55 protein-coding genes, 1 other RNA gene and 1 pseudogene (1 of these 57 only partly in view) are annotated in these 54,612 nt (G+C 66.2%); 33 read left to right on the top strand and 24 right to left on the bottom strand.

The features are described from left to right. Together lolD and AC1DCU_RS07580 are read left to right on the top strand one after the other, a co-directional pair. On the top strand, positions 1 to 200 hold the 3' portion of the coding sequence (gene lolD, locus AC1DCU_RS07585; protein ID WP_032977862.1) for a lipoprotein-releasing ABC transporter ATP-binding protein LolD. 514 nt of this gene lie to the left of the window's left edge; the window shows 200 of its 714 coding nt (coding positions 515-714); its start codon lies off the left edge, out of view; the stop codon is at positions 198 to 200. Positions 201 to 332: 132 nt separating this feature from the next. Continuing rightward, positions 333 to 782, top strand: coding sequence for a DUF6491 family protein (locus tag AC1DCU_RS07580; protein ID WP_025878820.1), 450 nt, complete (start codon positions 333 to 335; stop codon positions 780 to 782). Between the two features lie 67 nt (positions 783 to 849). On the opposite strand, the gene AC1DCU_RS07575 is transcribed toward AC1DCU_RS07580, so the two are convergent. From AC1DCU_RS07575 to ftsY, 3 genes are all read right to left on the bottom strand, one after another. After that, entirely contained in the window at positions 850 to 1,119 is a 270-nt protein-coding gene (locus AC1DCU_RS07575; RefSeq protein WP_025878821.1) for an oxidative damage protection protein, read from the bottom strand. A gap of 5 nt (positions 1,120 to 1,124) precedes the next feature. After that, a complete protein-coding gene (mutY, locus tag AC1DCU_RS07570) occupies positions 1,125 to 2,249 on the bottom strand; it encodes an A/G-specific adenine glycosylase (RefSeq protein ID WP_282280218.1) in 1,125 nt (374 codons plus the stop codon). A 116-nt stretch (positions 2,250 to 2,365) separates the two neighbouring features. Further along, a complete protein-coding gene (gene ftsY, locus AC1DCU_RS07565) occupies positions 2,366 to 3,706 on the bottom strand; it encodes a signal recognition particle-docking protein FtsY (protein WP_478013586.1) in 1,341 nt (446 codons plus the stop codon). Between the two features lie 131 nt (positions 3,707 to 3,837). Here ftsY and AC1DCU_RS07560 point away from each other — a divergent pair, with 131 nt between their 5' ends. Then, complete coding sequence (locus AC1DCU_RS07560; protein WP_442252388.1) at positions 3,838 to 4,140, top strand: hypothetical protein; 303 nt, start codon at positions 3,838 to 3,840, stop codon at positions 4,138 to 4,140. A gap of 310 nt (positions 4,141 to 4,450) precedes the next feature. Here the strand turns inward: AC1DCU_RS07560 and htpG are convergent, their stop codons facing one another. Next, the gene (gene htpG, locus AC1DCU_RS07555) at positions 4,451 to 6,343 is read right to left on the bottom strand and encodes a molecular chaperone HtpG (RefSeq protein ID WP_032977853.1); all 1,893 of its coding nucleotides are present in this window, start codon (positions 6,341 to 6,343) and stop codon (positions 4,451 to 4,453) included. 620 nt (positions 6,344 to 6,963) lie between these two features. Here htpG and rsmD point away from each other — a divergent pair. From rsmD to AC1DCU_RS07525, 6 genes are all read left to right on the top strand, one after another. After that, the gene (rsmD, locus tag AC1DCU_RS07550; protein WP_032977851.1) at positions 6,964 to 7,542 is read left to right on the top strand and encodes a 16S rRNA (guanine(966)-N(2))-methyltransferase RsmD; all 579 of its coding nucleotides are present in this window, start codon (positions 6,964 to 6,966) and stop codon (positions 7,540 to 7,542) included. A gap of 26 nt (positions 7,543 to 7,568) precedes the next feature. Further along, positions 7,569 to 8,078: a pantetheine-phosphate adenylyltransferase gene (coaD, locus tag AC1DCU_RS07545; RefSeq protein ID WP_008267036.1), complete on the top strand. Its 510-nt coding sequence runs from the start codon at positions 7,569 to 7,571 to the stop codon at positions 8,076 to 8,078. 78 nt (positions 8,079 to 8,156) lie between these two features. After that, positions 8,157 to 8,648, top strand: coding sequence for a hypothetical protein (locus tag AC1DCU_RS07540; RefSeq protein ID WP_025878827.1), 492 nt, complete (start codon positions 8,157 to 8,159; stop codon positions 8,646 to 8,648). Between the two features lie 132 nt (positions 8,649 to 8,780). Then, complete coding sequence (locus AC1DCU_RS07535) at positions 8,781 to 9,062, top strand: YfhL family 4Fe-4S dicluster ferredoxin (protein WP_025878828.1); 282 nt, start codon at positions 8,781 to 8,783, stop codon at positions 9,060 to 9,062. Further along, positions 9,059 to 10,786 carry a gamma-glutamyltransferase gene (ggt, locus tag AC1DCU_RS07530; RefSeq protein ID WP_032977848.1) on the top strand — a complete coding sequence of 576 codons (1,728 nt, stop codon included), beginning with the start codon at positions 9,059 to 9,061 and terminating at the stop codon, positions 10,784 to 10,786. Before AC1DCU_RS07535 ends, ggt begins: the two co-directional genes overlap by 4 nt. Before the next feature lie 120 nt (positions 10,787 to 10,906). Next, positions 10,907 to 11,794, top strand: a complete 888-nt coding sequence (locus AC1DCU_RS07525) for an MBL fold metallo-hydrolase (RefSeq protein WP_025878830.1) — start codon at positions 10,907 to 10,909, stop codon at positions 11,792 to 11,794. A 334-nt stretch (positions 11,795 to 12,128) separates the two neighbouring features. On the opposite strand, the gene AC1DCU_RS07520 is transcribed toward AC1DCU_RS07525, so the two are convergent. Next, a complete protein-coding gene (locus tag AC1DCU_RS07520) occupies positions 12,129 to 12,422 on the bottom strand; it encodes a PsiF family protein (RefSeq protein WP_025878831.1) in 294 nt (97 codons plus the stop codon). Between the two features lie 117 nt (positions 12,423 to 12,539). Next, positions 12,540 to 13,172 (bottom strand): uracil phosphoribosyltransferase, encoded by a 633-nt coding sequence (gene upp / locus AC1DCU_RS07515; RefSeq protein ID WP_025878832.1) that lies wholly within the window; start codon positions 13,170 to 13,172, stop codon positions 12,540 to 12,542. 153 nt (positions 13,173 to 13,325) lie between these two features. Here upp and AC1DCU_RS07510 point away from each other — a divergent pair, with 153 nt between their 5' ends. From AC1DCU_RS07510 to AC1DCU_RS07495, 4 genes and pseudogenes are all read left to right on the top strand, one after another. Next, entirely contained in the window at positions 13,326 to 15,884 is a 2,559-nt protein-coding gene (locus AC1DCU_RS07510; RefSeq protein WP_032977845.1) for a TonB-dependent receptor, read from the top strand. Positions 15,885 to 15,895: 11 nt separating this feature from the next. Beyond that, positions 15,896 to 17,002, top strand: coding sequence for an NHL repeat-containing protein (locus AC1DCU_RS07505; protein ID WP_425602664.1), 1,107 nt, complete (start codon positions 15,896 to 15,898; stop codon positions 17,000 to 17,002). Positions 17,003 to 17,055: 53 nt separating this feature from the next. Then, positions 17,056 to 18,363: a purple acid phosphatase family protein gene (locus tag AC1DCU_RS07500; protein WP_081794600.1), complete on the top strand. Its 1,308-nt coding sequence runs from the start codon at positions 17,056 to 17,058 to the stop codon at positions 18,361 to 18,363. Positions 18,364 to 18,373: 10 nt separating this feature from the next. Next, a pseudogene (locus AC1DCU_RS07495) lies at positions 18,374 to 18,508 on the top strand (inorganic diphosphatase); the annotation flags it as partial. Between the two features lie 18 nt (positions 18,509 to 18,526). Here AC1DCU_RS07495 and AC1DCU_RS07490 read toward each other — a convergent pair. Next, positions 18,527 to 19,195 (bottom strand): hypothetical protein, encoded by a 669-nt coding sequence (locus tag AC1DCU_RS07490; protein WP_442251952.1) that lies wholly within the window; start codon positions 19,193 to 19,195, stop codon positions 18,527 to 18,529. Between the two features lie 112 nt (positions 19,196 to 19,307). Here AC1DCU_RS07490 and AC1DCU_RS07485 point away from each other — a divergent pair, with 112 nt between their 5' ends. Continuing rightward, positions 19,308 to 20,723, top strand: a complete 1,416-nt coding sequence (locus tag AC1DCU_RS07485; RefSeq protein WP_032977962.1) for a cryptochrome/photolyase family protein — start codon at positions 19,308 to 19,310, stop codon at positions 20,721 to 20,723. A 141-nt stretch (positions 20,724 to 20,864) separates the two neighbouring features. Beyond that, a complete protein-coding gene (locus tag AC1DCU_RS07480; RefSeq protein WP_025878838.1) occupies positions 20,865 to 21,560 on the top strand; it encodes a YiaD family glycine zipper/OmpA-like lipoprotein in 696 nt (231 codons plus the stop codon). 183 nt (positions 21,561 to 21,743) lie between these two features. On the opposite strand, the gene AC1DCU_RS07475 is transcribed toward AC1DCU_RS07480, so the two are convergent. Then, a complete protein-coding gene (locus AC1DCU_RS07475; RefSeq protein ID WP_025878839.1) occupies positions 21,744 to 22,775 on the bottom strand; it encodes a LysR family transcriptional regulator in 1,032 nt (343 codons plus the stop codon). A gap of 147 nt (positions 22,776 to 22,922) precedes the next feature. Between AC1DCU_RS07475 and AC1DCU_RS07470 the strand changes: the two genes are divergently transcribed. From AC1DCU_RS07470 to AC1DCU_RS07445, 6 genes are all read left to right on the top strand, one after another. Beyond that, on the top strand, positions 22,923 to 23,150 hold the full coding sequence (locus AC1DCU_RS07470) for a hypothetical protein (RefSeq protein ID WP_025878840.1): 228 nt from the start codon (positions 22,923 to 22,925) through the stop codon (positions 23,148 to 23,150). Then, entirely contained in the window at positions 23,147 to 23,917 is a 771-nt protein-coding gene (locus AC1DCU_RS07465) for an SDR family NAD(P)-dependent oxidoreductase (protein ID WP_442251954.1), read from the top strand. Before AC1DCU_RS07470 ends, AC1DCU_RS07465 begins: the two co-directional genes overlap by 4 nt. A 91-nt stretch (positions 23,918 to 24,008) precedes the next feature. After that, on the top strand, positions 24,009 to 25,232 hold the full coding sequence (locus tag AC1DCU_RS07460) for an efflux RND transporter periplasmic adaptor subunit (protein ID WP_025878842.1): 1,224 nt from the start codon (positions 24,009 to 24,011) through the stop codon (positions 25,230 to 25,232). Between the two features lie 127 nt (positions 25,233 to 25,359). Beyond that, the gene (locus tag AC1DCU_RS07455) at positions 25,360 to 28,530 is read left to right on the top strand and encodes an efflux RND transporter permease subunit (protein WP_025878843.1); all 3,171 of its coding nucleotides are present in this window, start codon (positions 25,360 to 25,362) and stop codon (positions 28,528 to 28,530) included. A 63-nt stretch (positions 28,531 to 28,593) separates the two neighbouring features. Continuing rightward, positions 28,594 to 29,331 (top strand): SDR family oxidoreductase, encoded by a 738-nt coding sequence (locus AC1DCU_RS07450; protein ID WP_025878844.1) that lies wholly within the window; start codon positions 28,594 to 28,596, stop codon positions 29,329 to 29,331. Then, the gene (locus AC1DCU_RS07445; protein WP_025878845.1) at positions 29,325 to 30,746 is read left to right on the top strand and encodes an efflux transporter outer membrane subunit; all 1,422 of its coding nucleotides are present in this window, start codon (positions 29,325 to 29,327) and stop codon (positions 30,744 to 30,746) included. The genes AC1DCU_RS07450 and AC1DCU_RS07445 overlap by 7 nt, the downstream gene beginning before the upstream one ends. 41 nt (positions 30,747 to 30,787) lie before the next feature. On the opposite strand, the gene AC1DCU_RS07440 is transcribed toward AC1DCU_RS07445, so the two are convergent. Then, positions 30,788 to 31,165: a VOC family protein gene (locus tag AC1DCU_RS07440; protein ID WP_313115028.1), complete on the bottom strand. Its 378-nt coding sequence runs from the start codon at positions 31,163 to 31,165 to the stop codon at positions 30,788 to 30,790. Positions 31,166 to 31,306: 141 nt separating this feature from the next. Here AC1DCU_RS07440 and AC1DCU_RS07435 point away from each other — a divergent pair, with 141 nt between their 5' ends. Then, complete coding sequence (locus AC1DCU_RS07435; RefSeq protein WP_025878847.1) at positions 31,307 to 31,570, top strand: hypothetical protein; 264 nt, start codon at positions 31,307 to 31,309, stop codon at positions 31,568 to 31,570. Positions 31,571 to 31,588: 18 nt separating this feature from the next. Here the strand turns inward: AC1DCU_RS07435 and AC1DCU_RS07430 are convergent, their stop codons facing one another. The 9 genes from AC1DCU_RS07430 to ssrA all read right to left on the bottom strand — a co-directional run bounded on the left by AC1DCU_RS07430 (position 31,589) and on the right by ssrA (position 38,870). Further along, positions 31,589 to 32,443 (bottom strand): endonuclease/exonuclease/phosphatase family protein, encoded by an 855-nt coding sequence (locus AC1DCU_RS07430; RefSeq protein ID WP_033830850.1) that lies wholly within the window; start codon positions 32,441 to 32,443, stop codon positions 31,589 to 31,591. Positions 32,444 to 32,578: 135 nt separating this feature from the next. Beyond that, positions 32,579 to 32,821 carry a hypothetical protein gene (locus AC1DCU_RS07425; protein ID WP_025878849.1) on the bottom strand — a complete coding sequence of 81 codons (243 nt, stop codon included), beginning with the start codon at positions 32,819 to 32,821 and terminating at the stop codon, positions 32,579 to 32,581. A 158-nt stretch (positions 32,822 to 32,979) separates the two neighbouring features. Next, positions 32,980 to 33,852: a glyoxalase III HchA gene (hchA, locus tag AC1DCU_RS07420; RefSeq protein WP_313115024.1), complete on the bottom strand. Its 873-nt coding sequence runs from the start codon at positions 33,850 to 33,852 to the stop codon at positions 32,980 to 32,982. A 78-nt stretch (positions 33,853 to 33,930) separates the two neighbouring features. After that, complete coding sequence (locus tag AC1DCU_RS07415; protein WP_313115022.1) at positions 33,931 to 34,911, bottom strand: hypothetical protein; 981 nt, start codon at positions 34,909 to 34,911, stop codon at positions 33,931 to 33,933. A 65-nt stretch (positions 34,912 to 34,976) separates the two neighbouring features. Further along, positions 34,977 to 36,980 carry an esterase/lipase family protein gene (locus AC1DCU_RS07410; protein WP_105163871.1) on the bottom strand — a complete coding sequence of 668 codons (2,004 nt, stop codon included), beginning with the start codon at positions 36,978 to 36,980 and terminating at the stop codon, positions 34,977 to 34,979. Positions 36,981 to 37,096: 116 nt separating this feature from the next. Beyond that, complete coding sequence (locus AC1DCU_RS07405) at positions 37,097 to 37,564, bottom strand: hypothetical protein (RefSeq protein WP_442251957.1); 468 nt, start codon at positions 37,562 to 37,564, stop codon at positions 37,097 to 37,099. A gap of 92 nt (positions 37,565 to 37,656) precedes the next feature. Then, positions 37,657 to 37,980: a HEAT repeat domain-containing protein gene (locus tag AC1DCU_RS07400; protein WP_032977815.1), complete on the bottom strand. Its 324-nt coding sequence runs from the start codon at positions 37,978 to 37,980 to the stop codon at positions 37,657 to 37,659. 24 nt (positions 37,981 to 38,004) lie between these two features. Beyond that, complete coding sequence (locus tag AC1DCU_RS07395; RefSeq protein WP_051585128.1) at positions 38,005 to 38,358, bottom strand: TM2 domain-containing protein; 354 nt, start codon at positions 38,356 to 38,358, stop codon at positions 38,005 to 38,007. A 119-nt stretch (positions 38,359 to 38,477) separates the two neighbouring features. After that, positions 38,478 to 38,870, bottom strand: a transfer-messenger RNA (tmRNA) gene (gene ssrA / locus AC1DCU_RS07390). Positions 38,871 to 39,033: 163 nt separating this feature from the next. On the opposite strand from ssrA, the gene AC1DCU_RS07385 reads away from it, so the two are divergent. Continuing rightward, positions 39,034 to 39,465 (top strand): GNAT family N-acetyltransferase, encoded by a 432-nt coding sequence (locus AC1DCU_RS07385; protein WP_032977930.1) that lies wholly within the window; start codon positions 39,034 to 39,036, stop codon positions 39,463 to 39,465. A 141-nt stretch (positions 39,466 to 39,606) separates the two neighbouring features. Further along, positions 39,607 to 40,179, top strand: a complete 573-nt coding sequence (locus AC1DCU_RS07380; RefSeq protein ID WP_032977659.1) for a hypothetical protein — start codon at positions 39,607 to 39,609, stop codon at positions 40,177 to 40,179. 82 nt (positions 40,180 to 40,261) lie between these two features. Here the strand turns inward: AC1DCU_RS07380 and AC1DCU_RS07375 are convergent, their stop codons facing one another. Together AC1DCU_RS07375 and smpB are read right to left on the bottom strand one after the other, a co-directional pair. Continuing rightward, complete coding sequence (locus tag AC1DCU_RS07375; protein ID WP_032977656.1) at positions 40,262 to 40,690, bottom strand: GNAT family N-acetyltransferase; 429 nt, start codon at positions 40,688 to 40,690, stop codon at positions 40,262 to 40,264. Beyond that, entirely contained in the window at positions 40,690 to 41,193 is a 504-nt protein-coding gene (gene smpB, locus AC1DCU_RS07370) for an SsrA-binding protein SmpB (protein WP_025878861.1), read from the bottom strand. Before smpB ends, AC1DCU_RS07375 begins: the two co-directional genes overlap by 1 nt. Before the next feature lie 57 nt (positions 41,194 to 41,250). Here smpB and AC1DCU_RS07365 point away from each other — a divergent pair, with 57 nt between their 5' ends. Together AC1DCU_RS07365 and AC1DCU_RS07360 are read left to right on the top strand one after the other, a co-directional pair. Further along, positions 41,251 to 41,676, top strand: a complete 426-nt coding sequence (locus AC1DCU_RS07365; protein WP_025878862.1) for a type II toxin-antitoxin system RatA family toxin — start codon at positions 41,251 to 41,253, stop codon at positions 41,674 to 41,676. Positions 41,677 to 41,679: 3 nt separating this feature from the next. Continuing rightward, a complete protein-coding gene (locus AC1DCU_RS07360) occupies positions 41,680 to 41,937 on the top strand; it encodes an RnfH family protein (RefSeq protein WP_032977653.1) in 258 nt (85 codons plus the stop codon). A 35-nt stretch (positions 41,938 to 41,972) separates the two neighbouring features. On the opposite strand, the gene AC1DCU_RS07355 is transcribed toward AC1DCU_RS07360, so the two are convergent. Further along, the gene (locus AC1DCU_RS07355) at positions 41,973 to 42,368 is read right to left on the bottom strand and encodes an outer membrane protein assembly factor BamE (protein ID WP_032977650.1); all 396 of its coding nucleotides are present in this window, start codon (positions 42,366 to 42,368) and stop codon (positions 41,973 to 41,975) included. Between the two features lie 103 nt (positions 42,369 to 42,471). Between AC1DCU_RS07355 and fur the strand changes: the two genes are divergently transcribed. Continuing rightward, positions 42,472 to 42,879 carry a ferric iron uptake transcriptional regulator gene (fur, locus tag AC1DCU_RS07350; RefSeq protein WP_025878865.1) on the top strand — a complete coding sequence of 136 codons (408 nt, stop codon included), beginning with the start codon at positions 42,472 to 42,474 and terminating at the stop codon, positions 42,877 to 42,879. A 63-nt stretch (positions 42,880 to 42,942) separates the two neighbouring features. On the opposite strand, the gene AC1DCU_RS07345 is transcribed toward fur, so the two are convergent. Beyond that, positions 42,943 to 44,193 (bottom strand): SGNH/GDSL hydrolase family protein, encoded by a 1,251-nt coding sequence (locus AC1DCU_RS07345; RefSeq protein ID WP_032977647.1) that lies wholly within the window; start codon positions 44,191 to 44,193, stop codon positions 42,943 to 42,945. A 97-nt stretch (positions 44,194 to 44,290) separates the two neighbouring features. On the opposite strand from AC1DCU_RS07345, the gene AC1DCU_RS07340 reads away from it, so the two are divergent. Next, positions 44,291 to 45,208, top strand: coding sequence for a LysR family transcriptional regulator (locus tag AC1DCU_RS07340; protein ID WP_025878867.1), 918 nt, complete (start codon positions 44,291 to 44,293; stop codon positions 45,206 to 45,208). A gap of 252 nt (positions 45,209 to 45,460) precedes the next feature. On the opposite strand, the gene recN is transcribed toward AC1DCU_RS07340, so the two are convergent. After that, complete coding sequence (gene recN / locus AC1DCU_RS07335; RefSeq protein ID WP_032977644.1) at positions 45,461 to 47,122, bottom strand: DNA repair protein RecN; 1,662 nt, start codon at positions 47,120 to 47,122, stop codon at positions 45,461 to 45,463. A gap of 115 nt (positions 47,123 to 47,237) precedes the next feature. Between recN and hrcA the strand changes: the two genes are divergently transcribed. From hrcA to dnaJ, 4 genes are all read left to right on the top strand, one after another. Further along, positions 47,238 to 48,302 (top strand): heat-inducible transcriptional repressor HrcA, encoded by a 1,065-nt coding sequence (gene hrcA, locus AC1DCU_RS07330; RefSeq protein WP_025878869.1) that lies wholly within the window; start codon positions 47,238 to 47,240, stop codon positions 48,300 to 48,302. Between the two features lie 63 nt (positions 48,303 to 48,365). Further along, positions 48,366 to 48,881: a nucleotide exchange factor GrpE gene (gene grpE / locus AC1DCU_RS07325; RefSeq protein ID WP_025878870.1), complete on the top strand. Its 516-nt coding sequence runs from the start codon at positions 48,366 to 48,368 to the stop codon at positions 48,879 to 48,881. Positions 48,882 to 49,084: 203 nt separating this feature from the next. Then, a complete protein-coding gene (gene dnaK / locus AC1DCU_RS07320; protein ID WP_025878871.1) occupies positions 49,085 to 51,010 on the top strand; it encodes a molecular chaperone DnaK in 1,926 nt (641 codons plus the stop codon). A 154-nt stretch (positions 51,011 to 51,164) separates the two neighbouring features. Then, a complete protein-coding gene (gene dnaJ, locus AC1DCU_RS07315; RefSeq protein WP_025878872.1) occupies positions 51,165 to 52,298 on the top strand; it encodes a molecular chaperone DnaJ in 1,134 nt (377 codons plus the stop codon). 99 nt (positions 52,299 to 52,397) lie between these two features. Here the strand turns inward: dnaJ and AC1DCU_RS07310 are convergent, their stop codons facing one another. After that, the gene (locus AC1DCU_RS07310) at positions 52,398 to 53,195 is read right to left on the bottom strand and encodes an AraC family transcriptional regulator (RefSeq protein ID WP_032977641.1); all 798 of its coding nucleotides are present in this window, start codon (positions 53,193 to 53,195) and stop codon (positions 52,398 to 52,400) included. Positions 53,196 to 53,268: 73 nt separating this feature from the next. Between AC1DCU_RS07310 and AC1DCU_RS07305 the strand changes: the two genes are divergently transcribed. Continuing rightward, a complete protein-coding gene (locus tag AC1DCU_RS07305; protein ID WP_478013587.1) occupies positions 53,269 to 54,468 on the top strand; it encodes an MFS transporter in 1,200 nt (399 codons plus the stop codon). The last annotated feature ends 144 nt before the right edge of the window (positions 54,469 to 54,612 follow it).

The raw sequence follows: 54,612 nt of genomic DNA, 5'->3' as shown, positions 1-54,612 counted from the left end.
GCGTGCTGGGCGACGAGCCGACCGGCAACCTGGATGACCGCACCGCTGCGACCGTGTTCGAGCTGATGCTGGAGCTCAACCGTGCGCGGCATACCAGCCTGGTGCTGGTGACCCATGACCGCTCGCTGGCACGGCGTCTGGACCGGGTGCTGGAGCTGCGCGAAGGGCGCCTGCACGCGCTGGCCCACGCCGACGTCTGAGCGGCCGGGCAAGCGCCAACCAAGGTTGGCGACTACCGGATTCGATGCAGGGCCTGAACCAGGCTGCCGGCCGTTGCGCCGGCACCACCCCGGCGGGTGCATGATCGGCACAGTTCCCCCGTGGAGATGGCCATGAAGACACCACTGTTGATCGCCGGGCTGTGCCTGGCTCTGGCTGGCTGTGCCACCACCGGCCGCCTGGGCAGTGCCGAGAAGCTGGAGCTGTATCGTGCCCACGCCGGCGCACCGCAGAAGGACATGCAGTTCTTCGGCAGCCTCAATGGCTGGACCGAGCTGGGCGACAGTGCGCTGGCGGTCTGGACGCGTCCGAGCGAGGCCTACCTGCTGGAATTGAATGGTCCCTGCCAGGATCTGTCGTATGCGACCGCCATCGGCCTGACCAGCCGGATGAACCGCGTCTCGGCGCCGTTCGACAAGGTGCTGGTACGTGACCCGACCGCTGGCCCGCGCATGCCGTGCTTCATCAAGACCATACGCAAGCTGGACGTGAAGGCGCTACGCGCCTCCGAGCAGGAGCTGCGCCAGGCGCAGGTGCAGGAGCGCGAGGAATCCGCGAAATAGAGCGGTAGCGCCGGGCCATGCCCGGCGGATGGCTGGACGCCGGGCATGGCCCGGCGCTACCGGTAGGTCAGGCTTCGGGGGTGAACCCGGCGGGCTTCTCCGCGTCCTTCTCGAACAGGAACTTCACCAGTTCCGTCTCCAGGAAGGCGCGATGCTCCGGCTTTCGCGGGGAAAGGCGGTTCTCGTTGATCAGCATGGTCTGGTGTGCCAGCCATGCGGTCCACGCCGGCTTGCCGATGTGGTTGAACACACGCTGGCCCAGTTCCCCCGGGTAAGGCACGAAGTCCAGGCCCTCGGCATCGCGTTGTTCGTACTGGCAGAAGACGGTTCGGGGCATGGCACTCACTCGTGGTTGCGGGATTTTGCGGAAGTTCGCTTCGGGCTCTTGATGGGCGCGCCCTCAAGCAGTTTGCGGATGGGGGCAGGCAAGCCCAGTGCAGGCAGTTCGGCGGCGCCAACCCAGCGCAGCGTGGGTTCTTCCACGCGCAGGCCGCGCACCTGCCGTGACAATACCTGCAGGTGCAGCTTGTAGTGGCTGAAGGTGTGCTGCAGCACTGGCAGCTCCTCGGCATCTTCCAGCGAACCATCGACGTGGACGTCGAACCAGTCCTGCAGCTCGCTGCCCGCTTCGGCCTGCGGAAGCGTCCACAACTGTGCCCAGATGCCGGTGTCCGGCCGCTTCTGCAGCAGTACGCGCTGCTGCTTGTCGCGCAGCAGCAAAGCCACCGCCTCGCGTTCGGGCAGCGTCTTGCTTGGCTTTGCGGTTGGCAGCTCGGCGGTGCGGCCTTCGCGACGTGCCACGCAATCGGCCTGCAGCGGACAGATCACGCAGGCCGGTCTGGACCGGCTGCAGACCGTGGCACCGAGGTCCATCTGCGCCTGGGTGTAGTCGGCCATGCGTCCAGCCGGCACCTGGGCGACCTGCGCTTCGGCGATGGCCCACAGCTGCTTTTCGATGGCGGGCAGGCCAGGGAAGCCGTCGACGCCGTGATAGCGGCTGAGCACGCGCTTGACGTTGCCATCGAGGATCGCGAACGGGTCGTTCCAGGCCTGGCTGAGGATCGCGCCGGCGGTGCTGCGGCCGATGCCGGGCAGGTCGTGCAGGGCATCGAAATCACGCGGCAGGTCGCCGCCGTGCTCGGCCACGCAGCGCTTGGCGGCGGCGTGCAGATTGCGTGCACGTGCGTAGTAGCCCAGGCCGGCCCACTGCGCCATTACCGCGTCGTTGCTGGCGGCGGCAAGGTCGGGCAGGGTGGGGAAGTGCTGCAGGAAACGGTGGAAGTACGGAATGACCGTGGCCACCTGGGTCTGCTGCAGCATGATCTCCGACAACCACACCCGGTACGGGCTGCGTGGATGCTGCCAGGGCAGGTCGTGGCGGCCGTGGTCGTCGAACCAGTGCAGCAGGCGGGCAACGAAGCCGTGCTCAGGGGCGGACGTGGCGCTGGCGTTCGGCTGGCGGGGCATCGGTACTCCAAAAGGCAGCCACCCATGGGGTGGCTCTACTACGGCAGCGGCCGGTCACCCATGGCGTGGCTCTACCGGGTTGCAGTAGAGCCACGCCATGCGTGGATGCGGACGCGTCAGGCAGTGCCCAGCGCTTCGGGCAACAGGGCGTCGACGAAGGCTTCCGGATCGAACACGCGCAGGTCCTCCGGGCGCTCGCCGATGCCAGCGAAACGGATCGGAATGCCGAACTCGCGGGCCAGCGCGAACACCACGCCGCCCTTGGCGGTACCGTCCAGCTTGGTCACCACCAGGCCGGTCACCTTGACCGCGGCATTGAACTGGCGCAGCTGCGAAAGCGCGTTCTGGCCGGTGGTACCGTCGATCACCATCAGCACTTCGTGCGGCGCGTTCTCGTCGATCTTGCCGAGCACGCGGCGGATCTTGCCCAGCTCGTTCATCAGCCCGGACTGGGTGTGCAGGCGGCCTGCGGTATCGGCGATCAGTACCGAGGTGCCGCGGGCCTTGCCGGCCTGCAGCGCATCGTAGGCCACCGAGGCGGCATCAGCGTTCTGCCCCTGCGCGACCACGGCCACGCCGTTGCGCTCGCCCCAGATCTGCAGCTGGGCGACGGCGGCGGCGCGGAAGGTATCGCCAGCGGCCAGCATCAGGCTGTGGCCCTCGTCCTTGAAGCGCTTGGCCAGCTTGCCGATGGTGGTGGTCTTGCCGACGCCGTTGACGCCCACGGTCAGCATCACGAAGGGCTTGGCGTTGCGGTCGATGACCAGCGGCTTGGATACCGGCTGCAGGATCGCGATCAGGTCCGCGCGCAGTGCCGCCAGCAGGGCATTGGCATCGATGAACTCGCGCGCCTTCATGCGCTTGCGCAGGTCGGCGATCAGGTCGGTGGTGGCGGCAACGCCAACGTCGGCGGTCAGCAGCGCGGTCTCGATCTCGTCCAGCAGGTCGTCATCGAGCTTGGGGTTGCGCGAGAACAGGCCGCCGAAACTGCGGGCGAACGCACTGTTGCGCAGGCGCTCGCGCCAGCCGGGCTTGCCCGCCGCAGCAGCCGGGGCATCGACCAGTACCGGCAGATCGGCGGCGGGGGCGGCTGGTTCCTGCGCCGGGATGACCGGGGCCAGCGGGGCGAGCACCGCGGCGGCGGCGGCCGCTTCGGCTTCGAAGTTCTCCGGCGCCAGCACGCGGGCGGGCGCGGCTTCGGGGATGGTTTCCTGCGCCGTCCGCAGTGGTGCTTGCGGGGCCGGCGCGATTGACGTTGCGGGCGCAACGACCTCGGGCGTGGCAGCTGGCACAGGCGCTTCCACCATCGGCGGGGCTACCGGTGCGGCCGGGGCCTGCTCGGGTGGCGCTGCCGACGGGAATGCCGCCGCCAGCTCTTCAGCCGAGTAATGCTGGGTCTTGGGCGCGTCCGGTGTGGCGGCGTCCTGGGGCTTCTTGCGGCGGAAAAAACTGAGCATTGGCAAAAGGCGCTGAAATCAGAGGGATATGCTACCACCCGGGCCTGTATGGCCGGCGTGGACTCAAGGTCGCAGCTACGCGGCCGTTAACCGGTCCGGAGGGCTGCGTTGGGTGGCCTGGGAGACCGCCGATGAACGATGTGACAGGTGTTGCGCTCAGCCGGATGCGTGCGGCCCAGCAGGGCGTGCAGGTGGCAGCGCACAATGTGGCCAACCTGGCGACCCCGGATGCGCCACGACTGCAGCTGCAGCGCGATGCCGCAGCGCAGGGCGGGGTGGACACCCGCGTGACGTCCCATGGCGACACCGATCCGACCGCACCGCTGGGCGATCTGTTGGCTGCCAAGGCCGAGGTGGTGGCCTTCGCCGCCAATGCCGCGCTGATCCGCCGCGAGGACCAGATGCTGGGCTCGCTGCTGGATCGGCAGGCTTGATCCGACCGCATCTGGGATGGGTCTGATCCGACCGCATCTGGGACGGGCTTGATCCGACCGGCTCTGGTGCGTGCCTGATCCGACCGGCTCTGGTAGGTGCCAACCTTGGTTGGCACGCTTTTGCAGTCAAGCCCTGCTCGGCAGCTTTTCAAGCGCCAACCAAGGTTGGCATCTACCAGGCCAACAGCAACGCCAACCAAGGTTGGCATCTACCAGGTCAACAGCAGCGCCAGCCAAGGTTGGCATCTACCGGGGCAATGGCGGTGCCAACCGAGGTTGGCACCGCCAGGCCGGGCGATCCCGGCATCGGTCAGGCCGACAGTTCCAGCAGCAGCTTGTTCAGACGGGCCACGTAGGCACCCGGGTCCTTCAGGCTGTCGCCGGCGGCCAGTGCGGCCTGGTCGAACAGCACCCGGCCCAGGTCGTCGAAACGTGCGCCATCGGCTTCGGCATCCAGCTTGGCGATCAGCGGATGACCCGGGTTGATCTCCAGCACCGGCTTGCTGTCGGGTACCTTCTGGCCGCTGGCTTCCAGGATCTGGCGCATCTGCAGGCCCAGGTCCTGTTCGCCGATGGCCAGCACCGCCGGCGAATCGGTCAGGCGGTGCGACACGCGCACTTCGGCCACGTCATCGCCGAGCACGTTCTTCAGGCGCTCGACCAGGCCCTGCTTGTCCTTGGCTGCGGCTTCCTGCTCCTGCTTGTCCGCTTCGCTCTCCAGCGCGCCCAGGTCGAGGTCGCCGCGGGCGATGTCGACGAAGCCCTTGCCGTCGAAATCGGTCAGGTAGCCCATCAGCCACTCGTCGATGCGATCGGTCAGCAGCAGGACTTCGATGCCCTTCTTGCGGAACACTTCCAGGTGCGGGCTGTTGCGCACCTGGCTGTAGCTCTCGCCGGTCAGGTAATAGATCTTGTCCTGGCCTTCGGCCATGCGGCCGATGTAGTCGGCCAACGAGACGGTCTGCGCATCGGCCTCGCCACGGGTGGAAGCGAAGCGCAGCAGACCGGCGACCTTCTCACGGTTGTTGTAGTCCTCGGCCGGGCCTTCCTTCAGCACCTGGCCGAATTCCTTCCAGAACGTGGCGTACTGCTCGGGCTTGTCGCTGGACAGCTTCTCCAGCATGTCCAGCGAACGCTTGGTCAGCGCGGCCTTCATCGAATCGATGACCGGGCCGGACTGCAGGATCTCGCGCGAGACATTCAGCGACAGGTCGTTGGAATCGACCACGCCCTTGATGAAACGCAGGTACAGCGGCAGGAACTGCTCGGCCTGGTCCATCACGAACACGCGCTGCACGTACAGCTTCAGGCCCTTGGGCGCATCGCGGTGGTACAGGTCGAACGGCGCGCGGCCCGGCACGTACAGCAGCGAGGTGTACTCCAGCTTGCCTTCGACCTTGTTGTGGCTCCACGCCAGCGGGTCGCTGTGGTCGTGGGCGACGTGCTTGTAGAACTCGGTGTACTCCGCATCGCTGATCTCGGTGCGCGGGCGGGTCCACAGCGCGCTGGCGCGGTTGACGGTTTCCCACTCGATCGCGGCGCCTTCTTCGCCGCCTTCCTTGGGCATCTGGATCGGCAGGCCGATGTGGTCGGAGTACTTCTTGAGGATGCTGCGCAGGCGCCAGCCGTCGGCGAAGTCGTGCTCGCCGTCCTTCAGGTGCAGGACGATGCGGGTGCCGCGCTCGGCCTTGTCGATGGTGGCGACATCGAAATCGCCTTCGCCACGCGAGGTCCAGCGCACGCCTTCATTGGCGGCCAGGCCTGCGCGGCGCGAAGTGACTTCCACTTCGTCGGCGACGATGAAGGCGCTGTAGAAGCCGACGCCGAACTGGCCGATCAGCTGCGAGTCCTTCTTCTGGTCGCCGGACAGCTGGCGCAGGAAGTCGCCGGTGCCGGACTTGGCGATGGTGCCGAGGTGGGTGATGGCATCGGCGCGGCTCATGCCGATGCCGTTGTCTTCGATGGTGATGGTGTGGGCGGCCGGATCGAAGCTGACGCGCACGCGCAGTTCGCTGTCGCCTTCCAGCAGCTCAGGCTGGGTCAGGGCTTCGAAGCGCAGCTTGTCGGCGGCGTCGGCGGCATTGGAGACCAGCTCGCGGAGGAAGATCTCCTTGTTGGAGTACAGCGAGTGGATCATCAGCTGCAGCAGCTGCTTGACTTCGGTCTGGAAGCCAAGGGTTTCGGTCTGGGTCGTCTCGGTCATCGGGTAGGGCTCCATGTGCGGTGCCGCGCAAGCGCGTGCGGCCTCGCCAAGGGGTAGGGGTGATTGTCCCGAAATCAAGGGGTTGGTCGGCCGGGCTGCGCCCGGCACCCGCCGAGGCCAAAGCAACAGCAACAGCAACAGCAACAGCTGGCTCTGGGTTGTCTGTTTGCTTGGCGGGGCGATGTGGGTTGGCAGGACGCGCCGTAAACCCTTCCATGGGGGCTCGTAGGCGCCATCCATGGCGCCTGCGGTCCTGCCAACCCACACCGCCCCGCCTCTGACAGATTCCCGGTGACGGTGACAACGGCTGGGCTTCTGATCTCATCAAACCTTCGAAATCTGACAGATGTTCATCCACGCATGGCGTGGATCTACTGCAGATCGCGGAAAACTGTCGAAGGCGGGGTGGGTCCGGTTGAGGGGGCGTGAGCCGCATGGATGCGGCGACCGAGCTTACAGGGACGTACTTGCAGCGTCCCCCTCAACCGGACCCACCCCGCCAACCCACAGGAAACCAGCTTTTGACGTTGCTTCGGCCTCTGCGGGTGCCGGGCGCAGCCCGGCCGAACTACAATCCCGCTCATGCTGAAATTCTCGAATGAACCTCGCCAGGGGCGCCTGTGAGCGGCCGCGGTGGCAACGAAGGCCAGGTGCGCATCATCGGTGGGCGCTGGCGCAATACCCGACTGCCGGTTCCGACCCTGCCGGGCCTGCGGCCCAGCAGCGACCGCGTGCGTGAGACCCTGTTCAACTGGTTGATGCCCAAGCTGGGCGGGGCGCGCGTGCTGGACCTGTTCGCCGGCAGCGGCGCGCTGGGGCTGGAGGCGGTCTCGCGGGGGGGCGCGCATGCCACCCTGGTCGAGCGCGACCCGCAGCTGGCGCGCAACCTGTCGGCGGCCGTGGCCAGACTGCAGGCGGGTGACGTCGTGACGGTCGCCCAGGCCGATGCGCTGCGCTGGCTGCAGGCCGCGCCGGCACAGCAGGCGGATCTGGTGTTCATCGACCCGCCGTTCGCCGATGGCCTGTGGCAGGACGTGCTGGCCCAGCTGCCGCGGCACCTGGCCGCCGACGCCTGGCTGTACCTGGAATCGCCGGCCAGCCACGTGCCGGTGCTGCCCCCGGAATGGCTGCTGCACCGCGATGGCGGCACCCGCGAGGTGCGCTTTGCCCTGTACCGCCGCGCCGCTGCTACACTTTGACCTCATCTGAACATCTGCTACCGCCCATGACCGTGGCCAACCGCCGCATCGCCGTCTATCCCGGCACGTTCGACCCCATCACCAATGGTCATATCGACCTGGTGAGCCGGGCCGCGCCGCTGTTTGAAAAGGTCGTGGTGGGCGTGGCGCAGAGCCCCTCGAAGGGACCGGCCCTGCCGCTGGAACAGCGCGTGCAGCTGGCGCGTGGCGCCCTGGGCCACCACAGCAACGTCGAGGTCATCGGCTTCGATACGCTGCTGGCCCATTTTGTGCGTTCGGTGCAGGGCGGTGTGCTGCTGCGCGGGCTGCGCGCGGTGTCCGACTTCGAGTACGAATTCCAGATGGCGAGCATGAACCGCCACCTGATTCCGGAGGTCGAGACCCTGTTCCTCACCCCCGCCGAGCAGCACAGCTTCATCTCGTCCTCGCTGGTCCGCGAGATCGCACGCCTGGGTGGCGATGTGTCCGGCTTCGTGCCGGCCGCCGTGCTCGAGGCGCTGCGCAAGGTCCGCGAAGCGAAGTCGGCCCAGTCGTAAGCCCTGGCCAGCAGTAGATCCTGTAGCACCACGCATTCCATTACGCACACCAACACGCAACATTCCGGGAGGAAACCCATGAACAACACCATGCGCGCGATGCTGATCGCTTCGTTTGCCCTGGCTTTCACCGCCTGCAAGAAGGAAGAAGCCGCTCCGGTCGACGAAGCCAAGCAGGCGCTGGTCGCGCCGGCCAAGGAAGACGACGCAGGCTGGAAGAAGTACCTGCAGGAAGTGGCCATCCAGAACATGGGCAACATCACCAACAGCCCGTTCCTGTACTACCTGTCGCCGGAATCGGATCCGGACTTCCAGGCCAAGTACGAGCGCCAGACCGAAAGCGCGACCCAGGCCGTGGCCCGTGGCGTGCAGCCGGGCAACATGCTGGCCTTCGGTTCGTCGGCCTCGGGCAAGATGGCTGACATGATCCAGACCGTGTTCAAGGATGTCTCGCCGGATTCGATGAAGGGCGTGCGCGTCGTCTTCATCGGCCAGTCCGCCGACAACGCCCGCGTGCAGGCCGTGGTCCAGCCGACCGGTGCCGAGTACATTTTCGTCGAAGCCAAGTAAGACCGAGCCGAGGCGGTCGTGCTTCGGCACGGCCCGGGCGGCGCCCTGCGATGGGCGCCGCTGATGACCTGACCGGCCCGCGCGCCCGCGCAGGCCGGTCCTTGTCCCAAGGCGCGGGCGTGGAGTATCGCCATGTCGCTGAAAATCAATGAGCTCTGCGTCAACTGCGACGTATGCGAGCCGGCCTGCCCGAACCAGGCCATCACGATGGGTGAAACCATCTACGTGATCGACCCCGCCCGCTGTACCGAGTGCGTGGGCCATTTCGACGAACCGCAGTGCGTGGTCGTCTGCCCGGTCGAATGCATCGACCCCGATCCGGACATCGTCGAAACCGAAATCGAGCTGCTGGCCAAGTTGCGCCAACTGCAGCACGATCATCCCGAACTCTATGCGGAGCCCCCATCCGAATGAAGTCGTTCGCCCGCCCCCTGTTGCTGCTCGGCCTGCTGCTGAGTTCCGTCGCCTGGGCTGATGCCCCGGTCCGTGCCGAGCGCCCCGATGGCGCGGCCATCGCCAGCGGTCACGCCCTGGCCACCCAGGCCGGTGTCGACATCCTGGCCCAGGGCGGCAACGCCTTCGACGCGGCGGTGGCGGTGTCCTCGACCCTGGCAGTGGTCGAGCCGATCAGCTCCGGCCTCGGTGGCGGCGGCTTTTTCCTGCTGCATGATGCGGCTACCGGCAAGGACGTGATGCTGGACGCGCGCGAGACCGCGCCGGCCGCGGCCACGCCGCAGGCCTTCCTCGACAAGAAGGGTGACCTGGACCGCGACCGCTCGGTCAACGGCCCGTGGTCGGCCGGCATTCCGGGCCTGCCGGCGGCGCTGGTCGAACTGTCGGCCAAGCACGGCAAGCTGCCGCTGGCGGCATCGTTGCAGCCGGCGATCCGCATCGCGCGTGAAGGCTTCCCGGTGTACGACCGCATGGCCAAGGGATATGCCTCGCGCCGTGAAGTGATGGAGCGTTATCCCGGTACGCGCGAGGTCTATCTGCGCAATGGCAAGCCGATCGCCACCGGTGACCTGTTCAAGCAGCCGGAACTGGCGCAGACCCTGGAGCGCCTGGCGGCCGGTGGCTTCGACGGCTTCTACAAGGGCCAGACCGGCAAGCTGCTGCTGGCCGGCGTGAAGCAGGCGGGAGGCAAGTGGACCGCCGAAGAGCTGGCCGGCTACCGCGTCAAGCAGCGTGCGCCGATCGTCTTCAACTACAACGGCTGGAAGATCACCACCGCACCGCCGCCGTCCTCCGGTGGCATCGCCCTGGCCAGCATGCTGCAGATACTGGAAGGCTGGGACATCAAGCAGATGGATGCCGCGCACCGCACCCATCTGGTGGTCGAGTCGATGCGTCGTGCCTACCGTGACCGCACCTTCTTCCTCGGCGATCCGGATTTCGTGCAGATCCCGCAGAAGGTGCTGGCCAGCAAGGATTACGCACAGGGCCTGCGCGCGACCATCCACCCGGAAAAGGCGACCCCCAGCGACCTGCTGTCGGGCAACCCGACGCCGCTGGAGGATGATGAGACCACCCACTTCTCGATCATCGACCGTGATGGCAACCGTGTCGGTGCCACCCAGACCGTCAACCTGCTGTACGGCTCGGGCCTGATTCCGAAGGGCACCGGCGTGCTGCTGAACAACGAGATGGACGACTTCGCGCTGAAGCCGGGAACGCCCAATGCCTTTGGCGTGATGGGCTACGCGGCCAACGCGCCGAAGCCGGGCAAGCGCATGCTCAGCTCGATGACGCCGACCTTCATGGAAAACGACGACAAGGTGATCGTGCTGGGCACGCCCGGTGGCAGCCGCATCATCACCATGGTGCTGCTGGGTATCCTGGGCTACGACGCTGGCCTGGATGCGCAGCAGGTCGCCGCGCTGCCGCGCTACCACCACCAGTGGCTGCCGGACCTGATCGAAGCGGAAAGCAATGCTTTCGACGCTGGCACCATCAAGCAGCTGCAGGCGATGGGCCACAAGATCGACCTGCCGGGCGAGGTCGCTGCCGGCGGCCGCGGTTCCAGCCACGTGTGGGGCAACCTGCAGACGGTGGAATGGGATCGCAAGGCCAACAAACTGTTTGGCGGCAGTGACCCGCGCAACCCGGTCGGCAGTGCCCAGGTCGTGCCGGCTCCCTGAGCCGGCGGTTGCGCCGGGCTAGGCCCGGCGGACGCAAACCTGAGAACCCCGCCCGCAACGGCGGGGTTTTTCATTTTCCCACTAGCGATTATTTAACGAGCGGCCACCGATAATTGCGTCATGAAACTATGGTCGATCCGCGGTAATACACAACGCCTGGATGGCGGTGCAATGTTCGGCAACGCGCCGCGCGCGTTGTGGGAAAAGTGGGCAGCACCGGATGAGCTCAACCGCATCGAGCTGGCCTGTCGTGCGTTGTTGGCGAGCCCGCTGGAAGGCAAGACGGTGCTGTTCGAAACCGGCATCGGTGCGTTCTTCGAGCCGCGCATGCGCGAGCGCTATGGCGTGCAGGAAAGCCAGCATGTGCTGATCGATTCGCTGCGCGAAGCCGGCTTCGAGCACGAAGACATCGACGTGGTGGTGCTCAGCCATCTGCACTTCGACCATGCCGGCGGCCTGTTGGCCGCGTGGCACGAAGGCCGTGAACCGGAACTGCTGTTCCCCAATGCGACGTACGTGGTCGGGGCGCAGCATTGGCAGCGCGCGCTGCAGCCGCACCCGCGCGATCGCGCCAGCTTCATTCCAGAACTGCCGGGCCTGCTGCAGGCCAGTGGCCGCCTGGAAGTGGTGGACGGCGAGTATTCGAAGGTGCTGGGCCACAGCGTGCGTTTCAGCTACAGCGACGGGCACACGCCGGGGCTGATGCTGGCCGAGATCGTGGGGCAGGCACGCGCAGGCGAGGGGGCGCACGGCGGCGTGGTGTTCTGCGCCGATCTGATTCCGGGTCGATCGTGGGTGCACGTGCCGATCACCATGGGGTACGACCGCAACGCCGAGCTGCTGATCGACGAGAAGCGGCAGTTCCTGGAAGACAAGCTGGCGCGCAACGTGCATCTGTTCTTCACCCATGATCCGCAGGTGGCGCTGGCGCAGGTCGGGCGGGATGAGAAGGGACGTTTCGTGACGCTGCATGAGCAGGGCGAACTGAAGGCGCGCGCGCTGGGGTGAGGTTGGCCGGCAGGGCTGCGCCCTGCACCTGCAGAGGCCGGAGCCGAAGCAACAGCAACAGCGGGCTATCCGTGGGTTGGCGGGGCGGTGTCGGATGGCGGGGACGCCGCAAGTACGTCCTTGTAGGCTTGGCAGCCGCATCCATGCGGCTGACACCCCGCAATCCGACACCGCCCCGCCTTCGACAGTTTTCCGGTGACGGATGGGACACCCGGTGGATCTTTCGGGCTCTGACCCCATTCGACGACGGGTTCCAGGTGACTGATGCGACTCTCGTTGTATGGATCGGCAGTAGATCCACGCCATGCGTGGATGGGGCCTTTCTTCGCTGTTTTTACGATGCCTTGAGGCAGCTGCTCATGAAGGTCTTGCGGGCGTCGCCGGCGAGCTTTTGGGTGGCGGCGTCTGCGTTGCACTTCTTCATGCGCTCCTGCGGCGTGGCAGGGGTTGCCGGTGCGGCTGCGTGCGAACTCAGGCATGCGCTCTGCGCGGACTTGTAGGCGTCGCCTTTCAGCCCTTTGTTCTTTGCCGAACAGTCGGCCATGCGCTGCTGCTGTGGGGTGGCTGCGTTGGCGGCAATCGGGAGGCCGACCAGCAGGGCGGCGGCGAGCAGCAAAGAGGCTTTCATGGTGGCTCCAGGGCAGGGCGGGTGCGCGGAGCATTCGCCCGTCGCCGCAAAGCCGGCGTGAAGGTGCCTGGAGCAGGTGGAGCACTTCCTTTCGAAAGCGCTCCGACCCGGTCGATCTCAGCCCACGCGGGTACCGAAGATGCGGTCGCCGGCATCACCCAGGCCCGGCAGGATGTAGCCCTTGTCGTTGAGCTGCGCATCGATCGCGGCGGTGTAGATCTCCACGTCCGGGTGCACGGCCTTCACCGCTTCGATGCCCTCCGGCGCGGCAACCAGGAAGATGCCCTTGATCCGGCGTGCGCCGGCGCGCTTGAGCATGTCGATGGTGGCGATCAGGGTGCCGCCGGTGGCCAGCATCGGGTCGAGGATCAGCGCGTCGCGCTCTTCCAGGCGGCCGGTCAGGCGCTCGAAGTAAGGCACCGGCTGCAGGGTTTCCTCATCGCGCTGCAGGCCGACTACGCTGACACGGGCGGCCGGGATCAGCGACAGCACGCCGCTGAGCATGCCCAGGCCGGCGCGCAGGATCGGCACCACGGTGATCTTGGCGCCGGCGATGCGCTGCACGGTGACCGGGCCGGACCAGCCCGGCAGGGTGTGCGGCTCGGTTTCCAGGTCGGCGGTGGCCTCGTAGGCCAGCAGCGTGCCCAGTTCGTTGGCCAGTTCGCGGAAATCCTTGGTGCTGAGCGCGGCGTTGCGCATCAGGCCGATCTTGTGCTGCACCAGCGGGTGGCGCACTTCGACGATCTTCATGGGATGGTCTGGCAGAAGGGGAGGCCCCCATTTTAAGCGGAATGCGCGGTGGTGCCGAGCCGGGTCCGGCAGGCCAGGCTCCACCGGTGTCATGCCCATGCAACCTGCCGGACATACCGTGCTGACCCAATCTTTACACCGTTGGGGATAGCTGTGCAGAAGAAGAACACGTTGGGCCTGGCAATCAGCCTCTCGCTGCTGGTGACGGCCAGCCCGTCGGTGCTGGCGGCCGAAAACGCTGCCGCTGCCGTGGCAGGGGGTGCCGCCGCAGCGACCGATCTGGACCGCGTCGAAGTGCGCGCGCAGCTGGAATCGCAGGTACGCGCCGTCGACCTGAAGCGCAGCAGCGATGCCATCGAAGACGCCGTGTCCTCCGACGCGCTGGGCCAGTACCCGGACAAGAACGTGGCCGAGTCGCTGCAGCGCCTGCCGGGCATCAGCGTGACCCGCGACCAGGGGGAAGGCCGGTTCGTGGTGGTGCGTGGCCTGGATGCCAACCTCAACAGCGTCAGCGTCGACGGCATCGCCATCGGCACCCCGGAAGATTCCAGCCGCGCGGCGCCGCTGGATGTGATTCCGTCCGATTCGACCGAGCGCCTGCGCGTGGTCAAGTCGCCCACCCCGGACATGCCGGGCGACGCCATCGGCGGCGCGATCCTGGTTGAATCGGCCTCGGCCTTCGATCGTGACGGCCGCAGCCTGCGTGGCAAGATCGAAGCCAGCCACCAGCAGCTGTCCGGCGAAACCAGCCCGAAGGCGGCCTTCAACTACAGCGAAGTGTTCAACGACACCTTCGGCGTCGCGCTGGGCGTGAACTACCAGAAGCGCACGTTCGAATCGGACAACACCGAAGTGGAGTACGACGGCGAAGACGATGCCGCACCGGGCGACGTCACCGCGATCAACCTGCAGCACCGCAAATACGAAATCGAGCGCAAGCGCATCGGCGCCAACCTCAACCTGGACTGGCGCCCGAACGAGGACAGCAAGTACTACCTGCGTGCGCTGTACAGCCAGTTCGATGATGCCGAAACCCGCCAGCGGGTGATCTTCAACTTCGATGACGCCAAGATGGTGAAGACCGGTACCGACCAGTACCGGTTGGACGGCATGCCGAAGGATTCCATCGACAGGCGCATGCGCTACCGCACCAAGGAAGAGAACACCTTTGCGGCCAGCCTGGGCGGCGAGAACACGCTGACCAACGCCGTGGTCGATTACAAGGTGGGTTTCACCCGCACCGAAGAGCGGGTGAACGATGAAATGGAGGCGCGCTTCAAGCTCAACGGCAAGGCCTTCAACGGTACGCTGGACCAGAGCAGTCGAATGCCCAGCTACAGCTTCGACAATCCGCAGTGGCTGGACAACGCGAACTACGCGTTCGACCGCTTCGTGATTTCACCCAAGCAGGTGAACGACAAGGAGCACAGCGCACAGGTCAACGTGCGCTTCGACGGCGACAGCAGCAGCATCAAGTTCGGCCTGCTGGGGCGCTGGCGCGACCGCGACGTCAACGTCGACGAAAGCGAACTGCGCGTCGGCCCGAAGGTTGCCCTGTCCAGCTGGACCACCGGCTCCCCGGATCACCGCCACGGCACCCTGGGTGACGGCATGGATTCGGACGCGATGCGCGCGTACTGGGCGGCCAACCGTGGCCAGTTCAGTGCTCGCCCGCAGGATGTCGGCGCCAACGCGATGACCTCGCTGGAAGAGGACTACACCGCCAGTGAAGACATCTTCGCCAGCTACGCCATGGGGACCTGGGATGTCGGTGCGCTGCGCATCATCGGTGGCGTGCGTGTGGAGAACACGCGCTTCAGGGCCGAAGGCAACCAGGTCGATGTGGCGGCCAACGGCCGCAGCTACACCGTAACCCCGCGCGTGGCCAACAGCAGCTATACCAACGTACTGCCGGGCCTGCACCTGCGCTATGACGCGGCCGATGACTGGGTGCTGCGCGCCTCGGCCAACAAGACCGTTTCGCGCCCGTCCTTCGGCGATATCTCGCCGCGCGTCGGCTACAGCCGCGGCGACGAGGAAGTGCGCCTGGGCAATCCTGAGCTGGACCCGTACGAGTCGAAGAACATCGACCTGTCGGTGGAGAAGTACCTCGGCAGTACCGGCATCGTTTCGCTAGGTCTGTTCCACAAGTCCATCGACGGCTATATCGTCGAGACGGTGCGCACCAATGATCCGGCCTACGGTGGTTTTGACGTGACCCAGCCGATCAATGGCCGCAAAGCCACCGTGCGTGGTGCGGAGCTGAACTGGCAGCAGCAGCTGGCCTTCCTGCCCGCTGGCCTGGACGGTCTGCTGGTGGGCGCCAGCGGCACCTGGCTGGATACCGGATTCGACGCTGGCATCGAGGATCGCGCCGGTGAGGATTTCACCCTGCCGCGTGCCTCCAAGCACGTGTACAGCGCCCACATCGGCTATGAAAAGTACGGCCTGAGCACCCGTCTGGCGGCGGTGTACCGCAGCGAGTACCTGGACAGCATCGGCAAGGGCCGTGCGTTCGACATCTACGTGGCGCCCAACACCCAGCTCGACTTCTCGCTGGACTACAAGTTCAACGCGAACGTGAGCGTGTACTTTGAAGCGCAGAACCTGCTGGACAAGCCGTTGGAGCTGTACCAGGGCACGCGCTCGCGCACCCTGCAGATGGAAGAGTATGGCCGCACCTACGCCGTGGGCCTGAAGGTGGCGCTGTGATGGCGCGTTGCATGACCCTGATGGCGGCCTCGCTGGCAGCCGTTCTTGCCGCCGGCTGCACGCCGGCCGCGGACAAGGCGCCGGCAGCGGCTGCAGCGACCGGCGCTGTGGCACCGGTCAAGCGCAACGTGGCGACCATCGCCGAGGCTTTCCTGACCCCGATGACCCCGGCCGACAACATCGATTCGCCCGCGTCCTGGCAGGCCCCGGATGGCAAGACCTGGCTGATCGCCACGGCCAAGGCCACCGACAAGCTGGTGGTCTACGATGGCAGCAACGGCCAGCACCTGCGCGACGTCGGCAGCACCGGCACCGGCCTGGGCCAGTTCGATCGTCCCAACGGCATCGCGGTGATCGATGACCTGCTGTGGATCGTCGAGCGCGACAACCACCGTGTGCAGGTGCTTTCGCTGCCGGACTTCACTCCGTTGGCCACCTTCGGTGCCGACGACCTGCGCAAGCCCTACGGCCTGTGGGTGGACCGCCGTGCCGATGGCTACAGCGTCTACGTCACCGACTCCTGGGACAACGGCGAGGACGCACAGGGCAAGGACATCCTGCCGCCGCTGGCTGAGCTGGACAAGCGCGTGCGCCAGTACCACGTGTCCCGCGATGGCACGAAGGTGCAGGCAACACTGTCGGCCAGCATCGGTGATACCAGCGAAGCCGGTGCGTTGCGCGTGGTCGAATCGATCTGGGGGGATCCGGCCAATGATCGCCTGCTGATCGCCGAAGAGGACGAAAGCTACGCCAGCGAATTCAAGGTCTACACCCTGGCGGGGCGCTTCACCGGCACCACCTTCGGCCGCGACGTGTTCAAGGCGCAGGCCGAAGGCGTGATGCTGCGCACCTGCGGCAAGGACGGCTGGTGGATCACCACCGAGCAGGGCAAGCAGCGCAGCGTGTTCCATCTGTTCGACCGCCATACGCTGAAGCCGGTGGGTGCGTTCCAGGGCAATACCGTGGCCAACACCGATGGCATCTGGATGATGCAGCAGCCGACGCCAAGGTTCCCGCACGGTGCCCTGTATGCGGTGCACGATGACCAGGGTGTGGTGGCCTTCGACTGGGAGAGCATCGCCAAGCAGTTGGCCCTGCCGCTGGAGTGTGGCTCGTGAGCGCGCGTTTGGTGCGCTTGCTTGCGATCGGGCTGCTGCTCGCATTGCCATCGATGGCGATGGCTGCGGCCGAGCCCAATACGCGGGTGCCGTCGGGCAGCCGCTACTACGCGGCCACACCGGTGCCGGACCGCATCGTTGCCTCTCCATCGGTCGACCCCAGCCACGGCTTCGCAGTGGCCTGGCGCACCGATGGCAGCGTGCAGTCGCCGCTGCTGGAAATCGCACGGGCCGACGATTCGCCGGCCATCGAGGGCATCGTCCAGGTGCGCGCGAAGACCCAGGTGCTGCAGACCGAGAACGGCCTGTCGCATCATCATCGCGCCGACATCGACGGTTTGCAGCCGGACACCCTGTATGTCTACCGCGTACAGGGCAATGGCAGCTGGAGCGCGTGGAACCAGCTGCGTACGATGGCCGCTGCCGACCAGCCGCTGACCCTGCTGTATTTCGGCGATACCCAGAACAAGAACGTCAGCCATGTAAGCCGCGTGGTGCGGGCCGCACAGAAGGCCGCGCCGGATGCGCGGATCAGTCTGTTTGCCGGCGACCTGGTCAGCGGTGGCGACAACATGGACGACAGCGAATGGGGCGAATGGTTTGCCGCCACCAGCTGGCTGGCACAGGAGACGCTGGTGGCGCCGGCGATCGGCAACCACGAGTACTTCGAGGAATTCGAGGACACGCCACAGGAGCGCCGTGTGCTGGGCCGCCATTGGCCGGTGACCTTCGCCCTGCCGGGCAACGGTGCCAGCGCGGCGGCGGGTACCAGCTACTGGTTCGATGCACAGGGCGTGCGCGTGGCCGTGGTCGATGGGACCTCGGCGCTGGATCTGGGTACCGCCAAGGCGCAGGCACAGTGGCTGGACAAGGTGCTGGCCGGCAACCGGCAGCCGTGGACGATCGTGCTGCTGCACCAGCCGTTCTATTCGCCGCGCGAGGGCCGCGAGAATGCTGCCCTGCGCAAGGTGCTGCTGCCGGTGGTGCGCCGTCACAAGGTGGATCTGGTACTGCAGGGGCATGACCATACCTACGGCCGTCGCGGCGAAGGGCAGGCGGCAACACCGCAGTACGTGGTGACGGTGGCTGGACCGAAGCAGTACCGCCTGTCGGACGAGGCACGCAGGACGATGGACCCTGTGGGCGAAGACACCCAGCTGTTCCAGGTGTTGCGCATCGATCCGCAGCGCCTTCGCTACGAGGCCCGCACGGTGACCGGGCGCCTGTACGACGCCTTCGAGCTGAAGCGCGATGACAATGGCGGCAAGCAACGGGTGGAGCAGCGAGAGGGACGGATCACGCCGCGTGACTGCGCGCGTGCCCAAACCGCCAAGGGCCGCACCGACCGGTGCTGGGAGTGAGGAACGACCGATGAGCGCGCGCCCGCGCCTCGTTCCGATGGCCGCCATCGCCGTTGCCCTGCTGCTGGTGGTGGGCGCGGTGGCTGCTGCCGATACCGTACTGCACCCGTTCCTGGCCGCTCAGCCGGAGCAGGTGCCGCAGGAAAGAACGACGGACGAGTGATCAGCGAAGCGATGCAGCAGTCCAGAAGCAGATCCACGCCACGCGTGGATTGAACCTTTCCGTGCACCATCCGCGCATGGCGTGGCTCTGCTGCATTGCGTCCAGGAACAGTTCTGCTTCATCCGTGCTGCCCAGCACCACAGCGACAGCGCGCAGCGCCGCTTCGCGATGAACCGGACGGATCCCGCCATCATCGTCATCGCTGTACAGATCCTCATCAGCCTCGAGGTAAACGCTGCCGGCCGCAGCCAACGCGGCCATCAGGGTCGGCACGTCGGCGGCGAACCCGCCGGCGTCCCAGTGGCCCGCACCATGACGGGCGAACAGTACGCGGCCGTCGTCGATGTCGAGGATGAGGGGATCGGCGCCACGGTCGGCGATCACCAGCCACTGCGCCGGCCAGTCGCTGATCGGTTCGCCATCGTTGCCGTTCCAGCGATAGCCTGCCTGGTAGGCCCACAGGCGCTGCAAGGGCGGTATCCACACCTCAAGGCCTGGAATGGTGATGCCGCAGGGGCCTTTTGCAGGATTGAATACCTCGCCGAACGGGCCGACGTGTGCGTAGAATCCGGCCAGCACGTCCGGCAGCGGGAACGGCCCCTGCCACGCGTCGGCAGATTGCGGCTGCAGGGCGCCGAAGCGGGCAAACGTGGCGCGAAGATCATCCATGACGTGGGCCGGGCGGAAGCGGAAGAGCGCGCAGCCTAGCAGAGCCGGTCGCACGCATCGCCTTCACCGTCACTGGCTATCATGGCCGCCCAGCAACTGAGAGGCAGTGCACGTGTCGGTAGCGTTGGTATGGTTCCGTCGGGACCTGCGGTTGCAGGACAATCCGGCGCTGCAGGCGGCGCTGGAAGCGGGCCACGCTGTGGTGCCGGTGTACATCCACGCGCCGCACGAAGAGGGCGAGTGGGCGCCGGGCGCGGCCTCCAATGCGTGGCGCCATCGTTCGCTGGCGGCACTGGATGCCGGCCTGCGTGCACGGGGTTCATCGCTGGTGCTGCGTGCCGGTGACAGCCTGCCTTCCCTGCTGGAGCTGGTGCAGCAGACCGGCGCCGAAGCGGTGTACTGGAACCGCAAGTACGAACCGGCCACGCAACCGCGCGATGCCGCCATCAAACGCACGCTGCGCGAGCAGGGCATAGATGCGCAGAGCTGCAACGGCAGCCTGCTGTTCGAGCCCTGGGACATCGCCACCCAGCAGGGGCAGCCCTACAAGGTATTCACTCCGTACTGGCGCAACGTACTCAGCCACTGGCGTTTGCCCGCCTTGCGGGCCGCACCGGAGACGCTGCCGGCGCATACGGTCGACAGCCTCGCGCTGGATACGCTGCAGCTGGCGCCCACGCTTCACTGGGATACCGGGTTCTGGGAACACTGGCAGCCGGGCGAGACCGGTGCGCTCGAGGCGTTGTCCGTGTTCGAGGATGGTGCGCTGCGCGGCTATCGCGAGCAGCGCGACCTGCCGGATCGGGTCGGTACCTCGCGGCTGTCGCCGCACCTGCATTTCGGCGAAATCGCGCCGTGGCGCATCGCCCACGCGCTGGAAGGCCTGCGCAGTGCCGGTACCGATGCTGACATCGATGGCTACCTGCGCCAGCTTGGCTGGCGTGACTTTGCCCATCACCTGCTGCACCACTTCCCGAAGACGCCGACCGACAACCTCAATCCACGCTTCGATCGCTTCCCGTGGGCCAGTCCCAGTGCCGCCCAGCTGCACGACTGGCAGCGCGGCAACACCGGCGTCCCCATCGTCGATGCTGGCCTGCGCGAGCTCTGGCATACCGGCTACATGCACAACCGGGTGCGGATGATCGTTGCCAGCTACCTGTGCAAGCACCTGCGTGCGCATTGGCTGCACGGTGCGCGCTGGTTCTGGGACACGCTGGTGGATGCCGACCTGGCCAACAACACGATGGGCTGGCAGTGGGTGGCCGGCACCGGTGCCGACGCGGCTCCGTATTTCCGCGTGTTCAATCCCGTCACACAGGCCGAGAAGTTCGATCCGCAGGCGCGCTACATCAGCCGCTGGGTGCCTGAGCTGGCGGCGCTGCCGGTAAAGGCGCGGTTCGCTCCATGGCAGCATCCGCACCTGCTGGCCGAACGCGCGCCGGGCTACCCACGCACGCCGCTGGTGGACCTCGCCGCTGGCCGGGATGCCGCTCTGGCCGCCTACCGTCAGTCGGCGGCGGGGTAAAGCGCTGGCTGAGCGGTCCAGACAGCTAGCTGAACACGCCCCTGTCGACCGGCGTGATCATCATCCCGACATCGCGTCCGGCTGTTTATCCTCGTTGCCGCCCGCAAGCCGCCGGCCCGACCGGAAACCAAGGAGAACACCATGATCCGCAACACCACCCGCAACGTCGCACTGGCCCTGATGAGTGCGGCCGTCCTGTCGGCCTGCGCCACCGGCGGCTCCTATGTGCAGAGTGATCCGTACGGCAACCCGACCGAGCAGCAGAACCGCACCGGCCGCAATGCCCTGATCGGTACCGCCATCGGCGTGGCCGCGGGCCTGCTGTCCGGCGACAGCGCGACCGAGCGTCGCCAGCATGCGCTGATCGGCGCGGGCATCGGCGCACTCAGTGGCGCCGCGGTGGGCCAGTACCAGGATCGCCAGGAGCGCGCGCTGCGCGAGCGCACCGCCAACACCGGCATCGACGTCGAGCGCCAGGGCGACAACATCATGCTGAACCTGCCCGACGGCATCACCTTCGACTTCGGCAAGTCGGCACTGAAGCCGCAGTTCTACGGCTCGCTCAATGGCGTTGCCGGCACCCTGCGTGACTACAACCAGACCATGATCGAAGTGGTCGGCCACACCGACAGCATCGGCAGCGACGCGGTCAACAACCGCCTGTCCAAGGAGCGTGCTGATTCGGTGGCGCAGTACCTGATCGGCCAGGGCGTGCAGAGCGTGCGCATCGAAACCCTGGGCGCTGGCAAGGCCTATCCGATCGCTGACAACAGCACCGATGCCGGCCGTGCCAAGAACCGCCGCGTCGAGATCCGCGTGATTCCTCTCAAACAATAACGCGCAGCGTTATCGCTGTTCCGCCGCAGCAGGAACGAAAATGCCGCCCTAGCAGGCGGCATTTTCTGTAGGTGCCGAGTGTGCTCGGCACGCCGATAGCCCATGTGGAGAGCCGTGCCGGCCAAGGTCGGCATCTACCGGAGGCCATCCAGGAGAGCAGGGTACAGGCGGCATCGCTGCAGCTTACGCCGCCGAAGCAGCCACCTTCTCCAGGATACGCTTGCCGCTGCTCGCCAGCGCCGCTTCTTCCTGTTCCTGCTGCTGCCGCGCCAGCTTCGCACCGGGGCACTGCGCCAGCATGTAGTTGGCGTCGAAGTTGAGCTTCTCCACCAGGAAATCGACGAACGCGCGTACCTTCGGCGACACCAGCCGGCCACCGGCGAACACCGCGTTGAAATCCACTTCCGGGCCGGTCCAGCCGGCCAGAACGCGGCGCACCATGCCCGACTCGACGAACGGCTTGGCCATCACGTCGCCGGTCAGCAGCAGACCTTCGCCACACACCAGCGCGCCATTCAGCGCAGACATGTCGTTGGCCGTCATCAGCGGCGTCACCGGGAAGTCGCGCAGCTCGCCACCGTTCTCGCCCAGCTGCCAGGTAAAGCGTGGCGAATTGCCGGTGTGGTACGGCTTGCGCATGGCCAGGATGCGGTGGAACTGCAGCTCTTCCGGATGCAGCGGCTCGCCGTAGCGCTCGATGTAGGCCGGGCTGGCGAACACCTGCGTGCGCAGGCTGCCGAGCTTGCGCGCCACCAGGTTGGAATCGGGCAGGGCACCCACGCGCAGGGCAAGATCGGCCTCACCGGCGATCAGGTCCAGCTTCTCGTTGCCCATGTGCATGTCCAGGCGGATTTCCGGGTACTGCGCATGGAACTGGCCCAGCAGCGGTGCGATCCAGGTGATGCCGATCGAATAGGGCACGGTGAAGCGCAACCATCCGCGTGGACCAGACTGCAGCTGGCTGACCGCGCTTTCGGCTTCTTCAAGTTCGCGCGCGATGCGCTGGCAATGCTCGTGATAGATCGAACCGGCTTCGGTGAGGCCGAGGCGGCGCGTGGTCCGGTGCAGCAGGCGCGCACCCAGGCGCGTCTCAAGTTCCTGCACTTTGCGGCTGACCGTGGTCTTGGGCAGGCCGAGCGATTTGGCAGCCGCGATGAAGCTGCCTTGCTCGACCACTTTGACGAAGATCAGCGTCTCGTTGAGATCGTGGGACATGGTCAGGGATCCTGGACGTCGGGGATGGGGCAATCGTGACAGAACGATTGGACCGGGGACGGGATGATTATTCCCCTTAATCAGGACTAATCAAGTAGGGGTTTGAGGTCTATCGTGGCGCCATTCGCTAATTGGAGCCCGTCCGCCATGAGCCTGCGCAACATTCTTGCCCGCTTCCGGATTGCCGGCCAGAACGCCCTGGACCTGGCAATGACCGTTGAATCCCGTCCCAGCTCCTTGGTTAACAAGGATTTTCGGGAGTTTACCGCACCCATGCGTCAGCAGCGTGGCGGTGCCTTGCACCTTGCCTCGCACAAGGGTGACCGACTGCGCCGAATCGGGACTATCCCGGATTTGGGAGGAAATGTCCCGTGAATGGGATTCTGACGCCCGAGGTCCTGGTTCTCGGCGGCACCGGTGCCGTGGGCCAGGGTGTGGTCGGCGCATTGCTGGAGGCCGGCAGCCCCGTGCTGGTGGTCGGCCGCGATCCCGGCCGCCTGGCGGCGTTGCACGAGCAGTTTGCTGATGAGCCGGGCCTGCAGACGATGCTGGGCTCGCTCAGCGACGACAGTTCGGCACGTGCGCTGGCCGAACGCGTGGCGCAGCGCCCGCGCCCGCTGGCAGCGGTGGTTGCCGCGATGGGCGGCCCGTACAACCGTGGCCGCGTGGTCGAGCGTGGCGGTGACGCCCTGTCGGCGGCATTGCAGGCGGACCTGATGCCGCATGTGCACGCAGTGCACCACCTGCTGCCGCTGCTGCAGGACAACGTGCATGCTCGCCGCTACGTGATGATCGGCAGCCCGGCCGGGCTCAAGCCCTGGGCAGGCTATGGCGAGACCTCGATCACCACCGCCGCGCTGCGCATGTACGCGCAGGTGGTGCACCAGGAAGCGCAGGCCGTGGGCGTACGCGCGCAGATGCTGGAAGTGTGCAGTCCGGTCTGCACGCCGGCCAACGCTGCCAACGCCTGTATTGAATGGCCGAGTTCACTGCTGGTCGGTCGCCGCGTGGTGTCCCTGCTCGACGGGTGCCGCGACAACCGCGCAATCGTCCGTTGCGATAGCAGTGATGCCGAACTGCCACGCGGCCTGCTGCACCTGGAAAGACCGCCGCTGTGGCGCGACACCGCAGGCGTTGCTTGACCTCGACTTTGGTTGAGGTCGCAGGATACGCCGCCGAAAGTTGATAGCAATTCTCAAATAGCTGTACCACCCCTCCGTACGGATGCATGCCATGACTTCCCCCAATACCACTCCACATCGTTTCGGTCATCGCATCGCGATGGCTGGCGTGTCGATCCTCGCTGCCGCCGTCCTGGCGGCCTGCAGCGGTGGCCATGCCGAAGAAGCCGGCGCGCCGCCCCCGCCGCAGGTCTCAGCTGCCCCCGTGCTGCTCAAGCAGGTCAGCCAGTGGGATGAATTCAGCGGTCGCGTCGAGGCCGTGCAGAGCGTCGAGCTGCGCCCGCGCGTGTCCGGCTACATCGACAAGGTCAACTACGTTGAAGGCGAAGAAGTGAAGAAGGGCGCCGTCCTGTTCACCATCGATGCCCGCAGCTACCAGGCCGAGTACGATCGCGCCAACGCCGAGCTGGCCCGTGCGCGTACCCAGGCGGTGCTGGCCCGCAGCGAATCCGAGCGTGCCAAGCGCCTGGCCGAACAGCAGGCGATTTCCACCGAGACCGCCGAACAGCGTCGTGCGGCCGCCGACCAGTCCGGTGCGGCGGTGCAGGCTGCGCAGGCAGCGGTGGATGCCGCCCGCCTCAACCTGGAGTTCACCAAGGTGCGTGCGCCGATCGACGGCCGTGCCGGCCGGGCGATGGTCACCGCCGGCAACCTGGTCACCGCCGGCGACAGCGCCAGCGTGCTGACCACGCTGGTCTCGCTGGATACGGTGTTCGTGTACTTCGATGCCGACGAAAGCACCTTCCTGCGCTACGCGCAGATGGCGCGCAAGGGCGAGCGCCCGAGCGAGCGCGACAGCGAGCTGCCGGTGAAGATCGGCCTGTCCGGTGAAGAAGGCTACCCGCACTCGGGCAAGGTCGACTTCCTCGACAACCAGGTGACCCGCAGCACCGGCACCATCCGCGTCCGCGCACTGCTGGACAACGCCGATCGCCAGTTCACCCCGGGCCTGTTCGCCCGCGTGCAGCTGCTCGGCAGCGGCCAGTTCCAGGCCATGCTGATCGACGACAAGGCCGTGCTGACCGACCAGGACCGCAAGTACGTCTATGTGGTCGACAAGGATGGCAAGGCCCAGCGCCGTGACATCCGCCTCGGCCGCACCGCCGAAGGCCTGCGCATCGTCGAGCAGGGCCTGGCCGCCGGTGACAAGGTGATCATCGATGGCGTGCAGAAGGTCTTCATGCCCGGTATGCCGGTGCAGGCGAAGGCGGTGGCGATGCAGCCCACCGCTGCGCCGGCGCCGGGTCGCGATGCAACTGCCGCACTGAACCACTGATCCGCCGGCTCCTGATCCGCGTCCCCGCTTAGCTGCCGGTGCCAGCGGCAGCCGTCACTGCCTTCGCCAGATTGGCGAGGGGCAGGGCGGCTGTTGCCCGCCGACGGCCTTTTCCAGGAATTCTTCCATGGACTTTTCCCGTTTCTTCATCGACAGGCCGATCTTCGCGGCGGTGCTGTCGATCGTGATCTTCGCCGCAGGCCTGATCTCGATTCCGATGCTGCCCATCGGTGAGTACCCCGAAGTGGTGCCGCCGTCGGTGGTCGTACGCACGGTCTACCCGGGCGCCAACCCGAAGGTGATCGCTGAAACCGTGGCCACCCCGCTGGAGGAGGCCATCAACGGCGTTGAGGGCATGATCTACCTCAAGTCGGTGGCCGGTTCCGACGGCGTGCTGCAGATGACCATCACCTTCCGCCCGGGCACCGACCCGGACGAAGCGGCGGTGAAGGTACAGAACCGCGTTGCCCAGGCCCAGGCGCGACTGCCCGAGGACGTGCGCCGGCAAGGCGTGACCACCCAGAAGCAGTCACCCACCTTCCTGATGGTGGTGCACCTGACCTCGCCCAACGGCAAGTACGACACCCTGTACCTGCGCAACTACGCCCGCCTGCACGTCAAGGACGCGCTGGCACGTATCCAGGGCGTCGGCGACGCACAGATCTTCGGCGGTGGTGACTATGCCATGCGCGCCTGGCTGGACCCGGACAAGGTTGCCGCGCGCGGCCTGACCGCCAGCGATGTGGTGCGCGCCATGCGCGAGCAGAACGTACAGGTCTCGGCCGGCCAGCTCGGCGCCGAGCCGATGCCCAACAGCCAGTTCCTGACCCTGATCAATGCCCAGGGCCGCCTGCGCAGCGAGCAGGAGTTCGGCGACATCGTGCTCAAGAGCGGCACCGACGGTGAAGTGGTGCGGCTGGCGGACGTGGCCCGGGTCGAACTGGGTGCCGGTGACTACACGCTGCGCTCGCAGCTGGACGGCAAGAACGCGGTGGGTATCGGTATCTTCCAGGCCCCCGGCGCCAATGCGCTGGAGATCCGCGATGCGGTGATGGCCAGCATGGACGAGATGCAGAAGACCATGCCGGCCGACGTGAAGTACGAAGCGGTGTATGACACCACCATCTTCGTGCGCGACTCGATCAAGGCCGTGGTCTCCACCCTGCTGGAAGCCATCGCGCTGGTGGTGCTGGTGGTGATCCTGTTCCTGCAGACCTGGCGTGCTTCGATCATCCCGCTCATCGCGGTGCCGGTGTCGATCGTCGGTACGTTCGGCGCGCTGTACCTGCTGGGCTTCTCGATCAACACGCTGAGCCTGTTCGGCCTGGTGCTGGCGATCGGCATCGTGGTCGATGACGCGATCGTGGTGGTGGAAAACGTTGAACGCAACATCGAAGAAGGCCTGACCCCGCTGGCCGCTGCGCATCAGGCGATGCGCGAAGTGTCCGGGCCGATCATCGCCATCGCGCTGGTGCTGTGTGCGGTGTTCGTGCCGATGGCGTTCCTGTCGGGCGTTACCGGTCAGTTCTACAAGCAGTTCGCGGTCACCATCGCCATCTCCACGGTGATCTCGGCGATCAACTCGCTGACCCTGTCGCCGGCCCTGGCGGCCCGCCTGCTCAAGCCGCATGGCGCGCCGAAGGATGCCCCGACCCGCATCATCGACCGTCTGTTCGGCTGGGTGTTCCGTCCGTTCAACCGCTTCTTCAAGTCCAGCTCTGAAAAGTACGAGCGTGGCGTGTCGAAGATCCTCGGTCGTCGTGGTGCGGTGTTCGTGGTGTATGCGGTGCTGCTGGTGGGTACCGGCTTCATCTTCAAGCTGGTGCCGCCGGGCTTCATTCCGACCCAGGACAAGCTGTACCTGATCGCCGGCGTGAAGCTGCCGGAGGGTTCGTCGATCGCGCGTACCGATGAAATGCTGCGCAAGGTCGCCAAGATCGCCCAGGAAACCGACGGTGTGGCTCACACCATTTCGTTCCCGGGCCTGAATGCTCTGCAGTTCACCAATACGCCCAACACCGGTGTTGCGTTCATTCCGCTCAAGCCGTTCAGCGAGCGCCATGGCCGCACCGCGGCGCAGATCAATGCGGAGATCAACCAGAAGATCGCAGGCCTGCAGGAAGGGTTCGCCTTCGCCATGATGCCGCCGCCGATCCTCGGCCTCGGTAACGGCAACGGCTACCAGATGTTCATCCAGGACCGTGGCAACCTCGGCTATGGCGCATTGCAGAACGCGGTGCAGTCGATGCAGGGTGCGGTTGCACAGACCCCGGGCATGGCCTTCCCGATCACCAGCTATCAGGCCAACGTGCCGCAGCTGGATGCCGAGGTGGACCGTGTCAAGGCGAAGGCCCAGGGCGTACAGCTGACCGAGTTGTTCGACACGCTGCAGACCTACCTGGGTTCGGCCTACGTCAACGACTTCAACCAGTTCGGACGTACCTGGCAGGTGATCGCACAGGCCGATGGCCAGTTCCGTGACAGCGTCGAGGACATCGGCAAGCTGCGGACCCGCAACGACCGTGGCGAGATGGTGCCGATCGGCTCGATGGTCACCGTCAAGGAAACCTACGGTCCGGACCCCGTGCTGCGCTTCAACGGCTACCCGGCCGCTGACCTGGCCGGTGAAGCCGACCCGCGTGTGCTGTCCTCGGCCGAAGCGATGAACAACCTCACCGCCATCGCCGCCAAGGTGCTGCCGGTGGGCATGGCTACCGAATGGACCGACCTGAGCTACCAGCAGGCGACCCAGGGCAAGGCGGCCTTCATCGTGTTCCCGGTGGCGATCATGCTGGCGTTCCTGGTACTGGCCGCGCTGTACGAAAGCTGGTCGCTGCCGCTGGCGGTGATCCTGATCGTGCCGATGACCCTGCTGTCCGCGCTGTTCGGCGTGTGGATGACCGGCGGCGACAACAACGTGTTCGTGCAGGTCGGCCTGGTGGTGCTGATGGGCCTGGCGTGCAAGAACGCGATCCTGATCGTCGAGTTCGCCAGAGAGCTGGAAATGGGCGGCAAGGGCATCGTCGAAGCGGCACTGGAAGCCTGCCGCCTGCGTCTGCGCCCGATCGTGATGACCTCCATCGCCTTCATCGCCGGCACCGTGCCGCTGGTGCTGTCGCATGGCGCTGGCGCCGAAGTGCGCTCGGTGACCGGCATCACGGTGTTCGCCGGCATGCTGGGCGTGACCCTGTTCGGCCTGTTCCTGACCCCGGTGTTCTACGTGGCACTGCGCAAGTTCGTCACCCGCAACGGTGGTGGCCAGCTGGTGCAGCACGGCGAGCCGACCATCCACCACTGACATGGAAAACAGCGGCGCCGGCAATCACCGGCGCCCGCTTCCCCCCACCAAGGCAACGAATCCATGAACACCCATCAGAACAAGATCGCGCTGGTCACCGGCGCAACCCGCGGCATTGGCCTGGAAACCGTGCGACAGCTGGCACAGGCCGGCGTGCACACGCTGCTGGCCGGGCGCAAGCGCGAAACCGCAGTGGAACTGGCGTTGAAGCTGCAGGCCGAGGGCCTGCCGGTGGAAGCGCTGCAGCTGGACGTCAATGATGGCGCCAGCATCGCCGAGGCGGTCGAGCAGGTGCGTCAGCGCCATGGTCGTCTGGACATCCTGGTCAACAACGCCGGCATCATGATCGAGAACCCAGCGCAACTGCCGTCGGAGCAGTCGCTGGACACCTGGCGTCGCACGTTCGAGACCAACGTGTATGCGCTGGTGGCGGTGACCCAGGCCTTCCTGCCGCTGATCAAGCAGGCCAAGTCCGGCCGCATCGTCAACGTCTCCAGCATGCTCGGCTCGCAGACCCTGCATGCCGATCCGACCTCGGGCATCTACGACTTCAAGATCCCGGCCTACAACGCGTCCAAGGCCGCGGTGAACAGCTGGACCCTGGCCTTGGCCCATGAACTGCGCAGTACGCCGATCAAGGTCAACACCGTGCACCCCGGCTACGTGAAAACCGATATGAACGGTGGCAACGGCGAGATTGAAATCGCCGAGGGCGCGCGTTCCAGCGTGCAGATGGCGCTGATCGGCGAGTCCGGCGCCAGCGGCAGCTTCACCTACCTGGGCGAGGTGCTGCCATGGTGATCCGCACCCTGGCGATGGCCGTCTCCAGCCTGGTGCTGGCGGGCTGTGTCAGCGTCGGCCCCAACTACAAGGCACCGGTGCAGGAGCCCGTCGTCCTGCAGGGTGCACAGCAGCCGGTCTTCAGCACCACCTCGCCGGTGGCCAGCTGGTGGGCGCAGTTCGATGACCCGGTGCTTGAAGAACTGGTGCACGGCGCGCTGTCGGACAACCTGGACCTGCGCGTGGCTGTCGCCCGTGTCAGCCAGGCCCGTGCCGTGTTTGTCGAGAGCCGCTTCGACCAGGCGCCACACGTTACCGCTGGCGGCAGCTACGACCGCCGCAAGCAACCCGATCCGCAGCTGGGTGGGCAGCGGGTGTTCAGTGAAAGCTACCAGCTCGGCTTCGATGCGGGCTGGGAGCTGGATCTGTTCGGCCGCAAGCGCCGTGCTGCAGAGGCTGCGCGTGCCGACCTGGACGCCGAGCAGGCCAACCTTGCCGACGCGCAGGTGCTGATCGCTGCCGAAGTGGCACGCAACTACTTCGAACTGCGTGGCACCCAGAAGCGCATCGCGGTGGCCCAGCGCACCCTGGTCAACCTGCGCGATACGCAGCGGCTGACCGAGGCGCGCTGGGAACTGGGTGCCGGCAGCGAGCTGGACGTGCAGAGCAGCCGCGCACGGTTGAAGGCCATTGAGGCCGACATCCCGCTGCTGGAAGTGGCCGAGACGCAGTCGCGCAACCGGTTGGCTGTCCTGCTTGGTCAGCGTCCGGAGGTGCTGACCGCCATGCTGGCACCGCACGAAGTGCCGGCGTTTGCGAAGGCACTGCCGCTGGGTGATACCCGTGAACTGCTGCGCCAGCGTGCCGACGTGCGCGTGGCCGAGCGTCGCCTGGCTGCCGCCACCGCGCGTGTCGGCGTGGCCACGGCCGATCTGTTCCCGCGGTTGTCGCTGTCCGGTTTCGTCGGCTTCCTCGGCGGCGATGCCAGTGGCCTGGTCAACGGCAACAACAAGGCCTGGTCGCTGACCCCGTCGTTGAGCTGGGCGGCATTCGACTTCGGTACGGTCAAGGCACGCCTGCGTGCCAGCAAGGCCGAGGCCGAAGGCGTGGCCGCGCAGTACGAACAGGCGGTGCTGCTGGCGTTGGAAGACACCGAAAACGCGTTGACCCGCTACTCCAAGCAGCAGGCACGGTTGGCCATCGTGGTCGAGCAGGCGCAGGCGGCGCGGCGTGCCGAATCGCTGGCGCAGATCCGCTACCGCGAAGGGTCGGAGGACTTCCTGACCCTGCTGGACGCGCAGCGCACGCAGCTGGTGGCCGATGATGCACTGGCGGCCGCCGAATCAGAGGTCAATGTCAGTGTCGTGGGCGTGTACAAGGCACTCGGTGGCTGGGGCCAGTCACCGCAGGCGCCGAGCGTGGCGCAGGCGCGCTGAGCGACAGGGGACGGAAGCATCTGCTTCCGTCCCTTTTTTCATCATGGCCAATGGTTGGCCGGAGCATCGTGATCACGCATGCGCACGATGCAGAATCGATGACCGGTGGGCGCTTCCATCACCCACCAGCGTTTGACGAAACCGACCCGGCGGGCACCGAGTTTTTCCAGCCTTGCGGCTTCGGCGTCGATGTCGTCGCTTTCGATATCCAGATGCACCCGCGACGGGTGATCGACCCGCTGCACTTCCACGTTCAATCCCGCCGGCGCGCCCGTCAGATCGGCATACTCTGCGTCGCCTTCAGCACGGGCGGGCTCGGCCTGCAGGCCCAGCGCTGCGGCCCAGAAGCGCGCGCTGTCTTCGGCGGGTGTGTCCTGGCAATCGATGATGAACCCGGCCAGTCGGCTGCGATGGGTCATGCGTTGTCTCCGCTCAACGAGGATGCTGGCAGGGTAGCGCGTGGGCCGCCGTGGACGTTCTCGCCACTGTGACGTTTCTGACTCTGCCGGAAGTGCCGCCCTCCGTGTAACTAGTGGGGAAAAACCACGGGAGCACAGGACATGGGCGAACAGAAGCAATCGGCGCAACGGACGCTGCTCGGTGATCCCGGCCTGCCAGGGGCCGGGCTGTCGGTCGGCGTGGTGGTGTTATTGGTACTGGCAGCGATGGCCGCGGTGATCGGCTTCGTGCGCCTGCCCGATTCAATGCTGGGTGTTGGCCTTGTCGGCATTGCGGTGTTCCTTGCCGTCGGCGCACGCATCTGCCAGGCGCGCGACCAGCATCAGGCGTTGTACCGCCTGCTGGGCAAGCGACCGTCGCCGTAGCGAGGGTCGCTGCATTGTTCAGTGCTTCGGCCAGTCCAGCTCAACGACCAGCGGGAAGTGGTCGGAGGGCAGTACGCCGTCGATGCGGCGGTCATCGGTCAGGAAGCTGCGCGCGTGGAAGCCACGTACCAGCACCCAGTCCAGCTCGGCGGTCGCCGTTCCTGTGAAGTTGTGGAAGGTCAGGCGCGGACCCTGCGGCGACTTGACCTGGCGACGGGTGTCCTGAAGCACCCGGGTGAAGGCCTGATAGGTGCCGCCGCCGGGCTCGCTGTTGAAATCACCGGTCAGTACCACCGGCAGGTCGGAAGGCAGCGCGGCCACGCGCGTGGCAATCAGTTCGGCTCCCTTGATCCGGCGCGGCTCGTCCTCGTCGCGGTAGGGCAGGTGGGTGTTCATGAAGTAGAAGCGACGGCCATCATCCAGGCGGCGGAACACGGCCCAGGTGACCATGCGCGGGAACAGGTTGCCCCAGCTGATGCTGCCTGCGACCTCGGGCGTATCGGACAGCCAGAAATTGCCTGACTCTTCCACCGCCAGCACCTTGCTGTCGTAGAACACGCCCATGTGTTCGTCGCCACTGCCACCGCGGCGGCCTTCGCCGAACCAGCGATAGTCGGGCAGATGTTCGGCCAGGTAATTGGCCTGCTCCAGCACCAGCTCCTGGGTGCCGATCACCGCCGGATGCGCCTGCTGGATCACCTTGACCATGGCATCGCGGCGGTCTTCCCAGCGCTTGCCAGGGTCGGTGTCGGCAGGGGTGCGTACGTTGAAGGACATCACCTTCAACGGCGCGGGCGATGCTGCCCAGGTGGCGGCGGGCAGTGCAAAAGCCAGGAGTGCGCAGAGCGCGGACGTGCGAAAGCGAGACAACATCGTGGAATCCCTCCATTCCATGAAAGCGGTTTCATGGAGGATGCCATGGAAGGCGAGGGCAGCGGTATGCCGGGATGGGCGGCTGCAAGGGCCGGGCGGACGGCGTGCGACCGCCCGGCTGATGCCACTGAGCGATCAGGGGTCGTACATCATCCCGTTCTCGTCGCGGTTGTAGTGGTCGCTGGCCACGCGGGTGCCATCGTCATAGACCACGTACAGCGTGCAACGCTGGTGGATGCCGAAGCCGGCCCGGAAGGGCACGCACTCTTCCTGCAGGCCGACCTCTTCGGCGGCATTTGCCGGTGCCGAAGGCACCAGCGCGGCAAGCGCCAGCACGGCACCGAATGAACACGCGAACAGTTTCTTGTGCAGCATCATCGAACACGCTCCTTGTTGTCGTGGGTGCTACCAGACTCCATTGATGCAATGACTGCCGACCGCCGCTGGCAACAGCGTGCCGGCGCCGCACCTGCAGCAGAACACAGGCGCGGTCCTGTGTAGCACGCAGCCTGCGTCGGCAGGAAGTGCCTGTCCTCTCAGCGACCGGCCAACGCATCCAGCAGGGTGCGCGCAGCCAGCTTGCCCAGCGCATTGCCCGCCAGCGGGCTGTCGCCGGTCAACAGCAGGCGGTCCTGCATCACGCTGCCATCGATGCCCTCGTTGACGATCTGCACGCCCTGCTGGGCCAGGCGCTCACCGAAGAACCACGGCAGTTGACCAGGCATGTAGCCGATATCCGGGGTCTGCCGGTCCATCGCATCGGGGAAGGCGCAGATCCGATGCCCGCGGAACAATGAACCGCCACCGGCTTCATCCACGCCGGCCGCCAGCAGCGCGGCAGGGCCGTGACAGAGGGTGATGATGTGACGTTGATTGTCCACCGCCCACTGCAGGGTGGCCTTCACCGCGCGGCTTTCCGGCAGGCCGATCAACGCACCGTGACCGCCGGGAATGAACACCGCGGCGTAGTCCGAACCGGCATCGAGTGCCCTCGCCACGTCGTCCAGGTGCAGAGGCTGGCGGAAGCGGGATTCGTAGCGTTCGTACAGGCCGCCGATCTCGCGGTCTTCGCGTGGGAACGCCCACCATTCAAACTTCACCGGGTTGCCCGACAGCGTCGCCACGTCGATGCCGAAACCGGCCTTGTGCAGGTGATACATCGGCAGCAGCGTCTCCACCGGATGGTTGCCGGTCGAGAACAGATGGCCGTTGGCGGTCGGCAGATAACGTTCGTCGGCGGCGATCATCAGCACTTTCCAGCGTCCGTCACGGCGGGCATCGGGATAGTCCGCGCCGGACAGATCGGTGGTTGCCGAAGTGAACTGGGACAGCGAGTACGGCGACGGGAAAAACGCATCCCGCTCGGCCGGATCGGGGCTGGGCTGACGGCTGGGTTCTGACGTGTTCATGCGGACCTCCTGCGGAAGAGAGTGGTCACCTTAGCCAGAGCGATGCGTACGCACGATGAGGGATTTCCCCCAATGCGATCAGGCAGGGTGCGCTTGCTGAACCCGCTGGTAGGCGTCGTCCAGCATTGCCAGGAAAGCCTGTCGCTGCGCGGCATCAAGCACCACCGCGCGTTCGAACGCATCCACGCTCGCACTCCAGTCCGCCAGTGTGTCGTCGTTGTAGAGGGCCTGATGCCGTTCCCATGCTCCGCCTGCCTTCAGGTACAGCCACTTGTCGAACAAGTGCAGCGGGCTGCCGTTGTCCAGTCGCAGGGGGCGGGTGGTCCTGGTGTGGGCCAGCACGCTGCGCAGCGCAGGTGAATCGTGAAGCTGGCCTGCCCAGATGTGGTTGCCAAGATGTTGCTCGGCAAAGCGCAGGATCGCCTGGTGATCATCCTCCAACCCGGCCTCGTAGAGTGCCTGCGGCACCCGCAGGTGCCGGCGATCGAACAGCCACTTCAGTACCAGCGTTGCCGCCTGCGGGGTGGTGTTGTGTTCATTGCCAGGGTCGAAATCATGATGGCCGATGAACTCGCGGTCCTCATGCAGATTGAGCTGGATGGTGTCCACGCGCTGCCTGCGCTTGCAGAACCAGAGCTTGATGTCGACGTCCCCGGTAAGCGGCTTTGCAAAGTAGGCGGTGTCGCCGAATTCTTCCAACCGGCCGTCGAAGTACGCCAGGCAGTCCTGGAGTGTGGCTGATGGCTGCACGTATCCGTCCCAGAAGCCTTCGGGCTTTGGCGGATTACCCTTGGGCCGGCGACTGAACAGGGTGGCGGACTTGAAGTGGCTCAGCAGGCTGCCACGCGCTCCGACGGTGGGCGGATAGAAGCGATCATTGATGATGTCGAAGGCAAAGTAGAACTCCATGTCGTGGAGCTTGTCCTTGACCGATTTCTGCCCCTGGTTCGCGCTGATCGTGGTCGGGGGCTTGCCGATACCGTGCTGCGCGAACCATGCCTGCAGATGAGCATCCGAGCCCTTGCTGCCGAGCAGCTCGACCAGTGTTGAGATATGCATTCCATTGCCTCGTTGTCGGTGGCCCGGACGGGAAAGCGCGGGCCATGGTTGCTGTAAGTCGTGCGCTACTTCGCCGGCAGAGGATGAGCCTCCATGTCCTCATGCAGGATGCGGCGAAGTTCGACGATGGCCGGCGTGGCTTCCTGCACGCTGTGACCGGACACGATCACCTTTTCCGAGACGGCCTTCGGCAGATGCGAGCTCCAGTAGGGAACCAGTCCATCGTCGGTCTTTTCAAGCGGGCCTTCGGCCTGGGTCCGCGCGATGATCGAGTGGTAACGCACCTTCGGCGATATCGGCAGATCGGCCACGGCCTTGACGAAGGCATCGTCCTTGTCCAGGTTCTGGATGCTGTTCATCTGGTAGCCGTGCTTGTCGTCGTTGCGCTCGACCTTGCCGTCGTTTGCCAATGTCGCGACATCCTCCAGCACCGTCAGCGGCAGGCGCACGAAGCGGCCGAGCCAGCGTCCCAGGCGCGTGCCGGCAACATCGGTGCCGCGATGGGGGGTAGCGATGAACACCACCCGTGAGATTTCCGGTTCCGGCTGGAATGTGAGCACTGGCGCGCCCTTCGTGCGCAGCAGTTCGCGCTGCGCCGGAGTCATCTGCGCAGTCGCCAGCAGGGTGTCGACCAGATGGTCGCCGGAGGAGGACACCATCAGCCGCGAAATCACCCCGCCCATGCTGTGCGCGACCACCACCATGTCGCGCGATGCCAGCGCCTTGCCGGTTGGGTCGAAGTGCTGCAGTGCCTCATGCAGGATCCGCCGGATCTCATCGTGGCTGAGGGCGATCGGCATGTTGGTCGGGTAGTAGAACTGCCAGATCTGGAAGTCGCCGCGGATCTCATCGTCACGCATCAGTTCGTTGGCCACGTTGACCCACGCCTCCGGGCTGCTGGCCAGGCCATGGATCATCAGCAGCACGCGGCGGTCCGGATCGTACGGCTGCATCATGAACAGATGCGGCTTGTCGATGCCGCCCTTGCCGCCGAACAGCGTACGCAGCGATTGCCGGCTGAAGTTGGAGCGGGCCAGCCACAGCGCGTAACCGGCGGTGAAGTTCGCCGCCAGTGGCACCTGTTCGCCGTGCAGTTCCACCACCGCCACCTGGTAGGGGTCGTGGATCTCCAGTTCCGGCTCGTCGTCGTGCAGCACTTCCCACAGGTTGTTGCCGGAAAAACGCAACAGCACGGTCATCGACGGCGACGGCATCTCGCTCCAGTCGCGCTCGGCCGTCGTTGCGGTACCAGCGGCGGCGGCCGCCAGGCCGGTGCTGGCCGGGTCTGCCATCACCGCCACCAGTTCGGCGCCGAAGCCATCGCGGCGATGCACGCTGCGCAGGGTGCCGGTGAAGGACATCGATGCGGCCGGTACCAGTTCCAGCGGCTCGCGGGTGTCCGCTGCCGGGCCATCGTCGGCAGGCGCCAGTACGAAGGTCCAGCGTCCCAGCTGGAACCGCCCGTTGTCGTTGCGCACCTGCTTGCTCGAATAGGCTTCGAACAGCAGCACGGCTGACTCCTGCACGGCCAGGTTGTAGTAGTCGCGCACCTGGGTCTGGCGGTCTTCGAAACCACGCTGGTTGGCGGTGCGTTCGGTGAAGAACAGATATGCATAGGATTGCCGCGCGATCTGCATCCACGCATCCAGGCGCGGCTGGAAGGTCGGGTCAGGCGGGGCGGTCGCGGCCTTGCTGCGGGCCACCGACGCCGACTCGCGCTTCGGCGCCGGCATCGTCATCGCGTACTGCACCCACAGTTCGGCCAGCGCCGAGCGCTTGTCTTCCTCGCGGACGACGATGCTGCCCTCCATCGCCTCGATGCAGGGCAGGCCGGGCTTGGCACAGGCGCCCTCGTCCAGGCCGGCCACGCGCAGGGTCTCCATGGTGGCCGCGCTGAGCTTGCCGCTGGTGAGAATGTCACCGCGCTTGAGCGCGATGTACTGTCCTGGCGTGACCGTGCCCACCTGCACCGATGGGCCGAACTGGCGCAGCGTCGCGCACCCGCTCAGGGCGAGCAGGGCAACGAGGACGAAGGTGGTGCGGATGACGCCGATGCCTGTTCTTTCCATGTGAACTCCCTGCGCTGGCGCCACTCTAGCGGCAGGCGTGTCAACGCGGAAGCAGGCCTGCGGCAGCGTCGGACCGTGCCCGGCGAACCCCGCCTGTCAGCCGGTCTCCCCGCAGATCATCCTTCGATCAGGCAGGTCACCGCAGCCGAATAACCTTCGTAGTCGTCACCGGCAGCCACATGCAGCGTGTGCGTGGCATCAATCTTCTTGAGGTAGGAAGGCGCTTCGGTCTCGGTCGCGTCGTTGACCGTCGTCACTCCCCAGGATCGGGCCAAACGCTGGTGATCGACGCCCTGCAGATACACATGCAGGCTCTTGTAGGGCTTGGAAATGCTCACATCCGCGCTGGCTACGGTGCCTCCGAACAGCGCCACCGGCTTGCCCTTGGGCTCGAACACGCTGCCGGGGTCGCGGCTCAGGCCGGCGGCATGGAATGCCTGCTCCACCTGCGCTTCAGTGAAATCGGAACCCGCCTTGCAGGCCAGCAGAGTTTCCAGCGCGGTGGTGCTGGTTGCCGGAGGTGCGGCAACAGCGGCGGTTGTCAAGGGCAGGCCCAGCATCAGGGCGATAAGCGGCTTGTTCATTGCAGATCCTTCTGTATGTCGCGGAGCAGCGGAGGCGCCGGCACCAAGTCCGGGAAGACAGGCTGAAGTGTGGGGCAGGGCAGCGTTGTCGGCTAGGCCCCCTCGCTGGGCTGCCAAGGGATTCCCCGATCAAGGGCATCCAAGGCCAGTTGCGCCCACTGGCGGACCTCTTCCAACGGATGCTGCAGCTCAGCCCGCAGGGTCGGGCTGACCGTGCTGTCGCCTGATTCGCCGAGCAGTTCCAGCAGCTTTCCGCGCGAGTAACCATCATCCACGGCCGGCAGCCGGGCAAGCAGATGCGGCACCGCAATGGCCACGGCCGGGCGAAGACCCCAATAGGCGTCTTCGAAGGTTGCCGGATCATGATCCAGGATCTGGTCGAGCCAGGAGACAACGTCGATTCTGTCGAGATCCATGGCAGCCCCTCCCGTAGCCAGGGATTACACCATCTGCACGCCAGAGTCGTCGGTTTCCACTGTGATCATTTCCACCAGTGCCCATAGGCCGGTGAACAGCACGCCGATCAAGAGCCAGCCCAACAACAGCGTGATCAGTAGTTGGCAGACCGCGCGTCCGTGGTAACCAGCATAGAAGTTGTGCACGCCGAAAATGCCCAGGAACAAGGCGAGCAGGATGTAGATGGCACGGTTCCTGGCGATAGGCGCGGATTGCGATACCGGTGCCGCATAGACAGCGTCGATTGGCTGCTGAGTGGCCGGTGGGGCAGCTGCATCGCAGGTCGGGCAGATCGCCGTATCGCTGCGTGCCTTGCAGTTGCATTCGGAGCTGTTCATCAACGCCACGGTGCTTCTCCTTGTCGAGGCAGCGGTTCTGGACCTGATGCGGCCAACAAAAAAGCCAGACCCCAATCGACGGGAGATCTGGCTTTTCGTGCCCCGAAGGGCGGTACAAATGGTGGAGGTGGGCGGAATTGAACCGCCGTCCGAAGGCACTCCATCCCCAGCACTACATGCTTAGCTCACCGTTGAATCTCATCCCCGAGCAGCACGGTGTGCAAAGCGCACCCGGGAACCAGCCTGTTGTGTTCTTGTGCCGGACTGACAGGCAGCCGCCCAGCGCGATTCCATGATAATGACTCTACGCTGCGAGCATGGACACAAGCAGTTTCGAGGCTCCGCCTAAGTCGGCAGAAGGTCACGCACCGCAGTTTTTAGGCTGCGAGAGCGACCGGAGCGTAGTTGTCGTCGTTGGCAACTAGAGTTTTGCAGCTGGATTTACGAGGAAAGCTACCCCCTCGGCATGCGCCAGGCGACTTCACAACCCCCGTCGAAACCAATGCACCCCCGGTTTCTTCAAGTTCTGCAAGGTACGAGGCCTGTTCCGTGTCGCCACGGTCAGTGCCTGCCCAACGCTGCGCATGCTACGCCAAAAAACCTGAACAGTCACCCGCTTCCGCAGGTCGCTTGCTAGCATCGGCGGTTCCGTTAGTCGCCCAGGGAATGGACCGCATGCAGCTCGAAATCGCCGTGACCGACGCCCCCAGCCCGCAAGCACTGGAGCTGATTGCCGATGGCCTGGATCAGTTCAATCTGCAGGCGGCCGGCCATGCCGATCGACGCACCTTGGCCGTGCTGGCCACCGATCCGGCCAGCGGCGAAGTGGTGGGTGGCTTGAGCGGGCGCACCTCGCTGGGCCTGTTGTTCATCGACCTGTTCTACCTGCCGCCCGCAAACCGGGGTAATGGCCTGGGGTCGCAGATGCTTGCCGCTGCCGAAGAGGAAGCACGCCGGCGCGGCTGCCGTTCCGCCGTGCTCTACACCATCAGCTTCCAGGCGCCGGACTTCTATGTGAAGCATGGCTGGACCGTATTCGGCCAGGTCCCGTGCGATCCGCCGGGGACCAGTCGCGTGTTCCTCAGCAAGGATCTCCGCGCGGCGTGAATGGCAGGCGTCGGCCGGTCGCCACGCCAATCCGCAACATGTTGTAGAGCGTCCGTCATAGCGGATTGCTAACGTCGTGGGCACGAATTTGCGACACACTGGCTACGACCATTCCAGCCAGAACAGATACGGAGACGGCCGGTGACCGAAGCAATGCAACAGCGCAGCCTGCGTCAGCTGGTTGGCCCGGTAGGGGCCGATTACCAGCGGCGGGCACTGCCGCCCGGCTGGGTCTGGGCGGTGCTGGCGGTGTTGTTGGCTGCAACCTGGGTAACCGAGTTGCCGGCCACGGCTGCAGCCGCGCTGATCGCCAGTGCGGTGGTGGTGCATTGGCCTCGGCGTGGCCGCTTCCATTGGCTGGGCTGGCGGCTGCCGGCCCTGGCGGTACTGGCCGCACTCCTGTGGGGTCCGGATGTGCTGTCACAGTGGTTCGAGCATGGCCTGGCCCTGACCCTCATGTCGCTGGCCAGCCTGAGCATTGGCGTGCACGTGTGGCAGTCGCGGCAACTGGCGCGGCAGCTGCAGGCCTCCGCCGACGCGCTGGACGACGCCCAGTTGCTGGCCCTGCTGCCCGTCGATGCGGCGCGGCTGGCACAGCAGTGGCGTGCCGGTGATGATCGCCATGCTCCTGAGCTGTCGGTGGTGATGCACCTGGCAGTGATGCACGCGGCGCTGTCACCGCGTCTGCGCGGGCAGGGCATGCTGGCGGGTTGAGTCGTTGCCCGAAACGGTGGGCGACGCCCCGCGCTTGGGCAGTCTGGCGCAGTCCTTCGAAAGCCGACGGAGGGGCCGTGGGCTAAAGGCCTGGCAGCACCTTGCGCAGATAGATCCGCTCGTGGCCCGGCGGGCAATCGGGGAGCCGCCCGAACACTTCATAGCCCTGTCGCAGGTAGAAGTGTTCGGCCTGCCAGTCGAAGGTGTCGAGCATCACCCCGCACGCACCAGCGTCACGGGCCTGGGTCTCGGCATCCGCCAACAGGCGCTGGCCGATGCCACGCCCGCGAAGTTCCGGGTCGACCCACAGGACATGCACCTGCAGCCAGCCTGCGCAGACATCGGCAAGCAGTCCGCCCCGCAGTTCACCTTGTTCATCGCGCCAGGCCAGCCGGACCGGCACGTCTTCGAAGTCGAAACCGCTGCTGGCGCGGTTGAACGCAGACAACCGCGCGCACAGCTCGCGCGCGTCTTCAGCATTGGCCGCCGCAGGAGCGTCGGCGCGCTCCATCAGGCGTCGCGGTTGCCGCGACGCATTACCCGCTGCTTCTCGATCGCCCAGTCACGATCCTTGGCGGCATCGCGCTTGTCGTGGGTCTGCTTGCCCTTGGCCAGCGCCACTTCCAGCTTGATCTTGTTCTTGCTCCAGTACATGGCGGTGGGCACGATCGTGTAGCCATCACGCTCGACCTTGCCAACCAGCTTGTCGATCTCGCTCCGGTGCAGCAGCAGCTTGCGCTCGCGCCGGTCGTTGGCCACCACGTGGGTGGAGGCCTGGATCAGCGGGGTGATCTGCGCGCCGATCAGGAAGATCTCGCCGTCCTTCACATAGGCGTAGGCGTCGACGATGTTGCCGCGGCCAGCGCGGATCGACTTCACTTCCCAGCCCTGCAGGGCCAGGCCGGCTTCGAAGCGGTCTTCGATGTGGTACTCGTGACGGGCACGCTTGTTCAACGCGATGGTCTTGTTGGCCGTCGCGCTCTTTGCTTTATCCTTGCCGGTGTTCTTGCTCATTTCCGTATTGTCTCCGATTCGGGCCCGCCCGGTCGATTGCCGAAGCGTCCTGTATTCATGCCTACTATCCGCCGCAGTGCCCTGGTCGAACATTCGGCCGCGCGCATGTTCGATCTGGTCAACGACGTCCAGGCCTATCCGCGCCGCTTCCGCTGGTGCTCCGACGCCCGCATCCTCGAGCAGGGCGAAGACCGGCTGGTCGCTCGCCTGGACCTGGGCTTGGGTTCGTTCAGCACCTGGTTCCAGACCGAAAACACCCTGCAACGCCCGCACAGCATCGACATGCAGCTGCGCGAGGGGCCGTTCAAGCAACTGCACGGCCGCTGGGAATTCCACGCCCTGGCGGAAGATGCCTGCAAGGTCACCCTCACCCTGGACTTCGAGCCGAGTTCACGCCTGCTGGGTCCGGCGCTGGCCATCGGCTTCCAGGGATTGGCCGATCGCATGGTCAACGATTTCGTCCGCGTCGCCGACGAGGGCTGAACGATGATCGAGGTCGAGGTCGTGCTGGCCTGGCCACACCAGGTGCTGTCGCGCCGGCTGCAGCTGGAGGAGGGGGCGACCGTGGCTGATGCCGTGGCAGCGGCCCGGCTCGAAGGCAGTGCCGACTGTCCTGCCGCCGCCGTGCATGGCGTACTGGCGCAGCCGCATCAGGTGCTGCTGGATGGTGATCGTGTGGAGCTGCTGCGTGGCCTGCAGGCCGACCCGAAGGACAACCGCCGGCGACGCGCGCGCGGCGGTTGATCTCCAAGGCCCGTCCGGAGGACGGGCAGGGTGGCTCAGCGGCCGCCCTTCTTCTTCTTGTCCTTCGGCAGATTGCGGCCGAACTGGCGCACGGTCTGCTGGGCAAGGGCCTTGTCGTTGGCCGGGAAGTAATCGCCTTCCCAGCGGGTGACCACATCATTTTCGAAGTACACGACGAAATTCTTCACGTCGGTACGGCCCAGGCGGTTCACGCGCTCGGTCGAGGTGTAGTCCCAACGCTGGGCGTGGAACGGATCCGGCACCGACGGGGTGCCCAGCAGGGCAGTGACCTGCTGCTTGCTCTGCCCGACCTGCAGTTTGGCAACGGCATCTTCCCGGATCAGGTTGCCCTGGTAGATGGGTTGCTTGTAGATGATGCCGCACCCGGTGGTGGACAAGGCGACGGCGGCGACCAACAGGAGATTGCGCATCGGGACTGGCGGTTGGGGAAATCAATCCGATGATACACTCCCGGCGTGCCACCGCGACCCAATCCGAGGCAGCTGGCGCTAAATCGCCAATGAACGGAGACCTATGGAAACCCACGACCTGCGTAAAGTCGGCCTGAAGGTGACCCATCCGCGGATGCGGATCCTGGCGCTGCTCGAGCAGCGCAATGCCCAGCACCACATGACCGCCGAAGACATCTACCGCCAGCTGCTGGAGCATGGCGACGAGATCGGCCTGGCCACGGTGTACCGGGTGCTGACCCAGTTCGAGGCCGCCGGCCTCGTGCTCAAGCACAATTTCGAAGGCGGCCAGGCCGTCTACGAACTCGACCGCGGCGGCCACCACGACCACATGGTCGATGTGGACAGCGGCAAGATCATCGAGTTCGAAAGCACTGAGATCGAAGACCTGCAGCGCAAGATCGCTGCCGATCATGGCTACGAGCTGGAGGAACACTCGCTGGTGCTGTACGTGCGCAAGAAGCGCAAGTAAGCCGCGCAGCCAGTTGATTGCGACGAAACCCCGGGCATGCCCGGGGTTTTTGTTTGTCTGGCCTCAGCGTCGCGGTAGATCCACGCCATGCGTGGATGGCCCCATCAGGACGTCCAGATCCACCGCCTCGGCCATCGCCCGGTTCCCTGCATCGCCCGGGTGCAGGTGGTCGCCGGAGTCGTAGGCAGCCGCCATCCGTGAGGGATCGGCCGGATCGCGAAGGGCCGCGTCGAGGTCGATCACCGCGTCGAACGGGCTGTCCGTGCGCAGCCAGGCGTTGAGCCGCTGGCGCAGGGCGTCCTTGTCCGCGGCGTAGTAGTCGTCCAACGGGGTGCCGGGCAGGGCGCCGGCAAACGGGGTCAGGGTCGCGCCGAGGATGCGCAGGCCGCGGGCATGGGCGCGCTGGGCCAGGTCGCGGTAGCCGGCCTGCAGCTCGGCCAGGCTGGGCCGGGCCTGCGCGCGGGCAAAGGCCGTGCCCGGCCAGCTGATGTCGTTGATGCCGATCAGCACGATCACACTGGCGACACCGGGCTGGTCGAGCACGTCACGCTGGAAACGCTTGCGGGCCGATTCGCCCATGCCATCGTGCAGCAGGCGACCGCCGGATATGCCGGCATTGACCACCGCTACACCTTCTGGTGCCAGCCGCGCGGCGAGGTGATCGGTCCAGCGCTGGTCCTGGTCGAGGCTGGCGGTGGCGCCATCGGTGATTGAATCGCCGATCACCACCACGCTGCGCGCGATGGCCGGGGCCTCGATTTCGATAGCCGACAGGAGCAGGCGGGCCGTGGTGCTGCTGGCGTCCCGCAGCGCGGGCCGTTGATGCTGGTCGCCCGGCGCAATCCAACTGGTCTGCCGCCCTTCCCAATGGAAGGTCTGCAGCGGCGTGCGGTCGGGCAGGTAAACGCTGACCTGCACCGCCTGCCGATCAGCGGTGGGAAGGGGGAGCGGATCGCTCAGGCGGTCCTGCCCGGGCGCAATCACGACCCCGGGCTGGCCGTCGAAGCGCAGCGGCTGCGGCGTGTCCCCGGTATGGGCGGCGATGCTGGCAGCGCCGATCCGCAAAGGTTGGGTGCCGTAGGCATTGCTCAGGCGGATCCGCAGGCGGGACCCGCCCAGACTGATGCGAGCGCTCTGGCGAAAGGTCTGGTCCTGCAGTTGGCCGGGAATGAGGGTAGGAAACAGGAAATCGCTGCCCCACACCGGCTGCGGGCTGGCTTGCCAGCTGGCCACCCAGTGCGGGGCAGGTGACGCGGCGGCGGCGCCGGACAGGACAAGCAGGGCGGTGGCGGTCAGTTGGCTCAGGCGATTCATCGGGATGACCCGGTGGGAGGGACGACCATGGTGCGTCCAGGGTCATCTGTGACCTAGACTGCGCATGGACAATCATCTGTGAATCGAATTCATTGGCATGGCACGCACCGACATCAACCGATCCGGCGAACTGGAAGTGTTCGTACGGGTGATCGAAACCGGCGGCTTTTCCGCCGCCGCCCGCAGCCTGGAGATGACACCGTCGGCGGTCAGCAAGCTGGTTGCGCGGCTGGAACAACGGCTGGGCACGCGTCTGCTGCAGCGCTCCACCCGCCAGTTGCAGCTGACCCCGGAGGGCTGCGCGTTCTATGAGCGCGGCCTGCGGGTGCTGGCCGATCTGGAAGAGGCCGAACGCTGTGCCAGCGCCCACGCCGAGCCGCGCGGGCGGCTGCGGGTCAATGCCAACGTGCCGTTCGGCCAGCATTTCCTGCTGCCGCTGCTGCCGGAATTCCTGCAGCGCCATCCGCAGGTCGGTGTGGACCTGACCCTGACCGACGAGGTGATCGATCTGCTGGAGCAGCGCACGGACGTGGCGGTGCGGGCCGGTCCGTTGAAGAGTTCCAGCCTGGTCGCGCGCCGGCTGGGTGCAACGCGGATGATGATCGTGGCGGCACCGGCCTATGCGGCACGACACGGACTGCCGGCCAATGCCGATGCGCTGCTGGCGCACAACCGGTTGGATATCGGCCATGCACGGTCGGTGCAGGGCTGGCCGCTGCTTCAGGATGGCCAGCAGCAGCGGGTGCTTCCGAGCGGGAATGCGCGCGCCAGCAATGGCGACGCGCTGCGTCAGCTGGTGCTGGGTGGGCTGGGCCTGGCCCGGCTGGCGGCGTTCCAGGTGCAGGCCGATATTGCGGCAGGCCGGTTGCTGCCGGTGCTGGAGGACGCCAACCCGGGCGACCTGGAAGAGGTGCACGCGGTGTTCCTGGGCCAGGGGGGCTACCTGCCGCTGCGGGTGCGCGCGTTCCTTGATTTCCTGGTGGAGAACGTCGATCTGACGCAGCCGCGGGGGTAGTGCCGGCCGCTGRCCGGCAGCGTCATGACCTTCGTCCGCGTGCGTCGGGTTGCCGGCCAGCGGCCGGCACTACCAGGTCTTCGTCCGCGTGCGTCGGGTTGCCGGCCAGCGGCCGGCACTACCAGGTCCTCGTCCACGTGCGTTGGGTTGCCGGCCAGCGGCCGGCACTACCAGGCGTCAGGCCTGCAGTAGATCCACGCCATGCGTGGATGAATGCCCCCGATTCACGCGCGCCAACAGGCGTGCAGGGACCTACACCTGCAGCAGCTTGCGCGCGGCGGCGCGGGCTTCCTTGCTCACTTCCACTCCACCCAGCATGCGCGCCAGCTCTTCCTCGCGGGCCTTTGCGTCGAGCTTCTCCACTGCGCTCTGGGTCATGCCTTCCACCGGTGCCTTGCTGACCCGGTAATGGGCGTGGCCCTTGGAGGCGACCTGCGGCAGATGGGTAACGCACAGCACCTGGCGCTTTTCGCCGAGGGCGCGCAGCTTCTGGCCGACGATATCGGCCACCGCGCCACCGATGCCGGAGTCGACTTCGTCGAACACCATGGTCGGCACTGCATCCAGGTCGAGCGCGGCCACTTCGATGGCCAGCGAAATACGTGACAGCTCGCCACCGGAAGCGACCTTGCGCAGCGCACGCGGTGGCTGGCCGGCATTGGCAGCCACCAGGAACTCGACGCGCTCGGCGCCCTGCGGGTCCGGCTTGCCGTTGTCCTGCGGCTCCAGCTCGATCAGGAACTGGCCGCCGCCCATGCCCAGCTCGGCAATGATGCCGGTGGTGGTGGCCGACAGCTCGGCAGCAGCGGTGCGACGGCTGGTGGTCAGTGCTGCAGCCTCGACACGCCAGGCCGCTGCGGCCTTCTCAATTTCGCCGGCCAGACGCTGCAGGCGCTCGTCGGCGCCGCGCAGCTGTTCCACTTCGGCGTGCATGCGCTCACGCTGCGCACCCAGCTCATCCATCGGCACGCGGTGCTTGCGGGCCAGGTCGTGCAGGCGGCCGAGGCGGCGCTCGTTCTCCTCGAACTGGTCCGGATCGGCGTCCAGGTCGTCATGCACCCGGTCGAGCAGGGCCAGCGCCTCGTGCAGCTGGATGGAGGCGCTGTCGATCAGGGCATCGACGTCGCCCAGGCGCGGGTCATGTTCGGCCACCCTGGCCAGTTCATGCCGCACCTGCTGCAGCAGGTCCAGCGCCGAGTGGCCTTCGTCGCCGTTGAGCTGGTCCGAAGCTGCCTGGCAGGCGGCCAACAGGGCGCTGGCATGCGCCTGACGGCGATGGCTGGCGCCGAGCGCGGTGATCGACTCCGGCTCCAGATCCTCACGGTCCAGTTCACGCAGCTGATGTTCGAGGAAGCCGATGCGGTCACTCACGTCGCCCTGTTGCGACAATGCGAGGGATTCATCGACCAGCGCCTGCCAGGTGGCGGCAGCGCGGCGCACCTGGCGGCGTTCGCTTTCGTTGCGGGCATAGGCGTCCAGCAGGGCCAGCTGCGACGGGCGCGTCAGCAGGGCCTGCTGCTCATGCTGGCCATGGATTTCCACCAGCAGGCCGGCGAGGTCGGCCAGCTGCGCCAGGGTGACCGGGCGGCCGTTGATCCACGAGCGCGAGCCGCCGTCGGCGCGGATCACGCGGCGCAGCTGGCATTGGTCTTCATCGTCCAGCTCATTGCTGGCCAGCCACTGGCGGGCGGCCTGCAGCTGGTCCAGCGCGAATTCGGCCGACAGTTCGGCCCGGGCCGCGCCATGGCGGACCACGCCGCTGTCGGCGCGCAGGCCGGACAGGAAGCCCAGGGCGTCGACCATCAGCGATTTGCCCGCGCCGGTCTCGCCTGAAACCACGGTCATGCCCGGCCCGAACTCCAGTTCGGTGGCGCGGACGACGGCGAAATCCTTGATTGAAAGATGTCTGAGCATGGGTAAGGGGGTGTCTGCAGCCGCGCAACGCTAGCACGCGCGGCGGGGTCGTCCAATGACTTGCCAAGGGGATGCGTCGCCATTATCTAATGTCCCTGTCTCACAGGTTGATTTCATGCACGGTTCTCCCGACCAACTTGCCCCGCGCGCGCGGCACCTGCTGCGCACGCTGATCGCGCGCTACATCCAGGATGGCGAGCCCGTGGGTTCGCAGACGCTGGCGCGCGTGGCCGGCCTGGAGGTCAGTCCGGCCACCATCCGCAACATCCTCGGTGACCTGGAAGACCTGGGCCTGCTGGCCTCGCCGCATACGTCGGCGGGCCGGATTCCGACCGCGCATGGCTACCGGGTGTTCGTCGACAGCCTGTTGCAGATGCAGCCGCCGGGCGAAGGGGAGCTGGCCCGACTGCGTCAGGAGCTGGCCGGAGGCGGCAGTACCCAGGCGCTGCTCGGCAGTGCGTCGGAGCTGCTGTCGGCGATGAGCCACTTCGTTGGCGTGGTCAGCGCGCCGCGCCGCGAGCAGTTCGCCTTCCGCCAGATCGATTTCGTGGCGCTGGACGGGCGCCGGGTGCTGGCGATCCTGGTGTTTGCCGACAATGAAGTGCAGAACCGGGTGATCGAGACCCGCCAGGACTTCGCGCCGGGGCAGCTGGAGCAGGTGGCCAATTACCTCAATGCCCACTTTGCCGGGCTGCCCCTGGCCGAGATCCGTACCCGCCTGCTGCTGGAGCTGCGCGACGCCCGTTCCGAGCTGGAACAGGTGCTGGCGCACAGCGTCGAGCTGGCCGAGCAGGCCTTGCAGCCGCCGGCCGACGACATGCTGGTGGCCGGCCAGACGCGTCTGATGGGGGTGCAGGACCTGTCCGACCTGGAGCGCCTGCGCGAGCTGTTCGAGCTGTTTTCCAGCAAGCGCGAGATCCTGCAGCTGCTGGAGCGGACCATCCAGGCCCCCGGCGTGCGCATCTTCATCGGCGAGGAAACCGGCGTGGTACCCCTGCAGGGCGTCTCGCTGGTCACCGCGCCGTACACCGCCAACGGCCAGGTACTGGGCGTGCTGGGCGTGATCGGGCCGAAGCGGATGGCCTACGACCGCATGATTCCGCTGGTCCAGGCCACCGCCGATGTGCTCGGCGCGGCCTTTTCGCCGGGCGGGCGAACTCCGGGTGCATCGGACGCTTGAAACGCAGCATCCCGCCCACACTAGGGTGGGTGGAGGCGGAGAGTGACCGCCAGGGACCCAGACATGAATCAAGATCAGCCAGACATCGCCGCCCAGCAGGCCGCCGCCGACGCAGCTGCCGCCGAGGGCGTCAACGAACAGATCGAACAGCTCCGTGCCGAAGTGGAGCAGGTCAAGGCCGAAGCGCTGCGTGAGCGCGCCGACCTCGACAACCAGCGCAAGCGCGTGGCCCGCGACATCGAACAGGCGCGCAAGTTCGCCAACGAGAAGCTGCTGGGCGAACTGCTGCCGGTATTCGACAGCCTCGATGCCGGCCTAAAGGCCGCCGGCGACGATGCCCATCCGCTTCGCGAGGGCCTGGAGCTGACCTACAAGCAGCTGCTGAAGGTCGCTGGTGACAACGGCCTGGTGCTGCTGGACCCGACCGGGCAGCCGTTCAACCCGGAACACCACCAGGCGATCAGCCAGGTCGCTGCCCCCGGCGCCGCCCCGGGCAGCGTGGTGACCGTGTTCCAGAAGGGCTACCTGCTCAACGAGCGCCTGTTGCGGCCGGCGCTGGTGGTGGTTGCCGCCGATTGACCGCGGGCGCCGGGCTTGGCCTGACGCGGGTTTTCCCGCCGCGACCGGGGCATCGGCACGACCGACGCTGAACGTGTTGGGCGAACGGAAACACAGCGTTCGGGGGATGGCTTGAATGTTCCACGAGCCTCCCCCACATCCCATTCATCCACCGGCCGAACGGCCGGACTGACAAAAACAACATCCTTCAAGGAGTCTCCCCCATGGGCAAGATCATTGGTATCGACCTCGGCACCACCAACTCGTGCGTGGCGATCATGGACGGCGGCAAGGCCCGCGTCATCGAAAATTCGGAAGGCGATCGCACCACCCCGTCGATCGTCGCCTACACCAAGGACGGCGAAGTCCTGGTCGGTGCCTCGGCCAAGCGCCAGGCCGTGACCAACCCGAAGAACACCTTCTACGCGGTGAAGCGCCTGATCGGCCGCAAGTTCACCGACGCCGAAGTGCAGAAGGACATCGCGCACGTCCCGTACAGCATCCTGGCCCATGACAATGGTGATGCCTGGGTGGCCACCAGCGATGCCAAGAAGATGGCACCGCAGGAAATCTCGGCCAAGGTGCTGGAGAAGATGAAGAAGACCGCCGAGGACTTCCTCGGTGAGAAGGTCACCGAAGCGGTCATCACCGTGCCGGCCTACTTCAACGACAGCCAGCGCCAGGCAACCAAGGACGCTGGCCGCATCGCCGGCCTGGACGTCAAGCGCATCATCAACGAGCCGACCGCGGCCGCGCTGGCCTATGGCCTGGACAAGGGCGACAACAAGGATCGCAAGATCGTTGTCTACGACCTGGGCGGCGGCACCTTCGACGTCTCGGTGATCGAGATCGCCAATGTCGACGGCGAGAAGCAGTTCGAAGTGCTGGCCACCAACGGCGACACCTTCCTGGGTGGCGAAGACTTCGACAACCGCGTCATCGAGTACCTGGTTGAAGAGTTCAACAAGGACCAGGGCATCGACCTGCGCAAGGATCCGCTGGCCCTGCAGCGCCTGAAGGATGCTGCCGAGCGTGCCAAGATCGAACTGTCCAGCGCCCAGCAGACCGAAGTGAACCTGCCGTACGTCACCGCTGACGCGTCGGGTCCGAAGCACCTGAACATCAAGCTGACCCGCGCCAAGCTGGAATCGCTGGTGGAAGAGCTGATCAGGAAGTCGATCGAGCCGTGCCGCGTTGCGTTGAATGACGCCGGCCTGCGTTCGAGCGACATCAGCGAAGTGATCCTGGTCGGCGGCCAGACCCGCATGCCGAAGGTGCAGCAGGCTGTCACCGAGTTCTTCGGCAAGGAACCGCGCAAGGACGTCAACCCGGACGAAGCCGTGGCACTGGGTGCTGCGATCCAGGGCGGCGTGCTGGGCGGCGACGTCAAGGATGTGCTGCTGCTGGACGTGACCCCGCTGTCGCTGGGCATCGAAACCATGGGCGGTGTGTTCACCAAGATCATCGAAAAGAACACCACCATCCCGACCAAGGCCTCGCAGGTGTTCTCCACCGCCGAGGACAACCAGTCGGCCGTGACCGTGCACGTGCTGCAGGGTGAGCGCGAACAGGCCCGCTTCAACAAGTCGCTGGCCAAGTTCGACCTGTCCGGCATCGAGCCGGCCCCGCGCGGCCTGCCGCAGGTGGAAGTGTCCTTCGACATCGACGCCAACGGCATCCTGCACGTGTCGGCCAAGGACAAGAAGACCAACAAGGAACAGAAGGTCGAGATCAAGGCCGGTTCGGGTCTGTCCGAGGAAGAGATCGCACGCATGGTCGCCGACGCGGAAGCCAACCGCGAAGAAGACAAGAAGTTCCAGGAGCTGGTGCAGGCCCGCAACCAGGCCGATGCCCTGATCCACGGCACCCGCAGCGCGATCACCGAGCACGGCAGCAAGGTTGGTGGCGAAGTGATCGGCAAGGTGGAAGCGGCCCTGGCCGATCTGGAAACCGCGATGAAGGGTGACGACAAGGCGCAGATCGAAGCCAAGTCGAAGGTGCTGGAAGAAGCTGGCCAGTCGCTGTTCGCTGCGGCTTCGGCCGACCAGGGCGGTGCCGCCCCGGGTGCCGACGCCGGCAATGCGGGCAAGGCGCAGGATGACGTGGTGGACGCCGAGTTCACCGAAGTCAAGGACGACAAGAAGTCCTGATCCGGACCGACACGGGACGCTGGTTGCCAGCGTCCCGTTGTCGTACCAGGGTCCTGACCGCCCTCTGGCGTGTCGGGGCGCCCGACGCAAGAGCGGACCTGGTTCCGCTCTTCCGCTTTGACGAATCCCGACTTTCCGGAATGCGATCCACGATATGAGCAAGCGCGATTACTACGAAGTGCTGGGCGTTGCCCGCACCGCCACCGACGAAGAACTGAAGAAGTCCTACCGCCGTTGCGCGATGAAGTTCCACCCGGACCGCAACCCGGGCGATGCGGCGGCCGAAGCCTCCTTCAAGGAGTGCAAGGAAGCCTACGAAGTCCTGTCCGACGGCAACAAGCGCCGCATGTACGACAGCCATGGCCATGCCGCGTTCGAACACGGCATGGGCGGTGGTGGCGGTGGTCCGGGCGGCCCGGACATGAACGATATTTTCGGCGACATCTTCGGCAACATCTTTGGTGGTGCCGGCGGTGGTGGCCCGCGCCAGGCGCGTCGCGGCGCCGACATCGGTTACGTGATGGAGCTGGACCTGGAAGAAGCGGTGCGTGGCGTCGAGCGCCGCATCGAGATTCCGACCCTGGCCGAATGCGGCGACTGCGATGGCAGCGGCTCGGAAGACGGCAAGGTCGAGACCTGCAACGTCTGCCATGGTCGTGGCCAGGTGCGCATCCAGCGCGGCATCTTCGCCATGCAGCAGGCCTGCCACAACTGTGGTGGCCGTGGCCAGATCATCGCCAAGCCCTGCAAGACCTGCCACGGCAACGGCCGTGTCGAAGAAGACAAGGTGCTGTCGGTGAAGGTGCCGGCGGGCGTGGATACCGGCGACCGCATCCGCCTGGCGGGTGAGGGCGAGGCCGGCCCTGCGGGGACGCCACCGGGCGATCTGTACGTGGAAGTGCGCGTGCGCGAGCACCACATCTTCCAGCGCGACGGTGACGACCTGCACTGCGAAGTGCCGATCCGCATTTCGCAGGCCGCACTGGGCGATACCGTGCGCGTGGCCACCCTCGGTGGCGAAGCGGAAATCCGTATCCCGGCCGAGACCCAGACCGGCAAGCTGTTCCGCCTGCGCGGCAAGGGCGTGCGTTCGGTGCGCAGCCGCAGCGAGGGTGACCTGTACTGCCGCGTGGTAGTGGAGACGCCGGTCAACCTCACCAGCGACCAGCGCAAGCTGCTGGAGCAGTTTGAAGCCACCTTCAACGGCGAGGATGCGCGCAAGCATTCGCCGAAGTCGGCGACCTTCATCGACGGCGTCAAGGGCTTCTGGGATCGGATGACGTCCTGATCCCTTGAGGGAAATGTTGAACGACAGCGCCGGGCCATGCCCGGCGTTTTCGTTTCCGGCGCAGCAGATCCGCGCCATGTGTGGACGCGGTGCAACGGATCAACGGAAAAATGCCGCCGGCGTCTGCCCCAGCTGCCGCTTGAACATGCTGGTGAACGCACTGGGGCTGTCATAGCCCATCGCCAGCGCAACATCGATCACCTTCTCGCCGCGGGCCAGCCGTTCCATCGCGGCCAGCAGGCGCGCCTGCTGCCGCCACTGGCCGAAGGTCATGCCCAGTTCGCTGGCGAAGTGGCGCTGGATGGTTTTCACGTCGATCGCCAACGCCTGCGCCCAGTCCTGCAGGGTCGCCTCGTCGCCGGGATGTTTCTGGATGTGCTGGCAGATCCTGTGCAGGCGCGGGTCGACGGGCTCGGGCAGGTGCAACGGCAGTACGTCCATGCGGCGCAGTTCGTCGAGCATCAGCCGCACCACGCGGCCATCGCGGCTGTCTTCTTCATGCGGCCCGTCGATCAGGATGGCTGCCTGCAGCAGTTCGCGCAGCAGGGGGGCCACCTGCACGGCGAAGGGCTCGGCGGGCAGCTGCGGGGCGAATGACGGTTCGATATACAGGCTGCGCATGTGCACCTCGGCGATGCAGTCCACCGCATGCGCCATGCCCGCCGGCATCCAGATGGCGCGGGTGGAGGGCACCACCCAGCGGCCGACCTCCGAGCGCACCACCATCAGCCCGGACATGGAATAGACCAGCTGGTGCCGCCGGTGCTTGTGCGCCGCGATGTGGGTGCCGGCGCGGTAGTCGCGTGCGCGGCAGGTGACCGGGCGATGCACCGGCACCTCGTTCCACGGCGCGGTTTCGCGGATGGGGCAGAGGGTGTCCTTTTTGCGATAGGCCATGACCAGAACGCGGCAGAAGGGAGCGGATGCCCACCGTAGCATGCACAGCTCGCCCCCATCCTGACCGTGCGCAATGTCGACTCTGGCTTCTCCCGCCGTATCCGCCCGCCCCGTATCGCCCGGAGTGCTGGCGGCAATCTCCAGCTCGCACATGGTCAACGACATGATGCAGTCGCTGATCCTGGCCATCTATCCGGTGATCAAGGGCGGCTTCAATCTCAGCTTCACCCAGATCGGCCTGATCACGCTGACCTACCAGCTCACCGCCTCGATCTTCCAGCCGCTGGTCGGCCTTGCCACCGACCGCCGGCCGGCCCCGTACTCACTGCCGATCGGCATGGCCTCGACCTTGTGCGGCATGCTGCTGCTCGGCTTTGCGCCCAACTACGGGATGGTGCTGCTGGCCGCCGCGCTGGTCGGTATCGGTTCGGCCATCTTCCATCCGGAAGCCTCGCGCATCGCACGCCTCGCCTCCGGCGGCCGTCATGGCCTGGCGCAGTCGGTATTCCAGGTGGGAGGCAACTTCGGCACGGCGCTGGGGCCGCTGATCGCCGCAGCGGTGATCGTGCCCTATGGCCAGCATTCCGCATCGTGGTTTGCCGGTGCAGCGTTGATCGGCATTGCCCTGCTGACCTATGTCGGTCGCTGGTACTCGCTGCATCTGGGCGCGCCCCGGCCAGCAGCGCATGGTGTGACTGCCGCGCGCCATCTGCCGCGCACGATCGCCCGGGTGCTGGCCATCCTGCTGGTGCTGATCTTCAGCAAGTACTTCTACATGGCCAGCATCGGCAGCTACTTCACCTTCTACCTGATGCATCATTTCGGCATTCCGGTGGCGCAGGCGCAGCTGCATCTGTTCGCCTTCCTCGTGGCGTCCGCCGCGGGTGGATTCTTCGGCGGGCCGCTGGGCGATCGTATCGGTCGCAAGCCGATCATCTGGGCCTCGATCCTGGGCGTGGCACCGTTCGCGCTGATGCTGCCGCATGCCGACCTGCTGTGGACGACGGTGCTGGCGGTGCTGATCGGCTTCGTGCTGTCTTCGGCCTTCTCCGCGATCGTGGTCTATGCGCAGGAAATGATGCCGCACCGCATTGGCATGGTGTCCGGGTTGTTCTTTGGCTTTGCCTTCGGCATGGGCGGCCTCGGCGCAGCGGTGCTCGGTCTGCTGGCTGACAAAACCAGCATCGAATTCGTCTACCAGCTGACCGCGTTCCTGCCGTTGCTGGGCATCGTCGCGGCCTGGCTGCCGCCGTCCAGGCCTGCTGCGCACTGAGGGGTGTTCTTCGGCAGGGCTGCGCCCTGCACCTGCAGATGCCAGAGCAACGGCAACGGCAACGGCAAAAGCGTGCATTTCGTGGGATGGCGGGGTGGGTCCGGTTGCGGGGGACGCCGTGAATCCATCCCTGGAGGCTTGGCC

Source organism: Stenotrophomonas sp. 10L48 (assembly GCF_056395105.1).
The sequence above is the reverse complement of the archived record's forward strand: the minus strand, read 5'-3'. Positions and strand labels throughout refer to the sequence as shown.

What these genes read in the sequence shown, in the direction of transcription:
- AC1DCU_RS07580 (WP_025878820.1), top strand. Translation starts at nt 333, where the DNA reads ATGAAGACACCACTGTTGATCGCCGGGCTGTGCCTGGCTCTGGCTGGC.
- AC1DCU_RS07575 (WP_025878821.1), bottom strand. Translation starts at nt 1,119, where the DNA reads ATGCCCCGAACCGTCTTCTGCCAGTACGAACAACGCGATGCCGAGGGC.
- mutY (WP_282280218.1), bottom strand. Translation starts at nt 2,249, where the DNA reads ATGCCCCGCCAGCCGAACGCCAGCGCCACGTCCGCCCCTGAGCACGGC.
- ftsY (WP_478013586.1), bottom strand. Translation starts at nt 3,706, where the DNA reads ATGCTCAGTTTTTTCCGCCGCAAGAAGCCCCAGGACGCCGCCACACCG.
- AC1DCU_RS07560 (WP_442252388.1), top strand. Translation starts at nt 3,838, where the DNA reads ATGAACGATGTGACAGGTGTTGCGCTCAGCCGGATGCGTGCGGCCCAG.
- htpG (WP_032977853.1), bottom strand. Translation starts at nt 6,343, where the DNA reads ATGACCGAGACGACCCAGACCGAAACCCTTGGCTTCCAGACCGAAGTC.
- coaD (WP_008267036.1), top strand. Translation starts at nt 7,569, where the DNA reads ATGACCGTGGCCAACCGCCGCATCGCCGTCTATCCCGGCACGTTCGAC.
- AC1DCU_RS07540 (WP_025878827.1), top strand. Translation starts at nt 8,157, where the DNA reads ATGAACAACACCATGCGCGCGATGCTGATCGCTTCGTTTGCCCTGGCT.
- AC1DCU_RS07535 (WP_025878828.1), top strand. Translation starts at nt 8,781, where the DNA reads ATGTCGCTGAAAATCAATGAGCTCTGCGTCAACTGCGACGTATGCGAG.
- ggt (WP_032977848.1), top strand. Translation starts at nt 9,059, where the DNA reads ATGAAGTCGTTCGCCCGCCCCCTGTTGCTGCTCGGCCTGCTGCTGAGT.
- AC1DCU_RS07525 (WP_025878830.1), top strand. Translation starts at nt 10,907, where the DNA reads ATGAAACTATGGTCGATCCGCGGTAATACACAACGCCTGGATGGCGGT.
- AC1DCU_RS07520 (WP_025878831.1), bottom strand. Translation starts at nt 12,422, where the DNA reads ATGAAAGCCTCTTTGCTGCTCGCCGCCGCCCTGCTGGTCGGCCTCCCG.
- upp (WP_025878832.1), bottom strand. Translation starts at nt 13,172, where the DNA reads ATGAAGATCGTCGAAGTGCGCCACCCGCTGGTGCAGCACAAGATCGGC.
- AC1DCU_RS07505 (WP_425602664.1), top strand. Translation starts at nt 15,896, where the DNA reads ATGACCCTGATGGCGGCCTCGCTGGCAGCCGTTCTTGCCGCCGGCTGC.
- AC1DCU_RS07500 (WP_081794600.1), top strand. Translation starts at nt 17,056, where the DNA reads ATGGCGATGGCTGCGGCCGAGCCCAATACGCGGGTGCCGTCGGGCAGC.
- AC1DCU_RS07490 (WP_442251952.1), bottom strand. Translation starts at nt 19,195, where the DNA reads ATGGATGATCTTCGCGCCACGTTTGCCCGCTTCGGCGCCCTGCAGCCG.
- AC1DCU_RS07480 (WP_025878838.1), top strand. Translation starts at nt 20,865, where the DNA reads ATGATCCGCAACACCACCCGCAACGTCGCACTGGCCCTGATGAGTGCG.
- AC1DCU_RS07475 (WP_025878839.1), bottom strand. Translation starts at nt 22,775, where the DNA reads ATGTCCCACGATCTCAACGAGACGCTGATCTTCGTCAAAGTGGTCGAG.
- AC1DCU_RS07470 (WP_025878840.1), top strand. Translation starts at nt 22,923, where the DNA reads ATGAGCCTGCGCAACATTCTTGCCCGCTTCCGGATTGCCGGCCAGAAC.
- AC1DCU_RS07460 (WP_025878842.1), top strand. Translation starts at nt 24,009, where the DNA reads ATGACTTCCCCCAATACCACTCCACATCGTTTCGGTCATCGCATCGCG.
- AC1DCU_RS07455 (WP_025878843.1), top strand. Translation starts at nt 25,360, where the DNA reads ATGGACTTTTCCCGTTTCTTCATCGACAGGCCGATCTTCGCGGCGGTG.
- AC1DCU_RS07450 (WP_025878844.1), top strand. Translation starts at nt 28,594, where the DNA reads ATGAACACCCATCAGAACAAGATCGCGCTGGTCACCGGCGCAACCCGC.
- AC1DCU_RS07445 (WP_025878845.1), top strand. Translation starts at nt 29,325, where the DNA reads ATGGTGATCCGCACCCTGGCGATGGCCGTCTCCAGCCTGGTGCTGGCG.
- AC1DCU_RS07440 (WP_313115028.1), bottom strand. Translation starts at nt 31,165, where the DNA reads ATGACCCATCGCAGCCGACTGGCCGGGTTCATCATCGATTGCCAGGAC.
- AC1DCU_RS07435 (WP_025878847.1), top strand. Translation starts at nt 31,307, where the DNA reads ATGGGCGAACAGAAGCAATCGGCGCAACGGACGCTGCTCGGTGATCCC.
- AC1DCU_RS07430 (WP_033830850.1), bottom strand. Translation starts at nt 32,443, where the DNA reads ATGTTGTCTCGCTTTCGCACGTCCGCGCTCTGCGCACTCCTGGCTTTT.
- AC1DCU_RS07425 (WP_025878849.1), bottom strand. Translation starts at nt 32,821, where the DNA reads ATGATGCTGCACAAGAAACTGTTCGCGTGTTCATTCGGTGCCGTGCTG.
- hchA (WP_313115024.1), bottom strand. Translation starts at nt 33,852, where the DNA reads ATGAACACGTCAGAACCCAGCCGTCAGCCCAGCCCCGATCCGGCCGAG.
- AC1DCU_RS07415 (WP_313115022.1), bottom strand. Translation starts at nt 34,911, where the DNA reads ATGCATATCTCAACACTGGTCGAGCTGCTCGGCAGCAAGGGCTCGGAT.
- AC1DCU_RS07410 (WP_105163871.1), bottom strand. Translation starts at nt 36,980, where the DNA reads ATGGAAAGAACAGGCATCGGCGTCATCCGCACCACCTTCGTCCTCGTT.
- AC1DCU_RS07405 (WP_442251957.1), bottom strand. Translation starts at nt 37,564, where the DNA reads ATGAACAAGCCGCTTATCGCCCTGATGCTGGGCCTGCCCTTGACAACC.
- AC1DCU_RS07400 (WP_032977815.1), bottom strand. Translation starts at nt 37,980, where the DNA reads ATGGATCTCGACAGAATCGACGTTGTCTCCTGGCTCGACCAGATCCTG.
- AC1DCU_RS07395 (WP_051585128.1), bottom strand. Translation starts at nt 38,358, where the DNA reads ATGAACAGCTCCGAATGCAACTGCAAGGCACGCAGCGATACGGCGATC.
- AC1DCU_RS07385 (WP_032977930.1), top strand. Translation starts at nt 39,034, where the DNA reads ATGCAGCTCGAAATCGCCGTGACCGACGCCCCCAGCCCGCAAGCACTG.
- AC1DCU_RS07375 (WP_032977656.1), bottom strand. Translation starts at nt 40,690, where the DNA reads ATGGAGCGCGCCGACGCTCCTGCGGCGGCCAATGCTGAAGACGCGCGC.
- smpB (WP_025878861.1), bottom strand. Translation starts at nt 41,193, where the DNA reads ATGAGCAAGAACACCGGCAAGGATAAAGCAAAGAGCGCGACGGCCAAC.
- AC1DCU_RS07365 (WP_025878862.1), top strand. Translation starts at nt 41,251, where the DNA reads ATGCCTACTATCCGCCGCAGTGCCCTGGTCGAACATTCGGCCGCGCGC.
- AC1DCU_RS07360 (WP_032977653.1), top strand. Translation starts at nt 41,680, where the DNA reads ATGATCGAGGTCGAGGTCGTGCTGGCCTGGCCACACCAGGTGCTGTCG.
- AC1DCU_RS07355 (WP_032977650.1), bottom strand. Translation starts at nt 42,368, where the DNA reads ATGCGCAATCTCCTGTTGGTCGCCGCCGTCGCCTTGTCCACCACCGGG.
- fur (WP_025878865.1), top strand. Translation starts at nt 42,472, where the DNA reads ATGGAAACCCACGACCTGCGTAAAGTCGGCCTGAAGGTGACCCATCCG.
- AC1DCU_RS07345 (WP_032977647.1), bottom strand. Translation starts at nt 44,193, where the DNA reads ATGAATCGCCTGAGCCAACTGACCGCCACCGCCCTGCTTGTCCTGTCC.
- AC1DCU_RS07340 (WP_025878867.1), top strand. Translation starts at nt 44,291, where the DNA reads ATGGCACGCACCGACATCAACCGATCCGGCGAACTGGAAGTGTTCGTA.
- recN (WP_032977644.1), bottom strand. Translation starts at nt 47,122, where the DNA reads ATGCTCAGACATCTTTCAATCAAGGATTTCGCCGTCGTCCGCGCCACC.
- hrcA (WP_025878869.1), top strand. Translation starts at nt 47,238, where the DNA reads ATGCACGGTTCTCCCGACCAACTTGCCCCGCGCGCGCGGCACCTGCTG.
- grpE (WP_025878870.1), top strand. Translation starts at nt 48,366, where the DNA reads ATGAATCAAGATCAGCCAGACATCGCCGCCCAGCAGGCCGCCGCCGAC.
- dnaK (WP_025878871.1), top strand. Translation starts at nt 49,085, where the DNA reads ATGGGCAAGATCATTGGTATCGACCTCGGCACCACCAACTCGTGCGTG.
- dnaJ (WP_025878872.1), top strand. Translation starts at nt 51,165, where the DNA reads ATGAGCAAGCGCGATTACTACGAAGTGCTGGGCGTTGCCCGCACCGCC.
- AC1DCU_RS07310 (WP_032977641.1), bottom strand. Translation starts at nt 53,195, where the DNA reads ATGGCCTATCGCAAAAAGGACACCCTCTGCCCCATCCGCGAAACCGCG.
- AC1DCU_RS07305 (WP_478013587.1), top strand. Translation starts at nt 53,269, where the DNA reads ATGTCGACTCTGGCTTCTCCCGCCGTATCCGCCCGCCCCGTATCGCCC.